The sequence below is a fragment of the Micromonospora sp. I033 genome (genome assembly GCF_053890995.1).
In genome coordinates, this window is sequence record NZ_JBSSLX010000020.1 from 1 (window position 1) to 48,570 (window position 48,570).

The window sequence follows — 48,570 nt, forward strand, 5'->3', positions numbered from 1 at the left end:
GCGAACGGCTCACCCTCTGGCAGCGCGGCCGGGAGTTCGACGCCGATGCCGAGGACGTCGAGCGGGCCCGGCTGGCCGTCGCGGTGGTCGCCGCGTACGCGGACTCGGTGCGCCGGGCCGGCACGCCGATGGCCGCCGACGAGGAGCGGCTGCTGCTCGACCAGGTGACCGCCGAGCTGGTCGGCCTGGGCCGGCTCCAGACGCTGCTGGTCGACGACACCATCGAGGAGGTGCACATCCTCGGCTGCGACCAGGTGCGGATCACCCGGCACGGCGGCGGCGTGGACTGGGCGGAACCGATCGCCGACAGCGACGACGAGCTGGTGGAGATCCTCCAGGCGGCGGCCCGCCGGGCCGGGGCGACGGAGCGCTCGCTCTCCACCTCCAAGCCGACACTCGACCTGCAACTGCCCGACGGCAGCCGGCTCGCCGCGGTGTTCCTGGTCAGCCACCGCCCGTACGCGGTCATCCGCAAGCACAACACGCTGGCGGTGAGCCTGGAGGACATCGCCGGTGGCCGGCCCGACCTGGACGAGATGATCGACCCGCTGCTGCGCGACTTCCTCCGCGCCGCCATGCGGGCCGGGCTGAACATCATGGTGGCCGGGCTGGCCGGGGCCGGGAAGACCACGGTCATCCGGGCGCTGATGGACGAGATCCCGGCCGACGAGCCGTACGTGCTGCTGGAGGAGAGCCGGGAGCTGCTGCCGGCCCGCCGCGGGCACAAGCACCGGGCGGTGATGAGCTTCGAGTCCCGGGAGGGGCACGGCGAGCGCGGGCTGGACGGCCGCCCGGCCGGTGAGGTCAGCATCGCCGACCTGATCCCGGTGTCGCTGCGGATGGGCGTGCTGCGGATCATCGTCGGCGAGGTGCGGTCCCGGGAGATCGTGCCGATGCTCCAGGCGATGACCACCAGCCGCGGGTCGATGTGCACCATCCATGCGCGTACCCCGGCCGGGGTGGGCGAACGGATCATCGAGTTGGCGCTCGCCCACGGCCGGGAGATGACGGTCGACCAGGCCCGCCGGATGGCCGGCAACGCGCTGGACCTGATCGTCTACGTCACGGTCGAGGACGAGACCGCGATCGGCGGCCGCAAGCACCGCTTCGTCTCGCACGTCGAGGAGGTCATCGGCGTCGGCGAGGGCAACCGGATCACCACCACCAGCGTCTTCGGGCCGGGCCCGGACGGCCGTGCGGTGCCCCGCCACCTCCCCGAGCGGATCCGTGACCAGCTGCTGCGGGTCGGCTACGACGCCCGGCTGCTGACCCGGTTCGTCGAGGCCGGCACGGGCGCCTGGCGGCGGCCCCGGCACACCCGCCTGGGGCGGCGTTCATGACCACCATCGAGCTGATCGCGCTGGTCTCCGGGGCGGCATGCGTGGCCGGGCTGGTGCTGGCGGTGGTCGCGCTCGTCGGCACCCGCCGGCCGGCCGGGTCGGCGCCGGGCGCCGGGCCGGGGCTGAGCCGGCTCTGGACCGGCTCCGGGGCCAGCCGGCAGGAGCAGCGCCGCTACCAGGTGCTGCTCGGCGCGGCCGTGGTGGTCGGCGCGCTGGCGTTCCTGCTCACCGGGCTGCCGGTGGTCGGCCTGCTGGTGGCGCTTGCGGTGCCCGGGGTGCCGTGGCTCTTCGCGGTGGGCCGGGCCGAGCAACGGGCCATCGCCCGGATCGAGGCGGTCGGCGAGTGGACCCGGCGGCTCAAGGACATCTCCGGCACCGGGCAGGGCCTCCAGCAGGCCATCATCGGCACCATCGCCACCGCGCCGGAGGAGATCCAGGAGGAGGTACGCACCCTGGCGGCCCGCCTCCAGGCCGGCTGGCTGGCGAGGTCCGCCCTGCTGGCCTTCGCCGACGAGATCGCCGACCCGGTCTGCGACCAGGTGGTGGCGGCGCTGATCCTGCACCTCACCGACCGGGGCGAGCGCCTCGGCGACGTGCTCGGGTCGATCGCCACCGCCGCCTCGGCCGAGGTGGCCACCCGGCGGGAGGTCGAGGCGAAGCGGACGCAGCCCCGGTTCGCGGTCCGCTTCCTCACCGGGATGACCCTGGCCACGCTCGCGTACGGGCTGGTCAACAGCGACTACGTCCGGCCCTACGGGACGGTCTTCGGGCAGCTGGTGATGGCGGTGCTCGGGACGGCCTTCGTCGGGCTGCTGGTCTGGGTGCGCTCGATGAGCCAGCCGCGGAGGCCGGCGCGCTTCCTGCCGGCGCCCGACCCCGAGGAGGCGATCGCGTGATCGTGAACTGGCAGCTGGCCGTGGCGGTGCTGGGCGGGGCGGCCGTCGGGCTGGGGCTGTTCCTGGTGGTCCGCGAGGCGCTGCCGGCCACCCCGGCGCTCGGCCCGGCGCTGCGTCGGCTGCACCAACCGCCCGGCCAGGCCCCGGTGGCCGGGAACGGGCCGGACTGGCTCGGCGGCGTCTCCCGCTGGCTGCGCCCGCCGCACCGGCAGCTCGCCCTGCTCGATCGGACCCCCGAGCAGTACGCGCTGTCGGTGCTGCTCTCCGCGCTGGTCGGGTTCGCCACACCGGCGGTGGCCTCGGCCGTGCTCTTCCTGGGCGGGGTGGCGCTGCCGCTGGTCGTGCCGGTGCTGGGCAGCCTGGGCCTGGCGCTGGTCGCCGGCCTGCTCGCGCACCGGGCGGTGCTGGCCAGGGCGGATGCCGCGCGGGACGAGTTCCGCCAGGCGGTCTGCACCTACCTGGACCTGGTGGCGTTGCAGCTCTCCGCGGCGCACGGCCCGGTGCAGTCGCTGGAACGCGCGGCGGCGGTCTGCGACGGCTGGGTCTTCGACCGGATCCGGGAGGCGCTGCGGATCGCCCAGCTCCAGATGCACTCCCCCTGGGACGAGCTCCAGGAGCTGGCCGACCGGATCGGCATCCCGGAGCTGGGCGACGTGGGCGCCATCATGCGCTCCTCCGGCAGCGAGGGCGCCCAGGTGCACGAGACCCTGCGCAGCCGCGCCGACTCGCTGCGGGACCAGATCCGGACCGACAACCTGGCCCGGGCCGAGGGGGTGACCAGCCGGCTGGACATCCCCGGCTCGCTGCTGGTCTTCGTCCTGCTCGGCTTCGCCCTCTACCCGTTCCTCGCCCGTCTGTGAACCCACCCCGAGAAGGAGAAGACCATGCACCTCTACGCCTACCTGTACGCCGCGGTGAGCAGCCGCCTGGCCGAGCTGCGGCGGGACGCCGAGCGGGGCGACAGCCCGGTGCCGACCGCGGTGATCATCTTCGGCCTGGTCGCGGTGGCCATGGCGGTCACCGGGCTCGCCCTGGCCAAGGCGAACAACTGGATGAACGCCATCCCCAACAACACGGCGCCGAAGGCCCCGTGATGCCCCGCCCCGCCCGTACGGACCGGAGCCGGCCGGCGCCCGCCGGCCGGCCCACCGGCCGGTGCGGCCCGGGGCGGATCACGACCGTCCTGCGGGGACGGCTCGCCGCGGGCGGGCCCGAACGGGGGGCCAACCCGGTCGAACTGGCGGTGGTGATGCCGGCGATCCTGGTGCTGCTCTTCGCCTCGATCCAGCTCGCCGTCTGGTTCGTCGCCCGCTCCACGGCCCTCAACGCGGCGCAGACCGGGGTGAACGCCCAGCGGGCGCTCGAGGCCCCGCCGGACGCGGGCCGGGACCGGGCGACCGGCTTCCTGCGTGCCGCCGGGGACTGGCTGGTCGACTGGCAGGACCCGGGGCCCATCTGCACGGCGACCGCCACCGAGGTCACCTGCACGGTCAGCGGACGCTCCCTGTCGGTGATCCCGGGGGTCGACTTCCCGGTCCGGCAGACCGCGCACGGCACCGCCGAACGCTGGACGACGGGGTGAGGCGGATGGCGCGCGACCGCGGTTCCGTCTCGATCGAGGTGGCGGTGCTGGCCCCCGCCTTCATCGGGTTGATGGTGCTGGCCGGGGTGGCCGGCCGGACGGCCGTCGCCGACGAGGCGGTGGAGTCGGCCGCGCACGACGCCGCCCGGGCCGCCTCGATCGCCCGCGACGCGGACACCGGCGAGGCCGACGCCACCGACGCGGCCGGCCGTCAGCTCGACTGGTCGGGCCTGCGCTGCACCGCCCCACCGGCGCTGGACTTCCGCGGTTCGGTGGGCGGCACGGCGACCAGCTTCGCGGCCGCGTACCGGAGCGCGCCCGGAGTGCCGGCGACGGTCACCGTCACGGTGACCTGCACCGTCTCCTTCGACGACCTGCGGGCACCCGGGCTGCCCGGGGTGCCGGGCGGCAAGACCGTCTCGGCGAGCTTCACCTCCCCGCTGGACACCTACCGGAGCCGCGGATGACCGGGCGGCGCGCGGCGGAGAGCGGCCGGGTGAGCCTCTTCCTGGCCGTGGCGATGACCGGCGTACTCGCGATCATCAGCCTGGCGTACGACGGCGCGGGGCAGCTCCGCTCGTTGCAGCGCGCCGACAACCTGGCCGCCGAGGCGGCCCGCAGCGGCGGCCAGATGATCGACCGGGCCCGGGCCATCGAGGGCGGCCCGAAGCAGATCGACGAGGTGGCCGCCCGGAGGGCCGTCGCGGACTACCTGAGCGCCGCCGGCGGGGTCCGCGACCACGACGTCAGCTTCCCGGTGGTCGCCGGCGAGCGGCAGATCCAGGTACGCGTCCGCATCACCTACCGCCGGGACCTGCTCGGTCTCTTCGGCTTCCAGAACACCGCCACCGTCACCGGTGAGGCCACCGCGCGGGCGCTCACCGGAGCCCCGTAGGAAGGGAAGGCAGCCATGGGTGCATCGCCACGCTCGGCCGTCCGGCGGGCCGGCCAGGTCCTCACCGGACTCGGCGCCCTCGTCGTGCTCTGCGCGGTGCTGGCCGGCGGGCCGGTCGCCCTCCTGGCCTTCGCCGGCAACCCCCTCCCCGACCACCTGCCCACCCTCGCCGAGGTGGGCACGGCGTTGACCAGCCGCGACGACGGGCAGCTCTTCCTGCGCGCGCTGGCCGTGGTGGGCTGGTTCGGCTGGGCCACGTTCGCCTTCTCCGTACTGGTGGAACTGCTCGCGGCGGCGCTGCGCCGACCGGCGCCCCGGCTGCCCGGGATGGGCCGCCAGCAGCGGGCCGCGGCCGCGCTGGTCGGCTCGGTGGCGCTGATCCTGGCCGCCAGCCCGGCCGCGGCGAGCGCCGCCACCCTGACCGCGCCGCAGCCGGTCGCCGCCGCGCCGGCGGTCGTCGCCCCACAGGCCGGCCCCGCGCTCGCCGCGCCGCCGGTCCGGGCCGCCTCGGTGACCACCGACCCGGCGGTGTACCGGGTGGCGAAGGGCGACTACCTGGGCGAGGTGGCCGAGCGCTACCTGGACGACTTCGACCGCTACCGCGAGGTGGCCCGGCTGAACCGGCTCGCCGATCCGGACCGGATCCGCCCGGGGCAACTGCTCAAGCTGCCCGAGGGGGCGGTGGACGCGGGTGCCCGCCGGCACGCCACCGGCCGGCTCGTGGTCACCCCGGCCAGCCCGTCCCGCCCGGCTCCCGGCTCGGTGGCGACGCCGGGCGGCGGTGGGTCCTCCGCGACGACGCCGAAGGGCAGGCCGTCCCCGCACCCGACCCGACGGGACACCACGCCCACCGTGGAGGCGCCGGTCGGGCAGTCGCCGGCCATGTCGGCAGGGGCCTCCCGGGCCACCCCCGAGGACGGGATCAACCGCCCGCTGGCCATCTCCGCGGTGCTGGCGGTGGCGAGCATCGTGGGTGCCCAGATCGGCGCGGTCCTCGGCCTGCGCCGCCGCCCGACACCCCGCACAACGGTCCGCGACCTGGTAGTGGGCCGCCACCGCAAGGGCTGAGAGCCGCAGCGGCCGATCTTGGACGGAATTGGCCCCCGGAGGGGCCGTTTCCGTCCAAGATCCAGCCCCGGTCAGGGGAGGCGGGCCTCCAGGCGGCCGTTGACCACCCGGGTGGGAAGGACGACCTGGTCGTTGCCGGACGGGCCGTGGACCACCTCGCCGCCGTTGAGGCGGAAGGTGCTGCCGTGCCAGGGGCAGACCACGCAGGCGTGGCCGTCGATCTCCTGCACCTCGCCCTCGCCGAGCGGGCCGCTCTGGTGCGGGCAGCGCTCCAGCATCACGGTGACGTCGTCGCCGTGCCGGTAGAGGATCACCGAGACGTCGTCGATCTCCCGGGTGACGAGCTGGCGCTGCGGCAGGCTCGACATGTCGCCGAGCGGGTGCCAGCCCTCGCTCACCAGGTGCAGCTCGGAGATGCTCTGGCTGACCTGCGCGCCCTGCTTGTACGCGAGGTGCCCACCCAGGTAGGCCCCGGTGCTCGCCGCCGACAGCCCCAGGTACGCCAGCGCCCGGCCCAGGTTGTGCCGCCCGTTCAGCCGGGCCGCCAGCGAGCCGGCGTAGAGGCTCAGGCCGATGGTGTTCGCGGCGGCGTGCACGAGGCCGATCCGGCGCTGGTCGCGGGAGAGGGCGGCCCAGTCGTTGAGCCCGGCCACCGCCGCGGGCAGCGCGCTGACCGTACCGACCCCGACCAGTGCGGTCGCCGCCCGGCGCTGGCCGGGCATCAGGTCCACGATGGCGGCCGAGATCCAGGCGCCGACCGGCACCTGGACCATCGCCGGGTGCAGCGGGTGCCCCAGCCAGACGCCGTGCAGGAAGTCCCGGACCCGCTGGGGACGCAGGGTGCCCTGGACGGCCCGCTGCAGTCGGTCGCCGACCCGGTCGAGCCGGGAGTTCTGCTCGATTTTCGTCAGTAGTTCGCGCACGTGGTCCGACTTCCCGGCAGGAGACGTCCCAAACCGGGCGACGACGACGGATCACCCCATCGGGTGGTTCACGCCTGCGGATACCCGGTCTCGGCGAGGTCCTCAGCGAGGTCCGGTAGGGCCAGCTCCGGGTTCAACCGCCGGACCAGTTCCTCGGTGAGCGGACGCGACGCGAGGATAGCCGCGACCGCGTCACCGTCCACGGTCGTTTCGTAGTAGTCCTCGGCGAAGCGCCGGTACGCCGCTGGTGTGCCGTCCACGAGCAGGGAGAACAGTCGACCGGCGCCGTCCGGGTCGGGGCCGTCGGGCAGATCGGGGTCACCTGCGTGCCACCGGTCGTCGCCGGTGCGCCGCCAGAGGCAGACCGTCGCCTCCAGCACGCCCTCGTAGCTGAACGCCGGCTCGGTCAGGCAGGCGGCGAAGATTTCGGGCACCCCGTCGACCAGGCCGGGCCACAGCTCGTGATCGTTGGCCGCCGGGCTCATCGGCGACTCGTGGTCGAAGCCCCGGACGAATGCGCCGGCCGAGGAGAAGACGATGGACCACTCGTCGCCGGACCCGTTACGCATGGAAGCCATCTCCTCGCCCGGTCCCCAGTGCGCGTCGTAGGAGTAGTAGCGCGATTCCCACTCCGGACTCATGATCGCCTCCAGCACGGCCAGCGCCCGGCAGCGGTTCTGCAGCGTCGGGATGTCCGGGAGCGCCCCTGCCACCTCATGAGCTGTCACCCGGACATCCAACCCGACGCGTCTGTCACCTCCGCCAGCGGTCGGTATGTATGGCGGCGGCCAGCGGTCGGGGCGTACGCCAGCCGTGCCGGACCAGGTCGGGGACGGTCTGGAGGTGGCTGACCGGACCCAGGCAGAGCCAGGCCACCGGGCGGATCCCGTCGGGGATGCCGAGCAGGTCGGCCAGGAACGGTTCCCGGTAGAAGGAGACCCAGCCGACCCCGAGCCCCTCCGCCGTGGCGGCCAGCCAGAGGTTCTGGATCGCCAGGCAGACCGAGTAGAGGCCGGCGTCGGCGATGGCGTGCCGGCCGAGCACCGCCGGCCCGCCCCGCTGCGGGTCGTACGTGACCACGACCGACAGCGTCGACTCCAGCACTCCGTCGATCTTGATGCGGGCGAACCGCTCGGCCGCCGCACCGTCCAGCGTGGCGGCGAAGGTGTCCCGCTCGACCTGGACGTGGGCGTGGAACCGGCGCCGGGTCTCCGGGTCGCGGACCAGGACGAAGTCCCAGGGCTGCGAGTTGCCGACGCTCGGCGCGGCATGCGCGGCGGTGAGGATCCGGTCCAGGACGCCGTCCGGCACCGGCTCCCCGGTGAACTCGGCGCGTACGTCGCGACGGCGGTGGATGACGTCGTACAGGTCCACAGGCAGGCTCCCGCTGCACTCGGCCCACGGTCACGTGGGCGACTCAACGCGAGGCCGGTCTTCGGACTCCCGGATCGACGCCTGACCGTCCGCCTTCCCGGCCGTACGGCCAGTGGCTGCGCGTGACGCGCGTGGACGGGGACTCCCCGGTCACCGCGGCGGGCCCGTGCCGGATTTCCACCGGCTTCCCGATTCTCCCCGCGCACGCGGGGCACCTCACCTGATCGTTGCCGCCGCCGATGCTATCGAGGCGGAGCCGAGGTCAGGCGGGTGGGGCGAGTTCGCGCAGCACCTGGTTGAGCTGTTCGATGCGGTGCTCCGCCTCGGCGCGCAGCCGCTCGGCGAGCGCGTTCCAGTCCTGAGTGGTCGGCGCCTGCCCCGGCGGCAGCGCCGCGAGCGCCCGGCCCACCTCGGCCAGGGTGAGGCCGACCCGTTGGCACGCCTCGATCATCGCCAGGCGGCACATCACGTCACCGTGGTACCGGCGCTGGTTACCGGCCGTGCGGTCGCTGCTGAGGAGGCCCTGCGCCTCGTAGAACCGGATCGCGGACGCGGAGACGCCGCTGCGCTGCGCGACCTGACCGATCGTCAGGCCCGGCTCGTGCCAGTCGAAGGACGTGTCGTGCTTCACGCCCCGAGTATGCCCACCGGGAATTGACCTCAACAATTGTTGAGGTTTTACGGTCGGCTCCATCGGATCCACGACGATTCCCTGGAGGAGACCATGATCCTGGTGACCGGTGCGACGGGCAACGTCGGGCGGCGCGTGGTCGAGCGGCTGGCCGCCGCGGGTCACGACGTACGCGCCGTGACCCGCGACCCGAGCCGCGCGGAGCTGCCGGCGGGTGTGGAGGTGGTGGCCGCCGACCTGGCCGATCCGGAGACGATGCGCCCGCACCTGGACGGTGTCCGGGCCGTGTTCCTGATCTGGCCGTTCGTCGATTCCGCCACGACGGCGCGGCTCGCTCCGCGCGTCGCCGCCGTGCTCGCCGGTGCCGGGGCGCCGCGGGTCGTGTACGTGTCGGCCGCCTCCGCCGAGGCCGACCCGGGCTCATTCTGGGCCATGGTGGAACGCGCCGTCGTCGCGTCCGGGCTGCCCTGGACGATGCTGCGTCCCACCGGAATCGCCACGAACACGCTGGCCTGGGCCGAGTCGATCCGCGCCGAGGGCGTGGTGCGCTGGCCGTACGGCGCGGCGGCCCGTTCGATGGTCCACGAGGACGACATCGCGGCCGTGGCGGTCGAGGCGCTGACCACCGACCGGCACGACCGGCGGACCTACGTGCTCAGCGGCCCGCAGACGGTCACCCAGGCCGAGCAGGTGCGCATCATCGGTGCGGCGATCGGCCGCGACCTGCGCTGGCAGGAGGTGCCCGCCGAGGCCGTACGCCCCATGCTGGCCGTGGCGATGGGCAGCGCGACGTTCGCGGACGCCGCGCTGACCGGCTGGGCCGCGATGGCGGAGACTCCGGAACAGGTGACCGGCGACGTGGCGGCGGTACTCGGGCGACCCGCGCGGACGTTCGCCCACTGGGCCGCCGACCATGCGGCCGACTTCGCCTGAGCCCGCGTGAGGTGCGGCGCACGCCGCCGGGAAATCCCTCGCGGCCGGCACCGCCGCCGTCCATTGTTGTGCGGGTGTACGCACACGCCTCCCGTACCCCCTCGGCCGCACCGGCGGCCCGGCTCGTCGCGGCGCTGGGCCGGCCCGAGGCCGTGCCCCCGCCGCTGCTGATGCTGCTCGGCATGGTCTCCACCCAGGTCGGCGCGGCGGTGGCCAAGCAGCTCTTCACCACCACCAGCGCCGGGGGCACGACCACCCTCCGGCTCGGCCTCGGCGCGCTGGTCCTGCTCGCGGTCACCCGCCCGTCCCGCTGGCCCGGCTGGCGGACGGCCGGCGTGATCACGGCGTTCGGGGTGGCCATGGCCGCCATGAACCTCGCCTTCTACGCCGCCCTCCAGCGGGTGCCGCTCGGGGTGGCGGTCACCGTCGGCTTCGCCGGCCCGCTGGTCGTCTCGCTGCTGGGCAGCCGCCGCGTCGTCGACGTGCTCTGGGCGGTGCTGGCGGGCACGGGGGTGCTGCTCCTGGCCGGGCTGGGCGGCACCGGCGTCGACCCGTTCGGCCTGCTGCTCTGCGGGCTCATCGCGGTCGGCTGGGCCGGCTACGTGCTGCTCGGCAAGGCGATGGGCAACCACCTGCCGGGCACCCGGGGGCTGGCCCTGGGGATGGCGGTGGGCGCGGTCTGCGTACTCCCGTTCGGGCTGGCGTCCGGCGGCGCCGAGCTGCTCGACCTCCGGATCGTGGCGCTCGGGCTGGGGGTGGCGCTGCTGTCGTCGGTGCTGCCCTACTCGGCGGAGCTGGCCGCGCTGCGCCGAATGCCGGCGCGGGTCTTCGCGGTCCTGCTCAGCCTGGAGCCGGCGGTGGCCGCGGTGGTCGGCGCGCTGCTCCTGGGCGAGCTGCTGGCCTGGCCGCAGCTCGCCGGCGTGGCCTGCGTGGTGGGCGCGGCCCTCGGCGCCACCCTGGCCCGCCGCGCGCGGTAGCGGGTAGCTGGCGCGGCGGGCGCCGTCGCGGGCATGCTGAGCCGATGGGGGTACGCGTCGAGCACGCCGGGCCGGTGACCACGGTGATCCTGGACCGGCCGGAGGCCCGCAACGCCGTCGACGGCCCGACCGCCCGGGCCCTGGCCGACGCCTTCCGCGCCTTCGAGGCGGATCCGGACGCGGCGGTCGCCGTGCTCTGGGGCGCGGGCGGCACCTTCTGCGCGGGCGCCGACCTCAAGGCCATCGGCACGCCGCGCGGCAACCGGGTCGAACCCGAGGGCGACGGCCCGATGGGCCCGACCCGCATGCGCCTGTCCAAGCCGGTGCTCGCCGCGATCTCCGGTTACGCCGTGGCCGGCGGCCTGGAGCTGGCGCTCTGGTGCGACCTGCGGGTCGCCGAGTCGGATGCGACGCTCGGCGTGTTCTGCCGGCGCTGGGGCGTACCGCTGATCGACGGCGGCACGGTGCGGCTGCCCCGGCTGATCGGCGAGAGCCGGGCCATGGACCTGATCCTCACCGGCCGCCCGGTGCCCGCCGACGAGGCGTACGCGATGGGTCTCGTGAACCGGCTGGTCGCGCCGGGTGCGGCCCGGGCGGAGGCCGAGCGGCTGGCCGCCGAGATCGCCCGGCACCCGCAGACCTGCCTGCGCAACGACCGGGCGGCGATGCTGGCCAACGGCGGCCTGCCCGAGCCGGAGGCGATGGCCACCGAACTCGCCTTCGGCGTCGAGTCCCTGGTGGTGGACGGCGGGCACGGCGCCGCCCGGTTCACGGCCGGCGCCGGCCGGCACGGCGCCGTCCCGGAGGACGACGGCGTGCCTGGCCGGCGCGGAGGCTCGTCGGAGCGGCCTACTTGACGATCTTGGCGTTGGCCGGCCGCTCTACCGTGACCGGGGCACCGTAGTCGGAGAACAGAATGGTCACCCGGATGGTGGCCGGCGGGCCGATCTTGCCGTTCTTGTTCCAGACCAGGGTGAGTTCGTAGTCCAGCTTCGCGATGCGGTTCTGGGCGTCGAGCGTCACGTCGCCCACGACGGTCTCGCTCTCCAGGGGGGCGTCCGGCCCGTAGCCGGTGTCCTTTCCGGTGGGCTCGACGCGGAAGTGGTAGACCCGGTCCCCGGTCCTGGTGACCGTGGCGTCGGTCTTCTTCAGCACCTGGAACAGCCCGTCCTGCTCGGCCGAGGCGCTGAGGGCGCCGCCCACCGCCACGTCGAACGGCAGGAACTTCCGCTTGCCCCGGTACTGCTCCCAGTGGAGCTTCCGGTCGATACCCGCGTCGCCCACGAAGTAGACCCCGTCGACCAGCCGTTCCTCCATGAAGCCGGAGCCCTCGCTGTACGGCGTGTGCAGGTAGCCGCTGGCCGCCGCCGGGTCGAACGCACCGGTGATGGTCACGGCCTCGTGCGGGGCGATCCGGTTGACCTTCCGCATCGTGATCCGGTAGCTGGTGCTCTCGCTGGCGGCGAGGGCGGCGGTCAGTTCCATCCGCGGGGACGCGGCGGCCGGCGTGGTCGCCTCGGCGGAGACGGCCGGGCGGCCCGGTGCCGGCCCTTGAACCAGCGTGGCCGCGCCGAGCGCGCCGAGGGCGAGCACGGCGAGAGCGCCGCTGGCCAGGGTTCCGGCCCGGCGACGCCGGGCCCGGCGGCCCCGCGCCAGGAGCAGCCCGGCCGGGGCGGCCGAGTCCGGTTCGTCGTCCACCAGCGCGTGCAGCCGGTCCGCGAGTCGCTCGTCGAGATTCGTCATCGAGATCACCTGATCCCCGGGTAGGAGGGTTGCTGGAGGAGGTGGCGGAGCTTGCCGAGGGCCTTCGAGTGCTGGCTCTTGACCGTGCCGACGGTGCAGCCCAGCACCCGGGCCACCTCCCGCTCCGGCAGGTCCTCGTAGTGGCGCAGCACCACCACCGCGCGCTGCCTCGGCGGCAACGCGCGCAGCGCCCGACGCAGCGCGACGGCGTCGTGGTCCGGCTCGGTGGCCGGCGCGGCCCGGTCCGGGACCTCGGCGACGAGGCTCTCCCGCCGGCGCCGCCGCCAGAACGAGGTGTGGTTGTTCACCAGCGCACGCCGGAGGTACGCGTGCAGGTCGTCGCTCCGGGACAGCCGGCGCCACCGCTCGTACATCCGGACCAGGCTGTCCTGGAGCAGTTCCTCGGCCCGCCACCGGTCCCCGGCCAGCAGCATGGCCAGCCGGATGTGGCGGCGCCAGGCCTCCTCCACGAAGGCCACGTACGAGGCGTCCGCCGTCGACAGTCGCGTTTTCTGGTCGGTCACGCCCCTACCACGCGGCAACGCGGGGAAAGGTTGTCCGGACGGCTACCTGAGGTTGCGCAGGGCATCCTCGATGGCGCGGTGGAAGGTCGGGTACGCGTAGATCATGTGCCGGAGCTGGCTGACCGGGACGGCCGCGTGCACCGCCACGACGAGCGCGGAGAGCACCTCGCCGCCGGTCGGACCGACCGAGGTGGCGCCGATCAGCACCCCCTGGTCGGCGTCGGCGATCAGCTTGATGAAGCCGGCGTTGCCGGCCTTGTGGATCCACCCGCGGGTGGACGAGGTGAGGTCGGTGTAGCCGACCTGGACGTTGATGCCACGGTCGCGGGCCTGCCGCTCGGTGAGGCCGACCGCGCCCACCTCGGGGTCGGTGAAGGTGACGCGGGGCAGCGCCCGGTAGTCGGCGACCGGCACGCTGCCCGGCGCGACGGTCGAGCCGCCCGTGCTCATCGCCCCGCCGACCGCGCTGACCACGCCGGCCGCGCCGCCCACCACGCTGGCGGTGCCGCTGGCGTCCGGCCCGCCCCTGGTGCGCCGCATGTGATCGAGCACGTCGGCCACGACGATGCCGGCCTGGTACATGGCGATGTGGGTGAACGCGCCCTCGCCGGTGAGGTCGCCGACCGCCCAGATCCCCTCGGCGGCGTGCAGCCGCTCGTTGACCGGCAGGTAGCGCTGCGTGCAGTCGATGCCGACCGAGTCCAGGCCCAGCTCCTCCAGGTGCGCCCGGCGGCCGGTCACCACCAGCAGCTTCTCGCCGCCGAACGCGCGGTCGCCGGCATGGACGGTGAAGCTCGTGCCGTCGTGCGCCACCCGCTCGGCCCGGACCCCGGTGTGGATCTCGACCCCGTCGGCGCGCAGCGCCGTGGCGGCGATCTCGGACGCCTCGGGCTCCTCCAGGGCGAGCACCCGGTCGGCCGCCTCGACCACGGTCACCCGGACCCCGAACCGGGCGAAGACCTGGGCCAGCTCCAGCCCGATCGCGCCGCCGCCCAGCACCACGAGCGACGCCGGCAGCTCCTCGACCTCGATGGCCTGGTGGTTGGTCCAGTACGGGGTGTCGGCCAGCCCGTCGATCGGCGGGACCGAGGGGCGGGTGCCGGTGCCGAGGACCACGCCGTACCGGGCCTCGAACACCTGGTCGCCGACGCGGACCCGGTTCGGGCCGTCGAGCCGGCCGCTGCCCCGGACGAACCGGCCGCCCTTGCCGGTGAAGCGGTCCACCGCGACCTTGTCGTCCCAGGTGTCGGTGGCCTCCTCGCGGATCCGCCTGGCGACCGGCGCCCAGTCGGGCCGTACCTCGGCGCTGCCGGCGAGCTCGTTGACCCGGTGCGCCTCGGCGAGGGCGTTGGCCGCCCGGATCATGATCTTGCTCGGGATGCAGCCCCAGTAGGGGCACTCGCCGCCGACCAGGTCCCGCTCGATCCCGACCACGGTGAGGCCCGCCTCGGCGAGCCGCCCGGCCACCTCCTCGCCGCCGACACCGAGCCCGACCACGACCACGTCCACCATTTCCGGCTCCGCCATCCCGCCAGCATTCCGCACGGCCGGGGCGCCGGCCACCGCGTCAGGCCGGAATTCCCGCGCCGTGATCATCCCCACGGCCTACGGTGGCCGGATGCAGGCACGCTTCGCCCCGGTCCGGGACTGCTTCCACGACCTCTTCGCCACCGGCCGGGAGACCGGCGCGGCGCTGGCCGTCTGGTACGACGGCACGCCCGTGGTCGACCTGGTCGGCGGCACCCGCGCGGCCGTCCCGCCCGGCGCGGCCGTACCGGCCGTCGGGGCCGGGGAGCCGTGGCGGCCGGACACTCTGGTCAACGTCTACTCGGTGGGCAAGCCGGTGGTCGCGCTCTGCCTCCTGCTCCTGGTCGACCGGGGCCGGGTCGACCTGGACGCGCCGGTGTCGGCGTACTGGCCGGAGTTCCGCGCGCCGGCCACCGTGCGGCAGGTCCTCGCCCACACCGCCGGGCTGCCCGCGTTCCCGGTGCCCCGGCCCGCCGCGGCAATCGCCGACTGGGGGCTGCTCTGCGCCGACCTGGCCGCCGCCGAGCCCGAGTGGGCGCCGGGCAGCGTCGCGGGCGAGCACGCCTGGACGTACGGGCACCTGGTCGGCGAGTTGGTCCGCCGGGTGGACGGGCGGCCGGTGGGGCGGTTCCTGGCCGAGGAGATCGCCGGGCCCTGGCGCCTCGACCTGGCCTTCGGGCTTGGCGCGGCGGACCAGCGGCGCTGCGCCGACCTGTCGTACGCCGACCCGGACTGGCCGGTCCGGATGCTGGGCGAGCCGGGATCCCTGCGGGCCCGGGCACTGGGGAACCCCGCCGGTGGGCTGGACACGGCAGTGGTGAACGGCCCGCTCTGGCGCGGCACCGAGTTCCCGGCGGTGAACCTGCACGCCACCGCCTCCGCCCTGGCCCGCCTCTACGCGGGCCTGCTCGCCGGCGGCACCCTCGACGGCGTACGCCGGTTCAGCCCCGAGCTGGTCGCCGAGGCGACCCGGGTGCAGTACGACGGGCCGGACCTGGTGCTGGACCGGCGGGCGTCCTGGACGCTGGGCATGCAGTGGGAGCCGGACGGAAGTTGGGGCATGGGCGGGATCGGCGGCAGCAGCGCCTGGGCCGACCCGGAACGCGGCTACACCTTCGCGTACGCGACCGCCCGGCTGGCCGACCACGACCGGGTGGAGGAGCTGGTGGAGGCGCTGCACTCCTGCCTCTGACGGTCAGCGCGGCCAGACCGGGTCGGCGCCCGGGACCTCCAGCGGGGGCGGATAGTCCAGCGCCGCGCGCGCCCGCTCGGGCAGCCGCCACGGCTGGTGCACCGCCTTCCCCTCGATCGAGGCCAGCTCCGGCACGTACCGGGTCGTGCACCCGCAGGTCACGGGTGAGGAGCACGACCGCCGTGCGGTCGCTCACGCCGGCACGGTCGGCCGGAGCGCCGGGCCGGGGATCCGGACCGGCGCGCCGGCCGGGGTGCCCAGCGCCCGCGCGGCCACGGCCATCCGCCGCCGCCGGGGTACGCGGGCCCGGCGGGTGAACACGTCGAAGTCCTGGGCGGCCACCTCGTCGAGGATCCCGCCGTAGAGCGCGTACGCGGTGCGCATGCACGCCTGCGAGGCGGGGGCGAGCAGCGGGATGCCCGGCGCGGCGGCCGCGTAGTGGGCCTGGGCGCGGGTCACCTCGTACTCGATCAGCTCCCGGAGCCGCGGGGTGGTGCGCCCGGCGGCCTTGGCGGCGAGCAGGTCCTCCCGGGTGACGTCGAACCTGGCCAGGTCCTCGTCGGGCAGGTAGGTCCGTCCCCGGTCCAGGTCCTCGGCCACGTCCCGGATGAAGTTGGTGAGCTGGAAGGCGAAGCCGAGCTGGCGGGCCGGCTCCCGGGCGGCGGCCGGGTCGGAGCTGCCCAGGATCGGCAGCATCATGGTGCCGATGACCGCGGCCGAGCCCTCCATGTAGTCGAGCAGGTCGTCGTAGGTCGGGTACGACCGCACGGTCAGGTCCATCGCCATGCTGCGCAGAAACGACGCGAAGTCGCCGCGGTCCAGGTCGAAGACGGCGATGGTGTGCAGCACGGCGGGCAGCAGCGGGTCGTCGACCGGTTCGCCGTGCAGGCCGGCGACGAAGCGGGTGGACCATTCCTCCAGCCGGGCCGCGCGCTCGGCCGGCGGCAGTTCCTCGGTGCGGTCGACGATCTCGTCGGCGTAGCGCGTGAATCCGTACAGGGCGTGCACATGCCGCCGTTTCCAGGCGGGCAGCAGCCGGGTGGCGAGATAGTAGGTACGGCCGTGCCGCCGGTGCAGTTCGCGGCAACGCCCATAGGCAGCGGTGAGATCGGTGTCCACCGGCCCCTCCTCAGATTCGACGCACCAATCGACGCAACTCGTAACCCTAGGGTACGCTCGCCCCCATGGCCAACGACGCAGTTGCGGACAGCGCGCTTTGTTTCGTCGCACCGGCTCAGCCCGGCGCGACGGACGATCCGGTCCGCGGCGTCCTGGCCGCCTTCACGAAAGACCTGGTGAAGGGGGTCGGCGAGATCCTGGCCGGGTTCCTGGCGGCCGAGGTCGACGCGCTCACCGAGATCGACGCGGCGATGGGCGGGTTCGCCGCGACGGCCCGCGACTGCGTGCTGGCCACCGGCAAGCGGGTCCGGCCGACCTTCGCCTACTGGGGCTGGCGCGGGGTCGTCGGCGGCGACGCGCCGCTGCCCTCGGTGCTGCCGGCACTCGCCGCGCTGGAACTGCTGCACACCTTCGCGCTGGTGCACGACGACGTGATGGACGCCTCCGACACCCGGCGGGGCCGGCCCACCGCGCACCGGGCCGCCGCCTCGCGGCACCGAGCGGCCGGGCACACCGGCGACCCGGAGCGCTACGGCGAGGCGGTCGCCGTGCTCATCGGCGACCTCTGCCTGGTCTGGGCCGACCGGCTGATGGCGCGCGCCACCGTGCCGCCGGCCCGGCTGCTCGACGCGCGCCGCTGCTACGACCAGATGCGGGTGGAGACCGTCGCCGGGCAGTTCCTCGACGTGCTCGGCGAGCACGACGCGGCGAACTGGTCGGTCGACCGGGCGCTGCGGGTGGCCCGCTACAAGACGGCCGGCTACACCGTCCAGCGACCGCTGCTCTTCGGCGCCGCCCTGGCCGGGGCCGAGCCGGACACCCCGCTGATCGCCGCGTACACCCGCTACGGGCTGGCCGTCGGCGAGGCGTTCCAGCTCCGCGACGACCTGCTCGGGGTCTACGGCGACCCGGCCACCACCGGCAAGCCGGCCGGTGACGACCTGCGGACCGGCAAGCCGACCGTGCTGCTGACGCTGGCCCGGCAGCTCGGCGACCCGGCCCAGCGCAGGGCCCTGGCGCAGGCCGGCACGGTCACCGGGGCGCGCGAGGTGGCCCGGCTGGCCGACCTGGTCCGGGACACCGGGGCGGTGGCCCGGGTGGAGCAGATGATCGCCACCCGGGTGGCCGAGGCGCAGGCGGCGCTCGACACCGCGCCGATCGACGGCACCGCACGGAGCGCGCTGGCGGGCCTCGCCACCGCTGCCACCCGGCGGCAGGCATGATGACGAACTTCACGAGCAGGGAGGCCGGGATGCGCACCGTGAGCGGGCGTACCGACCGGGTGGTGGTCGTCGGCGCCGGGCTGGGCGGGCTGGCCTGCGCGCTGCACCTGGCCGGCAGCGGCCGGCAGGTGACCGTGCTGGAACGCGAGCCGGTGCCGGGCGGGCGCGCCGGCCGGCTCGGCGTCGACGGGTACGAGTTCGACACCGGGCCGACCGTGCTCACCATGCCCGACCTGATCGCCGAGGCGCTGGGCGCGGTGGGCGAGGAGCTGACCGACTGGCTCGACCTGACCCCGCTCGACCCGGCCTACCGGGCCTGGTACCCGGACGGGTCGACGCTCGACGTCATCACCGACACCACCCGGATGGCCGCCGAGATCGCCCGGGTCTGCGGGCCCCGCGAGGCGGACGGCTACCTGCGTTTCGTCGACTTCGCGCGCGACCTGTGGCGCTGGGAGCGGGCCGACTTCATCGAGCGCAACCTGGACGCGCCGACCGACCTGCTCACCGGCAACCTGCTCAAGCTGCTCGCCAACGGCGCGTTCCGGCGACTCCAGACGAAGATCAACCAGTTCTTCCGGGACCCGCGTACCCAGCGGATCTTCTCCTTCCAGGCCATGTACGCCGGCCTCGCGCCGCACGACGCGCTGGCCATCTACGCGGTCATCGCGTACCTCGACTCGGTGGCCGGGGTGTGCTTCCCGCGCGGCGGCATCCACGCGGTCTCCCGCGGGATGGCCGGCGCCGCGGAGAAGCACGGCGTGCAGATCCGGTACGGCACCACGGTGACCCGGGTGGAGACCGCGCACGGCCGGGCCACCGGCGTGGTCACGGCCGACGGGGAGTTCGTCCCGGCGGACGTCGTGGTGCTCAACCCCGACCTGCCGGTCGCCTACCGGGACCTGCTGCCCGAGAGCCGGCAGCGCCGGCTCACCTACTCGCCCTCCTGCGTGGTGCTGCACGTCGGCTCGACGCAGGGCTACAGCCGGATCGCCCACCACAACATCCACTTCGGGCGGTCCTGGAAGGGCACCTTCGACGAGGTGATCCGGCGGGGCGAGCTGATGACCGACCCGTCCCTGCTGGTGACGAACCCGAGCCGGACCGACCCGTCGGTGGCCCCGGCCGGCCGGCACACCTACTACGTGCTCGCCCCGGTGCCCAACCTCGACCGGGCGCCCTTCGACTGGCCGGGCGACCTGACCCGCCGCTACACCGACCAGCTCGTGGCGACCCTGGAGGAGCGGGGCTACGTCGGCTTCGCCGACGGCATCGAGGTGCTGCGCACGGTGACCCCGGCCGACTGGGCGGCGCAGGGCATGGCGGCCGGCACCCCGTTCGCCGCCGCGCACAGCCTCTTCCAGACCGGCCCGTTCCGCCCCCCGAACCTGCACCGGACGCTGGGCAACGTGGTCTTCGTCGGCTCGGGCACCCAGCCCGGCGTGGGCGTGCCGATGGTCCTCATCAGCGGCAAGCTCGCCGCCGCACGGATCACCGGGGGTGTCCGGTGAGCGCGAGGAGCGCTGCGGAGCGGAGCCCCGCAGTCGCGAACGAAAGGCCGGCACGGTGACGGCCCGGGAGAGCCACCTCGTGGAGCTGGTGGACGACGGCGGGCGCGTCGTCGGCGAAGCCACCGTGGCCGCCGCCCACCAGCCGCCCGGCCGGCTGCACCGGGCCTTCTCGGTGCTGCTCGTCGACCCGGAGGGGCGGATCCTGCTCCAGCAGCGGGCCGCCGTGAAGACCCGGTTCCCGCTGCGCTGGGCCAACGCCTGCTGCGGCCACCCGCTGCCCGGCCAGTCGCTGGTCGAGGCCGCCAACCGCCGGCTCGCCGAGGAACTCGGCGTCGAGCCGGTCGACCTCACCGAGGTCGGGGTGTACGTCTACTACGCCGAGGATCCGGCCACCGGCCGGGTCGAGTTCGAGTACGACCACGTGCTGCGCGCCGACGTCCCGGCCGACCTGGCCATCCGGCCCGACCCGGACGAGGTGGCCACCCTGCGCTGGGCCGACCCGCGCGAGCTGGAGGCCGACCTGGACGTCGACCCCCGCGCGTACGCCCCCTGGCTCGGCGGGGTGGTGAACCGGCTGCTGCGGCCGGCCCGGCCCGCCATCGACGCGGCCCGGGCGGGTGCGCCGGCCGACGAGGCACCGGAGCGGTCGGGTGGCGGATGAGGCGCTGAGCGCGGGGGCCGTCGCGCGCCGGCTGGGGGTCGCGGTCACCACGCTGCGCACCTGGCACCACCGCTACGGCCTCGGTCCCAGTGAGCACGTGCCGGGGCACCACCGGCGCTACACGCCGGCCGACCTCGCCCGCCTGGAGATCATGCGGCGGCTCACCGCGGAGGGCCTCACCCCCGCCGAGGCCGCCCGCTGGGCCCGGCAGGCGCCGGCCGTCCTCCCGCCGGAGCAGCTCGCGCCGAGGGCGCGGGCCACCGCGGTCCGGGACGGCGGCGGCACGACCATCCCGGTCGGCCGGGCCGGACCGGTGGCACGCGGCGTGGCCCGCGCCGCCATGCGGCTGGACTCGGCGGCGATCGGCGAGACCATCGCGCACTCCCTCGCCACCGACGGCGTGGTGCCGACCTGGGACGGGCTGCTCCGGCCGGTGCTCGCCGGCATCGGCGACCGGCACGCCGCCACCGGCGGGTTGATCGAGGTGGAGCACCTGATGTCGCGGTGCGTCTCCGAGGCGTTCGCCACCGTGGCCCGGACGCACGCCGCCGCCGGGCCGGCCCGGATCCTGCTCTCCTGCGCCGACGAGGAGCAGCACACGCTGCCGCTGGAGGCGCTGGGCGCCGCCCTGGCCGAGGCCGGGGTGGGCCACCGGATGCTGGGCGCACGGGTGCCGGTGGCGGCCCTGGTCGAGGCGGTCAACCGGACCGGCCCGGCGGCCGTGGTGCTCTGGTCGCACACCCGGGTCACGGCCGATCCGGACCAGCTCACGGCGGTGCTCGCCGCCCCGCGCCGCCCGCTGCTGGTCCTCGCCGCCGGGCCGGGCTGGCGGGCCGACACGCTCCCGGCCGGGGTGGTCCGGCCGGTGAACCTGACCGAGGCGCTCTCGCTGGCGGTGGCCGTACGGGACTCCCTGGACCAGTCGACGACGGGGTGAGGGGCTCTCCCGATTCGGCGCGACGTCCACTACGGTCGGAAGTCCGCCCGACCCGACCCCCTCTCGGGAGCGACGATGCGTCCACGCGCCGTGCTGGCGTGCGCCCTCGGCCTGGTGCTCCTCCTGGCCGGCTGCGGCGAGCCCGGCAAGACCCCGACCCCGGCCGGCGCCCCGCCGGCCGCCTCGGCCGTCCCGACGCCGGCGCCGACCCCACGGCCCAGCCCGAGCCGCACCACCCCGCCGAAGCCGAAGCTCCGACCGCTGCCGAAGACCCTGCCCGCCGGGCTGCACCGCACCAGCGGCGACCGGGGCGTCGCCCTCACCTTCGACGACGGGCCGGACCCCCGGTTCACCCCGCAGATCCTCGACCAGCTCCGGGCGGCCCGCGTCACGGCGACCTTCTGCCTGGTCGGCAAGCAGGCCAGGCGTTACCCGCAGCTGGTGGCCCGGATCGCCCGCGAGGGGCATCAGCTCTGCAACCACAGCTGGCGGCACGACATCAACCTCGGCCGGCGGCCGCTCGCCGAGATCCGGGCCGACCTGGTCCGGACCAACCAGGCCATCCGGGCGGCCGCACCGCGCGCGCCGATCACCTGGTTCCGGCAGCCGGGCGGACGCTGGACGGCGGAGGAGCTGACGGTGGCCCGCCAGCTCGGCATGCGCCCGCTGCACTGGAGCGTCGACCCGCAGGACTGGGGCCACCCGTCGGCGAAGACGATCATCAAGCGGGTGGCGGCGACGACCCACCACGGCTCGATCGTGCTCATGCACGACGCGGGCGGTGACCGGACCCAGACGATGGCCGCCTGCCGGCACCTGATCCCGGAACTCAAGCGGCGGTACGGGATCTCCCGGCTCCGGTGATACCGCCTCTGACCTGCGGTTTTGCCCGTCCCCGTGCCCATGGCCATACCGGTTTGGCCGACCGAGGAGGCATGGCATATGCTTCTCATGCCTCCGGCGGGGCCGGATGGGAGCAAGTCCGCTTGAAGTTGCGAGTGTGCAATGATGGCGGGGCCGCCCTCATCGTCTAGCGGCCCAGGACGCCGCCCTTTCAAGGCGGTAGCACGGGTTCGAATCCCGTTGGGGGCACGGTCCGGTTCCGGCCGGATGCAACACAGCTAGGTCCTGTGGAGCAGTTGGAGTGCTCGCCGCCCTGTCAAGGCGGAGGTCGCGGGTTCAAGTCCCGTCAGGACCGCAAGCGCTGACGCCGCGCCCTTCATGCGCGGCGTTCTGCGTATCGGCCCGTGCGGTAGCATGAGCCGAGCGGCACGGCCAGGTAGCTCAGTTGGTACGAGCGTCCGACTGAAAATCGGAAGGTCGGCGGTTCGACCCCGCCCCTGGCCACATAGCCTTTCGCCGGGCTACAGGAGCGCCGACCAGCGGAGACGCCGGTCGGCGTTCTGCTTTTCGCCCCGCAGGCCCGTCTGTCCGGTCTGACCCTCGTTGACCCCGGAATCCCTCTGATGGCCGCCCCTTGTTGCACGGGGATTGCACGACCCCTCGTCATGCCGGTCGGCCAAGAGCGCGTCGCAGACCCCTGCCTTGCAAAGATCAAAACTCCTGCCCGCCGGCGTCGGCTACTGCGGTCTGGCATGATCACGACGTGCCCGACCCCGAGCCCGCCGACGGCAGTCCGCCTACGGAGCCGTCTGCGCCGACGGCGCGGAACGAACTGCCCGCACTAATCGTGCTGCTGCTCGCATCGGCCGTTCTGCTGGCGCTGTCTTTCGGCTGTGCCGCCTTGTGGCTTTACAACTAACTGGCCGTCCGTTGCGCTGGACCAGGAGCGCCAGTTTGGGGAAGAGCGCGCTCAACCGGCCGGGATGCCCGAAACGCCTGCTGACGAGGGCCGGGCGAGGTGCATCTCGTGCCCGCTCGTGACCGCTGGGTCTACTGATTACTGGCCCGTGGACGGCCCGTGACGGCCGAGGCGGGTCGTGGAAGAGGATCTACGCGGGCGCAGGCGGGTAGCCGTGCCGGACGTCGAAGACTGCCTCCGGATAGTGGGCGGCGAGCCGTTCCGCTGCCAGCTTTGGATCGGCTGTCTCCACCAAGATCCGCCCGGACGGCTGTGGGCCGAACAGCCAAATTCTCACTCCGTGGCGCGACCAGAGATCGCGATCGTTGGCTAGACGCTCCAACGCATCTGCGAACTGCCGTTCCGACCTCACGGACGGCCGGAAGGCGAAGCGGAGCTGGGGAAAGCGGGCAGTGACGGCAGGGTCAAGCGACTCGCCCGATGTGCGGTAGACGGCGAGATCCGCATCGTCTGGCTCCAGGGTGACTGCCGTGAAGACATCGGGGAAGTGTGCGCGGCAGTAGTCGGCGACGACTTCGAAGTCCTCACGCTGATGGTCGCTTGTACCGCGCACCTGGTGTGCCATAGCCGCTCCTAGCGGATCTCCTCGTCGGGCAGTCGTAGACCGTCCAGTCTCCCCGGACGGGGACCAGGTGGAGCGCCCTACCGGACGAACGACCTGGGCCCCGTCCGGGGAGACTGGTAGCGCTTGTGGTGCCCGGCGAGGGGATCCGCGGCTGATCTCTGAGGAGGGCCGGGGTTCGGGGCGGAGCCCCGAGGTCTTCTGATCGGATCGTCCCCAAGCGTGGCCGGCCGGCCCGGCCGATGCCGGCCGGAGGTCGCCAGCAGGCCGGGGCCGGGCCGGCGCGGCCCGCTTGCGGGCCGCCTTGATCTGATAGAGCGGAATTCGGCAACGCAGACCACCGAGGGCTGTCCTCCGTCGGGAGATGGGCGACACACGTCCGCCAACTGATCTGCTACATCCGCCTTAGGGATCGCGGCATGTGCATGTGTGACCCAACGGGCCGTATGTACGGCCGGTGATTGATTGCGAGCAGCATGCCACAATCGCGCCATGGCCGATGCCAAAGAGCCGCGTCCCTGGCCTCGGATCAGGGCGGCGGCACCACGCGACGGCTTCGCATCGGACCCTGCAGCGGGATTGCCTGTGGTGGAGCCCCGAACGCCTGGCGCCGCAGAAGTCGGGGGGCCGGACCCTGCTCTTGGAGCCGACAGACGCGAACGGGTCCGGGCGTGGTCGGCGATTGACGGTGGGGGGAGCGGCCACCGCATGGCCCAAGCCGGCCTTGTTCTTGCCGCAGTCCTGGCCGGGGTGGCGTGGCTGTCGGTGGCAGGTCTTGTCTTCCTTGCTGTGGCTGGTCGAGATGATCCGGAAGGGATGACCAGCGTCTTCGCGGTCGCGCTGATGCCATATGCGCTTGTGCCCGCGCTCTGCCTCACCGCTGGCGCGGCGTTGCTGTATCGCAAGACTCGGGGTGGCCGAGTCCCCTTGCTGATCGCTGTGGTGACCACGTTGGCGGCGCTGGTGGTCTGCTGCTCCTGGTGGGAGCTCGTACCGATCCTGCCCTGTGGCCCCCTGCGGCCCTGTTTCCCCTGATGTCCACGGGACCGCTGCACGGCCGTTGCAATACGGCCCACAAGACGACCCTGACCTGCGGAAATGCGGGTGCCTGAAAATCGGAAGGTCGGCGGTTCGACCCCGCCCCTGGCCACATAGCCTTTCGCCGGGCTACAGAGATCCCCACCAGCGGAAACGTCGGTGGGGATCTTGCTGTTGGGGGCGGCCAACTAACTGGCTGCCCTCCCGTCCGCCTCGTCCCGTTGATCAAGAAGTTTGCGTCGGTGGAGGCCGTTTTCCCGACGCGAACTTCTTGATCAACAAGCCGGAGGTCAGGGTTCCGGGGTCGGGGTCGGGCCGGGGTTGGTCCCGATGGTGTGGGGACCGGGTGGGGCCGAGACTGAGCCGTATGACGAGAGCGCGGTGGAAGATCCTCGCACCCTGGCGGGTCGCCTACGGTGCCGAGAGCCGGCGACGGGTCGCCTGGTCGGTGGTCGCGGTACCGCGGGCGGTGGGCGCGCTGGGCCGGGCACCGCGCCGGCCGGGTCGGCTGCGGGCTCTGGGCGGGGCGCTGCTGGCCCTGCCGGTCGCGGTCGCGTCCACCGCGCTGACCGCGGTGCTCGCGTTCCTGGTGCTGATCAACGTGCTGGCGTACCCGTTCCGCCCGTGGCTCGGGCTCGGCGAGCAGACCGCCAACGCCTGGTACGCCGACGCCTGGGGCGGCCCGACCCTGGCCGGCGCCTGGGCCACCCACGCGGCCCTGGTCCTGCTGCTCGTCGTACCGCCGCTGATCTGGGCCGTCCGCGGGCTCACCGCCCTTCAGTGGCGGCTCACCGGCCACCGGTCGAGCCCGGCCGTCACACCGTCCCGCACGGCGGCCGTCGTGGCCGAGCCGGTGGGCGTCCGGCCTCCCGTCCACGCCGAGCCGGTGATCGCCAGGCCGCCCGTCGTGGCCGAGCCGGTGGGCGTCCGGCCCGCCGAGCCGGTGATCGCCAGGCCGCCCGCCGTGGTCGAGCCGGTGGGCCTCCGGTCGGCACCGGCGGCCGCCGCGGCGGTCATCCGGCCGGGGGCGACTCGCCGTCGGCCGTGGCGCCGGGTCGGGGCGGTGGTCGCGGCCGTGGGGCTGCTGGTGGCCGGCTCGCTCACCGCGCACGCCAACGGCATCGGGGACAACCTGCTCTGGGCACCCCGCGACCTGATCAGCGCCCTCGCCCTCGCTCTGACGCTCGCGCCGGTCGCGGGGTTGCTGCTGCTCCGGCGTACGGCCTGGTGGCGGTCGCCGGCCGAGCCCTGCTGAGCCACCCGCGCAACCGCGCCGGTCGCCGGACCAGCCCTGTCGCACCTGCCGGAGCTACCGCTTCGGGCGGTGCTGGCCCATGCCGCTCTGGATCGCCTCCCAGACGCTCCGGCCGGCCTGCAACAGCGTCTCCCCGGCCTGGCCGGCGAGCTGGGCCGGCCCGGGCGGGCCACCCGGCCCCTTCTCCGCCTCCTCCGGCTTCCCGCCAGGTGCCGGCTTCCCAGGCTCGCCGGCCTTCCCCGGCTCACCGGTCCGTCCGGGGGCACGCGCCCCGGTCGGGGTCGCCGGGGACGGCGGAGCGGGTTGCCCGACGCCCTCCCGCAGGGCCCGGTCGGCCACCGCGCCGACCGTCCCGATCCGCTGCCCGCTCGCGTCCAGAACGGGCGCGCTGGCGAGCTGCTGGGTCGCCCGGTTCACGTCGTCGATGCTGCCCCCGGCCGACCGGGCCAGCGCCTCGATCAGGTGCGGGTTCCGGTCGATGGTGGTCAGTGCGCGGTCCAGGATCTGCACCAGCTTCTCCAGGCGTACCTTGAGCAGCGCCTCGGCGCTCACGCCGGTGACGTCCAGCTCCACGCCCTCCAGGTGCACCCGGACCCCGGCGTCGAGCTGGAGCAGGTTGGCGAGCCGGGCGCGCAGCGACAGGTCGGCGTCGAGCCCCTGCACGGACAGCCGGATCTGGTCGACCGTCACCTCCGGGATGTCGAGCAGGACGTCCGGCTCCGACTGCTCGCCACCGCGATGGACGGGCCGCTCGCCCGTCAGGTCCGGCTCTCGCCCGGTAGCGCCGCTCTGGCTCATGGTCCCCGCTCCCCGCTGGCCCCGTCCGCCCGGGCCGGATCGGCCGCGGTTACCCGGTTTCCGGCCTGGCATCCCTCCTCTCCGGTACGCCCCGCACGGCGCGGGCGGCGACGACCGGCATCCACGCGTCCCGCGGACCGCCGTTCCCGGCCCCGAGGCAGTCCGGGAGATCGCTCTCCCGCTGTCGGGAAGCGGGCGAACCTGAAAGCTGCACAGCGGGGCATCAGCCGGTATGGTCCGGGCCTATGGGACAGGGGATGGCCGATCCGGATGAGGTCAGCCAGGAATTCGACCGTTTCTCCCTCCGCAGCACCCTCTTCGCCCCCGCCTCCGCCGACCGGGCGTACGCCGTGTTCACCGGGTCGCTGGCCGACTGGTGGGTCCGCGAATACACCTGGTCGGGGCCGGAGGCGCTGGCCGAACTGGGCATGGAACCCCGGGCCGGCGGCATGCTCTACGAGATCGGCCCGTACGGCTTCCGCGGGGACTGGGGCCGGGTGCTCACCTGGGATCCGCCCCGGCGGTTGGTGTTCACCTGGCAGCTCGGGCCGGACCGGGTGCCGGTGCCGGATCCGGCGCGGGCCAGCGAGGTCGAGGTTCTCTTCCAGCCCGAGGGGCCGGAGCTGACCCGGGTCGACGTCGAGCACCGCTACTTCGACCGGCACGGCGAGGCCGCCGAGGGCTACCGCAAGGCGCTCACCGCCGGCTGGCACGAACTCCTCTGCCGCTACCTGGCGACGGTCGCCCGCACCACCGACTGACCGCGGCGGGTCAGCCGCCGATGCCCCGGGCCGGGGTCCCGGCGCCGGTCACACCGGTGCCGCCCAGGTCGGCCCGGCGGCCCGCGGCGGCGCCCGGCCCGAAGCCACTGCCGGCGAGCCGGCGGCGCGGGGCGGTACGCAGCCGCGGGTACACCTCGGCGAGCCGGCGCTGGACCCGGTCGGAGCGGTCGGCGAGCACCAGCGCCACCGAGGGCGCCCCGGCCTCGGCGACGGCGCCGGCCTCGGCCGTGCGCAGCCGCTCGGCGACCACGTGGGCGAAGCCGGCCAGCCAGGTCCGCCGGAACGCGGCGGGATGCTCCCCGGCCGGTACGGCGGCGCCGGCCAGCCCGTGCGCGGCCTGCACGAGCAGCGAGGTGAAGAGCAGGTCGACCCGTTCCAGGTCGCTGGCGAAGCCGAAGAGGTGCAGGTCGAAGCCGCTGCCCCGCCGGCGGCGTACGCAGCGGCAGCGCAGCGGGTCGGCGACCGCCGCGAGCAGGGCGGCCTTGTCCCGGGCGTACGGGGCGATCACCTCGACCACCCGGTCGCCGACCGGGTCGGTGGCCGGTTCGCGGGCGGCGAGCAGCGCCCGGTCGACGCCGTAGCGGGCGATCAGCTCGGTGGCCTTGGCCATGAAGGCGGCGGACTCGGCGGGCGTGCAGGCCGGGTCCTCGGCCTGGGCGAGCAGCTTGCGGACCTTGCTCAGCATCGCCTCGGACATGTCACCAGAGCTACCACAGCGGGGTGGACCGGACGGTCAGCCGGCCCGGCTGCGCAGCGTGGCGACCGTCGAGCCGGCGAGGGTGAGCAGGCAGTCGGGGAGCAGCCCGTCGGCCGCCGCGGCCCCGAACAGCGCCTCACCGGTGTCGGCGTCGTCGTTGGCGTACGCGCTGACGAACCGGGCCACCCACCGGGTGTCGTAGTCGGCCTGGTCGATGCCGGGGAAGTCGAGCGCGGCGCCGCCGCCGGGGGCGTCGCCGCCGAGCATGGTGGCGGCCAGGCACCAGGCGACGCCGTAGGCACCGGCCAGCCCGGAGCGGTCCACCACGGCGTCGAAGGCGCCCACCACTCCGTCGCCGTCGCCGGCCAGCGCCGAGCGGAGCACGGCGGTCGCATCGTCCAGCGTCTGCTGTGCTTCGTCGGTCACCTGCCGAACAGTAGTTCCGGGGGTCAAGCGGTGACCCCGGAACAGCCCCGTCGTCACGCAGCGTGATACCGGCAGTCGGGGTGCCGACGGACGGACCTCCACGGTCCCGCGCGCCGCGCCGGCACGCTAGTGTGCGCAGCGGACCCTCGCCGGAGGAAGGACGACAATGCTCAAATCTCGCGCGTCGCGTGCGGCCCTGTCCACGGCCTGCGCGGCGCTCCTGCTCGCCACCAGCGCCTGCGGGAGCGACAAGCCCGAAGAGGCGGCCGCCACCCAGGTGCGCCTCTACGGCACCGACGGCAACATGCAGAACTCGTACGTCGACGCCCTGAAGGACCGCGCGGACCTTCTGAACGGCATGAAGGGCACCACCCCGCTCACGCCGCTGCCGGAGAGCTTCAAGGATCGGCTACGCACCGTAGACCCGAAGCTCAAGGACTTCCTCTACTCGGCGGAGACCTACGACGCGATCGTGATCAGCGTGCTGGCCGCCCAGCTCGCCGGCACGACCGAGCCGGGCGCGATCGCCAAGCAGATCGTCGGGGCGACCACCGGCGGCCAGCGCTGCGACGAGGTGACGACCTGCCTCCAGCTGGCCCGCGCCGGCCAGGACGTCGAGTACCGCGGGGTGTCGCTGAACCGGGCCGGGTTCACCGACCTCGGCGAGCCGGCCGCCGCCAGCTACGCCACCCTGCACTTCGACGACCAGCAGCTCGACGACGGCAAGACCGAGTTCGTCGGCGCCGGGGACGAGTCGGGGGCGAGCACCAAGACGCCGCCGCGGGGCAAGAAGTCGCGTCCGAGCAAGTCCTACAAGGGGGACGGCTCCCCGCTGGTGCTCGGCGGCCTGCTGCCGAAGACCGGTGACCTGGCCCTGGCGTACCCGCCGATGGCGGCCGGCGCGGCGCTGGCGATCCGCGAGATCAACGCGGCGGGCGGCGCGCTCGGCGAGCCGGTGGTCTGGATCGAGGGCGACGACGGCACCGACCCGAAGGTGGCGAAGGCGACGGTGGCCTCGCACGTCCAGCAGGGCGTGCACGTCATCGTGGGCGCGGGCGCGTCCGGCATCTCCCGGGCCGTGCTGCCCGACGTGGTGGCCGCCGGCCGGATCCTCTTCTCCCCGTCGAACACCGACGCCGGGCTGAGCACCATAGACGACAAGGGCCTCTACTTCCGCACGGCCCCGTCGGACATCCTCCAGGGTCGGGCGCTGGCCGACGTGATACTGCGCGACGGACCGCACAAGATCGCGATCGTCGCCCGTAAGGACTCCTACGGCGAGGGCCTCCAGGAGAACGTCCGCGCCGAGCTGGAGCGGGCCGGCATGGGCGCCGACAAGGTCAAGCTGCTCACGTACGTGCCCCCGGAGGGCGCCTCGGCGCCGCCGGTGGACTTCTCCGGCGGGGCCAAGGAGATCAAGGACTACGGGGCGGACGCCGTGCTGGTGATCGGCTTCGGTGAGTCGGCACGGGTGATCACCGCGCTGGCCGACGCCGGGGTGCAGATCCGGCACTGAGACGACGACGAGGGCCGCACCGGGCGAACCGGTGCGGCCCTCGTCGTGTCCGCCGGGCTCAGCGGGAGCGGCGCCGCTCCAGGAACTCGGTCATCCGCCGGTGCTTCTCCTCGTCCTCGAAGAGCACCGCCTGGCTGAGCAGGTCGAGCTGCGGGTGGGCGGCCGCGGGCGCGTCCACCGCCAGCTTGGTCAGCCGCAGCGCCAGCCCCGAACCCTTGGCCATCTCGTCGAGCAGGCCGTGCGCGGTGGGCAGCAGCTCCGCCGGCTCGGCCACCACCCGGTTGACCAGCCCGATCCGCAGCGCCTCCTCGGCGTCCACCCGCCGGCCGGTGAAGAGCAGCTCCTTGGCCCGGGCCTCCCCGATCAGCGCGGGCAGCCGGTAGGTCGCGCCGGCGCCGGCCAGGATGCCCAGCCGCACCTCGGGCTGGCCGAACACCGCACGCGCCGTGCACACCCGCAGATCGCAGGCGTACGCCAGCTCGGCGCCGCCGCCCAGCGCCGGGCCGTCCACGGCCGCCACGGTGGGCATCGGCAGGGCCCGGATCCGGGCGAAGGCGGCCTGGTTGATCGCGGCCAGCGCGTCCAGCCGGCCGCGTTCGCGCAGCTGGGCGATGTCCGCGCCGCCGGCGAAGATGCCCTCCGTCCCGCCGGTGAGCAGCAGCAGCCGGGGCCGCGCCTCCAGCTCGGCGCAGACGGCGTGCAGCTCGGCGATCAGGTCGGCGTCGATCGCGTTGCGCTTCTCCGGCCGGTCAAGGGTGACCACCAGCCGGTCCGGCAGCTCCTCGATCCGCAGCCCGCTCACTGCTTCACCCCGCCTTCCCAGGTGTAGAAGCCCTGTCCCGACTTCTTGCCCAGCCGACCGGCGGCCACCATTTCCACCAGCAGCGGGGGCGGCGCGAACCGGTCTCCGTACGCGGCCTGGAGGGTCCGGGCGATGTCGAGCCGGACGTCCAGCCCGACCAGGTCGGTCAGCTCCAGCGGGCCGACCGGGTGCCGGTAGCCGAGCACCATGGCCTTGTCGATGTCGGCCGGGCTGGCCACCCCGTCGGCGACCATCCGGATCGCCTCCAGGCCGAGGGTCACGCCGAGCCGCGAGGTGGCGAAGCCGGGCAGGTCGCGTACCACGACGGGGTCCTTGCCCAGCCGGCCGGCGAGCGCGACGGCCGCCCCGGTGGTCTCCGGCGCGGTGGCCGGGCCGACCACGACCTCGAGCAGCGCCATCGCCCAGACCGGGTTGAAGAAGTGCAGCCCGACGAAGTCGGCGGGCCGCTCCAGGCCCTCGGCCAGCTCGGCGATCGGGATGCTGGAGGTGTTGCTGCCGAGCAGGGCGGGCCGGCGGGCCTCGGCGTCGGAGAGCACCGCCCGCTTGAGGTCGAGCCGCTCGGGGACCGCCTCCACAATCACGTCGGGGCCCTCGGCCACCTCGGCGAGCGCGGCCCGCAGGGTGACCCGCGCACGGTTGGCCGTCGCCGCCTCGGCGGTCAGCTTGCCGCGCTGGACGCCGCGCTCCCACAGCTCGCCGAGCCGCCGCACGGCGTCGGCGCCCCGCGCCGGGTCCACCTCGACCAGCTCGACCGCGTACCCGGCGCCGGCCGCCACGTACGCGATGCCGAGGCCCATGGTGCCGGCCCCGACGACCACAAAACGTCCACTCATCGATGTCCCTCCGCCGCGGCCGGTGACGGGCGGGGTCTCCGCCGCGCCGGTGCGTCCGCTCGCTCGTTCCTGGGTGCGACCCTATGCAGGGCCGGCCCGCGGGGCATGCGTGGGGGCGCGCCGGATCGGGTACAGACGGCCGTCAACGCCGAGGGAAGGACCGAGATGAGCCAGGCACCGGAGAGCGCGGAGAGCACCGAGACCGTGGAGACTCGCGGCGACGAGCGGGTGGACCTGCTCCGCGCGGACACCAACAACGACGGGAAGACCGACGTCTGGGTGGTGGACACCGACGGCGACGGGAAGGCCGACCTGTTCCAGTTCGACACCGACGGCGACGGCAAGGTGGACATCACCATGGTCGACATCGACGAGGACGGCACTCCGGACGAGGTGGTCGACGGCGACGGCGGCCTCCCGCCGGAGCAGACCACCCCCACCGTGCAGGTCTGACGCGTACGCCGGCGGGCTTCCGGCCGTGCCCGGTGCCCGCCGGCCTCAGGCCAGCTTCAGTGTGGCCAGGTAGTACGGGTGGTCCCGGTCGTCCACGTCGACCAGTCGCCACGGCGAGCCGTGGACCAGGTCGGCGAACTCCTCGACCGAGCACACCAGATAGTCGAACCACTCGGTGCCGAGCAGCCGGTAGCGCAGCCGCAGCCGCAGTTGCCCGCCCAGCCGCCCCCGCCGCCGGTTCAGCTCGTGGTAGCCGGTGTGCACCGGGTCGGTGGTGCCGTACGGGTCGGTGCCGTGCGCGATCACCTGGGCGCCGGGGCGGGCCAGCGCGGCGAGGGCGGCCAGCAGGGCGGGTGCCCGCTCCCGCCCCTCGAACAGCCCCAGGTTGTTGCCGAGCAGCAGGAAGGTGTCGTAGCGCCGGCCGTCGGCGACGTGCTCGTCGACGGTGCCGAGCACCAGGTCGCGTACGCCCCGGTGCCGGCTGACCCGCAGCGCACCGATCGAGGTGTCCAGCCCGGTGACCGGCACGCCGCGCTCCTGGAGGTGCAGCGCGATCCGGCCGGCCCCGACGCCGATGTCCAGCACCTCGCCGTGGACCCGGTCCACGGCCCGGTGGTCGTACGGCTGCCATCGCTCCGGCGGGTCCAGGTAGTGGGCGGCGGGGGCACCGTTGACCAGCCCGTCGTCCCGCTCGATGATCTCGATGACCGGCCGGGGCAGCCGCCCGCCGACCAGCGGCCGGGGCCCGATCCCGGTGGTGACGGCGTACGCGTCGCGGATCATCTCGCCGAACACGTCGCCGATTCTGGGTTCCCCGGTCACGGACCGGTCTCTGTTCGCGACTGCGGGGCTCGCAGACCCGGCTCACTCCTCGCGCTCACGGCGATCACGCTATCCGGGCTCGGTCCGCCTGTCGCGGCCGTATCCTGAGCGGCGTGACAGACCTGGACCGCCTGGCGGCGGAGAAGTACGTGCTGCTCACCACGTTCCGCAAGGACGGGCGGGCGGTGCCGACTCCGGTCTGGGCGGTCCGCGACGGCGAGGCGCTGGCCGTGTGGACGGTGGCGGACTCCGGCAAGGTGAAGCGGATCCGGCGCGACGGCCGGGTCACGGTGGCGCCGTGCGACGTGCGCGGCCGGCCGCACGGCGAGGCGGTGCCGGGGCACGCGACGGTCAGCGGCCCGGAGAGCACGCAGCGGATCCGGAGCCTGCTCAAGCAGAAGTACCGGCTGATCGGCCGGCTCAGCCTGCTGGGCAGCCGGCTGCGGCGGGGCGAGGGCGGCACGGTGGGCCTGCGCATCGTGCTCGACTGAGCGGACCGACCCCGGACACGATTCAGGGCGGCGGATCGTCGCTGGTCGCGACGTCCCACCGCCCCTGCTCGGAACGCCTGAGAAACGTCCGGGTCGTCAGTCCCCCTGACGCTGCTGGGGAATCTGCCCCTGCAGCAGGGCCCGAACCTCCGACTCGCGGTAACGGCGGTGGCCGCCCAGGGTCCGGATGGCGCTGAGCTTGCCAGCCTTGGCCCACCGGGTCACCGTCTTCGGGTCGACACGGAACATCGACGCCACCTCGGCCGGTGTGAGTAGCGGCTCTGGTTCGTGCGTTCGCGATGCCATCGGGGTCACTCCTCCACATGTATAGACATCGGCCGGGGTCCCGCCGGCCGACGCGTCTCCCATGGTCCGGCTAGTCCCCGATGTCCGACATGGGCCGAACGGCTGAAGGTCCCTAGACGGACGGATGAACCATGCCCGATTTTTACGACTTTTATGCCGCAGAAACTACCTTATTCGGACTCATGATCACGGGTCGTGATGCGTCAACTACGAGACACTCTCGCATCGAGAGGTCTCAACCTGGACAAACCTGGCCCTAGTTGCAGCGCTCCAGCAGCTGCACGGCGCGCCACCGGGCGACCAGCTTGTCGTACGCCGCCGAGGCCTCCTCGGCCTCGCCCCGCGAGAGCCCGGCCAGCCCGGTCGCGACCAGCTCGGGCGAGTCGTCGGCGGCGAGCGTCTCGTCCGGCAGCAGTTGCACCAGGCCGCCGTAGTCGAGTTCCACCACCGAGCGCGGGTGGAACTCCTCCAGCCAGCGGGCGGCCTCCTCGACCGCCTCGGTGATCGGGGCCTCGCCGACCGACTTGCGCAGCACCGAGAGCGCCCGGGAGGACCGGCGGCGCGCCTTGGAGATCTCCGTCCGGTAGCGCAGCGCCCGCCGCTCCGGCTCGGTGACCAGGTGCCGCTCCTGCGCGTCGAAGAGCACGAACCAGCGCAGCGGCACCCCCCAGGTGGCGATCTGCTCGTGCACCCGCGGCACCCCGTGCTCCAGCACCCGCGCCCCGCTGCGCCAGTCCTCCACGACGGCCTTGGCCTGGCCGGCCAGGACCGGCGGGACGAACGCGTCGGCCAGCACCGAGGGCACCCCGTCCCGGGCGCTCAGCGCCGCCTCGGCGACCCGGATCCGCAGGTTCCACGGGCAGACCAGCAGGGAGTCGTCGGTCTCCAGGACGTACGCCTCGTCGGGCAGGTCGGGCAGCCTGGTCCAGCCCGCGCCCAGCGCCTCGATCACCGCGGTCCGCTGCCGGACCGGCCCCTCCAGCGGGGCGACCGCCCGGCCCTCGTTGACGTAGCGGCGCCAGAACGACTGGCGGTCGCGATCGAAGGCGGTCAGCGGCTCGTACACGCGCAGGTATGAAGCGAAGAGCGACGGCACGGCGCGATCCTCCCACGAGACGGGACTTGTCCGCCGCCGCCGTCACGAGCCGCCGTGACGTGCGCGACAGTACGGCTGCGGCCGATATTAGGCTCAGCAGCACCGGCAGCATCCCGCCGGCGTGCCAACAGGTTCCGCGCCCCACAAGGACGCACACCGACACAGGAGTCAGCCATGGGCGTTTTCGCCAGCACCGACGACCCGGGATCCACCGGTCACGAACAGGTCGTGTTCTGCCAGGACAAGCAGTCCGGCCTGAAGGCGATCATCGGGATCTACTCCACCGCGCTGGGCCCGGCCCTCGGCGGTACCCGGTTCTACCCGTACGCCAGCGAGGAGGAGGCCCTCGCCGACGTGCTCGACCTCTCCCGCGGCATGGCGTACAAGAACGCCCTGGCCGGCCTCGACCTCGGCGGCGGCAAGGCGGTCATCTGGGGTGACCCGGAGCAGATCAAGAGCGAGGCGCTGCTCCGCGCCTACGGCCGCTTCGTGGAGTCCCTGGCCGGGCGCTACTACACCGCCTGCGACGTCGGCACCTACGTCGCCGACATGGACGTGATCGCCCGGGAGACGAGCTACGTCACCGGTCGCAGCGTGGAGCACGGCGGCGCCGGCGACTCCTCGGTCCTCACCGCGTGGGGCGTGTTCCAGGGCATGCGGGCCGCCGCCGAGCACGTCTGGGGCGCCCCGACCCTGGCCGGCAAGCGGGTCGGCGTGGCCGGCCTGGGCAAGGTCGGCAAGTACCTCACCGGTCACCTGCTGGAGGACGGCGCCGAGGTCGTGGCGACCGACGTCAACCCGAAGGCCCTGGAGTGGGTGCGCGCCACCCACCCGCAGGTCACGCTGGTCGACGACACCGCGGCGCTGGTCGCCTCCGACATCGACGTGTACGCCCCGTGCGCGCTGGGCGGCGCGCTGAACGACGACACGGTGCCGGTGCTGCGCGCCAAGGTGGTCGCCGGTGCGGCCAACAACCAGCTCGCCCACGCGGGCATCGAGAAGGTCCTCGCCGACCGGGGCATCCTCTACGCCCCGGACTACGTGGTGAACGCCGGTGGCGTGATCCAGGTCGCCGACGAGATCGAGGGCTTCAACTTCGAGCGCGCCAAGCTGCGGGCCACCCGGATCTACGACACCACCCGGGAGATCCTGCGGCTCGCCGACGACGAGGGCGTCCCGCCGGCGGTGGCCGCGGACCGGCTCGCCGAGCGGCGGATGGCCGAGGTCGGCCGGCTGCGCACCATCCACCTGCGCTGAATGTCACCCGGGGGCGGGCCACCGGCTCCGCCCCCGAGTCGCAGCGGCTCAGGTGCCGGCGTTAAGCTGGCCATTGGGGTGCTTCGTACCGATTTGACCGCTGTCACGGCCGGTCCCGGTCTCCGCTCCTTACCGGGTACACTTTGTGACGGCCGGATCACTGCGACGCGCAGGGCCGGTTGACGGTAACCCGAGGTGCCGAACGGTGGCATCCCCATGTACCGTAAGAGCCACGAGAGATGCCTGACGTCATCGGGGCCCGCCTTCGGGCTGCCCCGCATTCTGTGCGAGGGGGTCGAGCCATGGGGCGCGGCCGTGCTAAGGCCAAGCAGACGAAGGTGGCCCGGGAGTTGAAGTACCACTCCCCGAACACCGACCTCACCGCCTTGCAGCGCGAGTTGGCGGGTGCTGGTGGGAAGTCTGAGCAGCACTTCGACGACGACTACAAAGAGTATGTCGACGACGATGATGAGGATCACGCGGACGACGACCCGGACACCTGGGCCCGTCCGACCCGCTGACCTCCGGTCGCATCTGAGCACGCGGTGACTCCCCGCGTGCTCACGCATGTGCCATCCAACGCGGCGCACCGACGATCAGGGGCCCCGCCGTCCCGGAGCCACTCCGGCCGGCCGACAGGCCCCTGATCGCGGTCGCGCACCCTCAGCGGGGCCGGTTGTTCCAGTTGTAGAACGTCGGGATGTTCTCGAAGTGGTTCCAGGCGCACACCGCGCTGGCCCCGTCGCCGCCCGACACCTCCGCCCGCAGCAGGCGCGCGGCCTCGGCCTCGTGGAGAAGTGCGGTCAGTCCGACGGCGGCTTCCCGCACCCGGTCCGCGACGGGATCGGGCTCGGCTCCTCCGACGCGCTCAGGCTGCCGGTGACTCGTGGTCTCGGGCATGCTCCAACACTCCCTCCAGTAGGCGGATCTTGCTGTTGCGGCAGTGCTCGGTCTCCGTACCGTCAAAACGCCCCAGCTCGAAGTAGCGGTTGGCCGCGTGGCCCCCGCCGCAGAAGCCGAAGTAGGGGCAGGACGACCGGCACGCCTCCACGCCGGTGAGGAACTCGCCCACCCAGGGGGTCCGCCCGGCGCCGGCCAGGATCTGGGCCAGCGGGGTGGTCAGCACGTTACCGCTGCTGAAGTCGCCGTAGTGCGGGTCGGTGAAGCCGGCCAGCTCCGGGGAGAGCACCACCACCGAGCCGTCGTGGGCCACCGTGGGGATCGGGTCCAACCGGCGCGGCAGCAGGTCGTCCGCCGTGCCGGCCAGGACGGCGCCGGCGTAGCGCAGCGACCACTCCACCTCGCGCAGGTGGATCCGGGGATCCCGGCGCCAGGCGCCCACCAGCTCCGCCCAGAACCCGGTCACCGCGGCCGCGTCCCGGGCGTTCGTGCGGGTGTTGACCCCCTCGGTCTCCTCGATGTTGATCCCCAGCACGTCACAGCCGAGATCGAGGAAGTAGTCGTAGAGCTCGGTGGCCAGCCCCGGCTCCGGCCGGGAGACCACGGCCAGCGCCGAGAACGGCAGCCCGTGCCGGCGCAGCGCCGCCACACCGGCCAGGATCCGGTCGTACGCCGGGCGGCCGCCCCGGGTGATCCGCTCGCCGTTGCGGTCCCGGGGGCCGTCCACGCTGACGCTCACCCGGATCCCGTGCTCGGCGAAGAACGCGCACCAGGCGTCGTCGATCAGCGTGGCGTTGGTCTGGACGTGGTGCTCCACCGCCGGCCCGAACGGGGCGAGCAGGGCGGCCAGGTGCTCCCGTCCGGCCGCGAGCGGCTCCCCGCCGTGCCAGACCACCGAGAAGCGCCCGGAGGCCGCCCACGGGTTCACCGAGGCCGCCACCGCCTCGGCGACCGTCACCGGCATCCGCGCGTCCACCGCGCGCAGGGGCAGGTAGCAGTAGACGCAGTCGAGGTTGCAGAGCGTGGTCGGCTGCATCACCACGTACGAGGGGACGGCGGCGATGCCCCGCATCCCGGTGTGCGTACGCGCAGCCATCAACCCTCCCCCGCCTAGCCTGAACTGCCCTTCAGGCTAGGCGGCGGTGGCTACTCGGGTGAACCCCCGATCAGGTGCCCGGATGATCACCGGAGAGTGATCAACCGCGGGTGTGCTGACCGATCATCTGCACATTGCCGGAGCCCTCGATGATCTCGCCGGCCTGCCAGGCGTCGACGCCGCGACCGGTCAGGGTGGCCAGCGCGCGGTCGGCGTCCTCGGCCGAGACGATGGCGAACATGCCGACGCCCATGTTGAACGTCGCCTCCATCTCCGGGTCCTCGATCCGGCCCTTGGACTGGATCAGGTCGAAGATCGGCTGCGGCTTCCAGGTGGAGCGGTTGACCACCGCGTCGACGTGCTCGGGCAGGATCCGGACCAGGTTGCCCGGGATGCCGCCGCCGGTGACGTGGGCCAGCGACCGCACCTCGGCCTCGGCGATCAGCTTGAGGCAGTCCTGCGCGTAGATCTTGGTGGGGGTGAGCAGCTCCTCGCCGAGCGTCCGCTGCCGGCCGAAGTCGTCGATCACCACGTCCAGCCGCATCCGGCCGGCGCCCAGCAGCACGTGCCGGACCAGCGAGTAGCCGTTGGAGTGCAGGCCCGAGGAGCGCATGGCGATCACGACGTCGCCCACCTCGACCCGCTCCGAGCTGAGGATGTCGCTCTCCTCCACCACGCCCACGCCGGTGGCGGAGATGTCGTACTCGTCGGGGCGCAGCACGCCCGGGTGCTCGGCCGTCTCGCCGCCGAGCAGGGCGCAGCCGGCGTAGCGGCAGCCGTCGGCGATGCCGGCGCCGATCTCGGCGACCTTGTCCGGGACGACCTCGCCGGTGGCGATGTAGTCGAGCAGGAAGAGCGGCTCGGCGCCGCAGGCCACGAGGTCGTCGACCACCATGGCCACCAGGTCGATGCCGACCGTGTCGTGGATGTCGAGCTGCTGGGCGATCACCAGCTTGGTGCCCACGCCGTCGGTGGAGGAGGCCAGGATCGGGTTCTTGTATTTCTTGGTGTCCAGCCGGAACAGGCCGGCGAAGCCGCCCAGGTCGCCCATGACCTCCGGGCGCCGGGTCTGCCGGACCTTGGACTTCAGCAGCTCGACCGCGCGGTCGCCCGCCTCGATCGACACCCCGGCGTCGGCGTACGAGACCGAGCGTTTGCGCTGCGTACGGCCGGTCCCCGCCGACCAGGGCTGGCGGTCGCCGCCGGCGCCCGTCGGGCTGGATCCTGCGCCGCTGCGCTCGGACACGTGCGTCACGGTTCTCCCCTTTGTGGTTCCGCGGGACCGTTGCGGCCGGCCCCGCGTCGGTGGTGCTACGGGCGGTTGCTCGGCGTGGCGACGAGCGCGGCGGTGGTTACGGCGGTGGGCTCGGACGCCTCGGCGGCGACCCGGCGGCCCACTCCTTCGAGTACGTGCTTGCCGATCAGGTTCCCGGCCGGCAGGTCGATCGGGTATTCCCCGTCGAAGCACGCCCGGCAGAGCCGGGTCTTCGGCTGTTCGGTCGCGGCGATCAGACCGGGGAGCGACACGTAGCCCAGCGTGTCGGCCCCGATCGACCGCCGGATGCCCTCGTTGTCCAGCCCGTTGGCCAGCAGCTCGGCCCGGGTGGCGAAGTCGATCCCGTAGAAGCAGGGCCACCTGACCGGCGGCGAGGAGATCCGGACGTGGACCTCCAGCGCCCCCGCCTCGCGCAGCATCCGCACGATGGCCCGCTGGGTGTTGCCCCGGACGATCGAGTCGTCCACCACCACCAGGCGCTTGCCGCGGACGTTCTCCCGGAGCGGATTGAGCTTGAGCCGGATGCCGAGCTGGCGCAGCGTCTGCGAGGGCTGGATGAAGGTGCGCCCGACGTACGGGTTCTTCATCAGGCCCTGGCCGTAGGTGATGCCGGACTCCTCGGCGTAGCCGATCGCGGCCGGGGTGCCGGACTCCGGCACCGGGATGACCAGGTCGGCCTCGACCGGGTGCTCCCGGGCGAGCTGGCGGCCGATCTGCACCCGGGCGGAGTGCACGTTCCGGCCGGCGATGGTGGCGTCCGGGCGGGCGATGTACACGTACTCGAAGAGGCAGCCCTTGGGCTCCGGGGCGGCGAACCGGCTGGACCGCAGCCCGTCCTCGTCGATGGCGATCAGCTCGCCCGGCTCCACCTCGCGGACCACGCTCGCACCGACGATGTCCAGCGCGGCGGTCTCGCTCGCCACCACCCAGCCGCGCTCCAGCCGGCCGAGCACCAGCGGGCGGACGCCGTGCGGGTCGCGGGCCGCGTAGAGGGTCGACTCGTCCATGAAGACGAAGCTGAACGCGCCGCGCAGCTGGGGCAGCACCTCCAGGGCGGCCGCCTCGACGGAGAGGTCGGGGCGGCTGGCCAGCAGCATGGTGACCAGCGAGGTGTCGTTGGTCGAGCCGTCGGAGTCCAGGCCCCGCTCGGCCACCTCGCGCTGGAGCTCGGCGGTGTTGACCAGGTTGCCGTTGTGGGCCAGCGCGATCGTGGTGCCGGAGCTGGTGGCCCGGATGGTCGGCTGGGCGTTCTCCCAGGTCGACCCGCCGGTGGTCGAGTAGCGCGCGTGCCCGATCGCCACGTGCCCGCGCAGGCTGGCCAGGGTCGGCTCGTCGAAGACCTGGGCGACCAGGCCGAGGTCCTTGTAGACCACCACGCCCGAACCGTCGCTCACCGCGATGCCCGCGGCCTCCTGGCCGCGGTGCTGGAGGGCGTAGAGCCCGAAGTAGGTCAGATTCGCGACCTCTTCCCCGGGCGCCCAGACGCCGAAGACGCCACACGCGTCCTGGGGGCCGGGTCGCTGGGGGTCAAGGTCGTGGCTCAGCCGGCCATCGCCTCGGGGCACCTGCCGCTCCCTCTTGCTGGGGTCTGGACTGGCCTGGCGGAGGTCGGGGGGCAAGCTCCGCACGGTGGGCCGGGGACCGTCGTCGCCTCACAGTGTACGCGAACAGCAGTCGATACCGACAGTCACGATTCGCCTGCTGACGGTGATCGTCGGCGGCGTGTCGCCGCAGCTAGAGCGGAAGGTGCTCGGAGAGGTCCGCCCGGATGCCGGACACCCGTACGCGACCCTCGGTGACAGCCTCCGCCCAGGCGAGGCGTCCGGTCGCCAGCGCCAACCAGGTCGTGGGGTCCATTTCCACCACATTCGGGGGCGTTCCGCGGGTGTGTCGCGGTCCCGCCACGCACTGCACCGCACCGTAGGGTGGAACCCGCACCTCCACCGATCGGCCGGGGGCGCGCTCCGCGAGGACGGCCAAGAGAGTACGTACCGCCTCCCGGAACACCGGCCGATCGGGCGTACGCCCCTCGTCCAGCGCCGTCAACGTTGCCGCTACCGCGGCCGAATAAGTGTGCGGAGAGGACACGACGGGACGATACGACCCGGCGGCATCGCGCTCGACGCTGGCCCTGGGTAGAGATGATCCGGTCAGACAAGGCATAGTTGCCGACGGCGTATTCGTACCGTGAGTGATCACCCGGCCGGACCGGCCGGCGGGGAGATCAGACCCGGAAGGCGGTGGACGTGTCAACACACCGACGTGCCTGGAAGCAGCGGGCCGGTGTGGTCGTAGCGCTGGTCTTCGGCGCGCTGCTCGCCGTCCCCGCCACACCCGCGCTGGCGGCCAACGTCAGCGTGCAGCCCAGTTCGGCCACGGTCAACGCCGGCAGCGACACAACGGTGACCGTCCAGATCACCCCGGGACCCGACGACAAGGGCGGCAGGATCAGCCTGACCGGCCTGCCGTCCGGCGTCACCTGCACCGGTGGCTGCGGAGAGTTCCAGTTCAACGGCCCACCACTGTCGCCGAAGACTCAATTCCTGACTCTCAAGGCGAACGACAACGCGCCGGACGGCACCGCCTCCGTCACCGTGCGGGTCGAGCCTGACAACTCCAGCCCCGCCACCGGGAACTTCTCGCTCACGGTCAAGGCGAAGGCGGCACCTCAGCCCACCCAGGCGCAGACGGTGAAGTCGATCTCCGGCAAGGTGGTGGCCTCGGCCAACGGCGACCCGGTGACGGGCGCTGTGGTCATGCTGCGGGACAGCCAGGGCAGGCAGCGCCAGACCAGCACGGACAGTAGCGGCAACTTCAAGTTCAGCGGCTCGACCTCGGACCCGATCGCACCCGGCCGGATCGACCTGGGCGCCAACAAGGACGGCAAGATCGGCACCAAGTCCCTGGACGCCGCGGCCGGCCAGTCGGTGACCGGGCAGCGGATCAGCGTGCCGGTCGAGGTCGAGGCCAGCCCGAGCCCCACCCCGTCCGCCAGCGAGGAGGCCCTGCCGAGCGAGGAGGCGACCGACGAGGCCACCGACGAGGCGGCCAGCGAGGCGCCCGCCGCCCAGCAGCCGGCCGCCAACGAGGACTCGGGCGGCTTCGGCTCCTGGCTGCTGATCCTGCTCGGCGGCCTGTTCGTCGCCGTCGGCGTGGGCACCATCGTGCTGCTCTACATGCGCCGCAAGAACGACGACGGCGACGGCGCCGGGGACGGCCCGAACGGGCCGGTCGGCCCCGGCGGCCCGGGCGCAGCGGCCGGCGCGGTGCCGGGTGCCCGGGGCGCCTACCGGGGCGCCGACGACCAGACCCGGGTGGTGAACGGCATGGGCGCCGGGGCGGCGCCGACCATGGTCGGCGGCACCTCGCTCAGCGACGCGCCGACCATGATGCACCGCCCGGTCGTGGACGACGTCCCGCCGGACCCGTACGGCGCGCCGCCCGGACCCTCGTACGGCGCCGGGGCCGGCCAGGGCGGCTGGGCCGGCAACGGCTACGGCGACGAGGCCCCCGGTCAGGGCGGCTACGGTGGCGGCAGCAACGGCTACGGCAACGCCCCCTCCTCGGGCGGCGGCTACGGCACCGCCCCGTCCTCCGGCGGCGGCTACGGCAGCCGGGACTACGGCGCCGGCGCCGGCGGCTACCCGCCCGCCCAGGGCGGCGGCTACGGCAACGAGCGCTATGACGAGCCCACCGGCCGCTACACCGGTGACAGCACCCAGTACGCGCCGCCGGCCGACCCGTACCCGACCAGCACCTACCAGCCGGACCAGGGCCGGGGCTACGACCAGACCGGCCCGGGCCAGTACGGCCGCGGCCCGGAGCAGGGCGGCAACGCCTACGGGGCCAACGGCGGCGGCTACGGCGCCCCGGCCGGCGGCTACGACAACGGTCCCGCGGGCGGCTACGGCAGCGGACCGAGCGGCGGCTACGACAGCGGGCCGGCCGGTGGCTACGACGGCGGACAGGCCGGTGGCTACGACAACCGCCAGGGCGGCTACGAGGGTCGCCAGGCCGGCGGCGGGTACGACGGCGGCCAGCAGGGCGGTTACGACGGTTACGACCAGCGCGGCGGCTACGGCGGCGGCGACGGTTACGGCCAGCCTCAGCAGGGTGGCTACGGCCAGCAGGGCGGCTACGGCCAGGAGCCGCCGCCCCAGCAGCGAGGCGGCGGCTACGACAACCAGGGCTACGACCAGGGTGGCTACTACGCCGATCCGGCCGAGGCCGGCCGGGGCGGCCGGCCGGACGCCCCGCAGGACCGCGGCGGTCGCCGCCTGGACTGGCTGGACGACTGACCGCCGGGGCGCGAGCGCCCCACCGACACGACGAGAGTGGCCGCCCGGCTTGAGCCGGGCGGCCACTTCGCGCTGAGCCCTCTACGCCACAGGCGCCGGGGCGAGGTGTCGCCGGCCTCAGGCGGCGGCGAAGTAGCCCTGGCGCAGCACCGGCACCACGTCGGAGACGCCGACCTCGACGGCGACCGCCACGTCCTCGGCGAAGCCGCCCTCGACGAGTTCCCGACCGGAGACGCAACCCCGGACCGCCGCCGGCACGTCGGGCGTGCTGGCCAGGGCGGCCAGGGCCATGGCCGCCTCCACCGAGAGCCCGCCCGGAACCCCGGAGAGGGCGTCCAGCACGCTCGCCGCCCCGAGCTGGTCCTCCACACCGGGGCGCAGCGACCCGTCCGGCCAGCGTTCACCGGCGGCCACCACACCCACCGGGGCGTCGGTCGAGCCGTACCCCTGGGCGCGGAGCCAGCGCCCGACGGCGGGCGCGTTGCGCAGGCACGCCGCTACCACCGGCACGCCGGTGGCGCTCGCGGCGGCGCTGATGGCCGAGCCGTTCGGCGACGGGAGCACCAGGTCGGCGACGACCGGCGCGGTCCGCAGCGCCGCCGGGGAGAGCGACCACGGGTGTTCCGGGGTCGTCTTCCGGCGGCCGACCGCGGCGACGGCGCCGACCCGGCGGGCGTAGTCGGCGGCCTGCTCGCCCCACGGGAACGGGTGCACCCGCATGCCGCGGCTGACCGCCACCTCCACGGCGGTGGTGAACGAGAGCACGTCCACCACCACCAGGGCGGCGCAGACCCGGCCGAGTTCCGCCGCTCCGCTCAGCCCCCAGTCGAACCGGGCGCCGGCGCCGGGTTGGGCGAAGACGGCCAAGGCCAGGGCCTCAGCGCTGATCCGGCGCGGGGCGCTCGTCCGCGTCACCGGCAGCCGTCGGGGCCTCGCCCAGGTCGGACGTCGCCTCGGGAGCGTCGCCGGGGCCGTCCGTCGGGGCGTCGGCGATCTCCGCCGGAGCCTCGTCCGCCGGGACGTCCTCGGCCACCGGGGCGTCCGGCGCCTCTGCCGGCGCGGCCACCTCGGCCTCGGTCTCCGCCGGAGCGGAGCCCGCCTGCGCGATCGGCTCGGCGTCGACCTCGGCCGGGTCGACGCCGACCGGCTGCTCGGCGGTGGCCGGCAGGACGGTGGTGGTCCCGGTGCGGGTCGCCTCCACCTCCACCCGGGCCGCCTCCGCGCCGCCGAAGAGGCGGGGCAGCGTGGCGGTGTGCGCCTCGCGCAGCTCGTCGAGACCGATCCGGAACTGGCCGTGCACCTCGAGGGCGCCGCCGGCCGGGTCGGTGACCCCGATGAACTCCCACGGCACCCCGCGCTCGGCGCAGAGGGCGGTGAACGCCTTCTCGTGCCCGCGCGGCACCGACACCAGCACGCGGCCGGCGGACTCGCTGAACAGGAAGACGAACGGCATCGAGCCGCCGGCGAAGTGCTCCGGCAGCACGACCCGGGCACCGACCCCGCGCCGCAGGCTGGACTCGACCAGGCTCTGGGCGAGACCACCGTCGGAGAGGTCGTGCGCGGAGCTGAGGTGCCCGACCCGGGCCGCCTCGGCGAGCAGCTCGGCGAGCTGCCGCTCGCGCGCCAGGTCGACCTGCGGCGGGATGCCGCCGAGGTGCTCGTGGGTCACCCAGGCCCACTCCGAGCCGGAGAGCTCGACGTGCGTCTCGCCGAGCAGGAAGAGCTGGTCGTGGTCGCCGGCCGGCCGCGGCACGAAGCCCATCGGCACCCGCTCCGCGACGTTGTCCAGCACGCCCAGCACGCCGACCACCGGAGTGGGGTGGATGGCCGCCGCACCGGTCTGGTTGTAGAAGCTGACGTTGCCGCCGGTCACCGGGATGCCCAGCTCCAGGCAGCCGTCCGCCAGGCCGCGGACGGCCTCGGCGAACTGCCACATGACGCCCGGGTCCTCCGGCGAGCCGAAGTTGAGGCAGTTGGTCACGGCGATCGGCTTCGCGCCGGTCACCGCCACGTTCCGGTACGCCTCGGCCAGCGCGAGCTTCGTCCCGTGGTACGGGTCGAGGCGCGCGTAGCGGCCGTTGCCGTCGACGGAGAGGGCGACGCCGAGGCCGGTCCGCTCGTCGATCCGGATGACGCCGGAGTCCTCCGGCTGGGCGAGCACGGTGTTGCCCAGCACGTACCGGTCGTACTGCTCGGTGACCCAGGTCTTGTCGGCCAGGTTCGGCGACGCGATCATGCGGAGCAGGGTCTCCCGGAGGGCCTCCGGGTCGCTCGGCCGGGGCAGCGTCTCGGCCCGGTCGGCCTGGAGCAGGATCAGGTCGGCCGGCTCGCGCATCGGGCGGGCGTAGACCGGACCGTCGTCGACCAGCGAGCCCGGCGGCACGTCCACCACCATCTGGTCGCGCCAGGTGATGAGCAGGCGGCCCGGCTGGCCGTCCGGCGACGGCGGGGTGACCTCGCCGATCGCGGTGGCGAGCACGCCCCACTTCTCGGCGGTCTTGAGCACCGCCTCCAGCTTGTCCGGCGCGACCACCAGCAGCATCCGCTCCTGGGACTCGCTGGCCAGGATCTCGTGCGGCTCCATCGAGGGCTCGCGCAGCGGCACGCGCTCCAGCCAGACCCGCATGCCGGTGCCGGCGGCGGCGGCCGTCTCGGTGAGCGCGCAGGTCAGGCCGGCGCCGCCGAGGTCCTGGATGCCGACGACCAGCTCGGCGTCGTAGAGCTCGAGGCACGCCTCGATGAGCAGCTTCTCGATGAACGGGTCGCCCACCTGCACGGCCGGGCGGCGCTGCTCGCTGCCCTCGTCGAAGGTGGCGCTGGCCAGCACCGACACGCCGCCGATGCCGTCCCGGCCGGTCTTGGCGCCCATGAGCACCACGATGTTGCCGGGGCCGGCGGCCTCCTTCTTCTGCAGCCGGTCGACCGGCAGCACGCCGAGGCAGAGCGCGTTGACCAGCGGGTTGCCCTGGTAGCAGGGGTCGAAGACGACCTCGCCGCCGATGTTGGGCAGGCCGAGGCAGTTGCCGTAGCCACCGACACCGGCGACCACGCCGGGCAGCACCCGGGCGGTGTCCGGGTGGTCGGCCGCGCCGAAGCGCAGCGGGTCCATCACGGCCACCGGGCGGGCGCCCATGGCGAGGATGTCCCGGACGATGCCGCCGACGCCGGTCGCCGCGCCCTGGTAGGGCTCGACGAAGCTCGGGTGGTTGTGCGACTCGACCTTGAAGGTCACCGCCAGCTCGTCGGAGACCTGGACGACGCCGGCATTCTCCCCGATGCCGGCCAGCAGCCGGTCGCTCGGCGGGGCCTTCTCGCCGAACTGGCGCAGGTGCACCTTGCTCGACTTGTAGGAGCAGTGCTCGCTCCACATGATCGAGTACATGGCCAGCTCGGCCTGGGTCGGCCGGCGGCCGAGGATGTGCCGGATCCGGTCGTACTCGTCGTCACGGAGGCCCAGCTCGGCGTAGGGCTGGAGCTCGTCGGGGGTGCCGGCGGCCCGGGGCACGGTGTCCACGCCGAGGGCCCAGTCGTCGGCCGGGCCGGCCTGCGGCACCACGCCCGGCGTCTCCCGAAGGGCCGGGTCCGGATGGGTGGTCATGACCTCTCCTCGCTGCGCTCGCCGCCGTGGCGGCGGGTGAGCCGACCGATGATCCCGCCGCGCACGGTCACGCCGGGGCCCCCACCAGGTGCTTGAGCACCGAGGTGAAGAAGCCGAGACCGTCCAGGGAGGGGCCGGTGAGCGCCTCCACCGCGTGCTCGGGGTGCGGCATGATGCCGACCACGTTGCCGGCTTCGTTGGTGATCGCGGCGATGTCGCGCTGCGATCCGTTGGGGTTGCCGCCGACGTAGCGGGCGACGACGCGGCCCTCGGCCTCCAGCCGGTCCAGCGTCGCCGTGTCGGCGACGTAGCAGCCCTCGCCGTTCTTGACCGGGACGAGCACCTCCTGGCCCGGCTGGAACGTGTTGGTCCAGGCGGTGCCGACGGCCTCGATCCGGAGGACCTGGTCGCGGTTGCGGAAGTGCAGGTGCTGGTTGCGGGTGAGCGCGCCGGGCAGCAGGTGGGCCTCGCAGAGGATCTGGAAGCCGTTGCAGATGCCGAGCACCGGCAGGCCGCCGCGCGCGGCGTCGACGATCGTCCCCATCACCGGGGCGAACCGGGCGATGGCGCCGCAGCGCAGGTAGTCACCGTAGGAGAAGCCGCCGGGCAGGACGACCGCGTCCACCCCGTGCAGGTCCGGGTCGTCGTGCCAGAGCCGGACCGGTTCGGCGCCGGCGATCCGGACGGCCCGGGCCGCGTCCCCGTCGTCGAGCGAGCCGGGGAAGGTCACCACACCGACCCGGGCGGTCACGAGCGCGCGTCCGCGGTCTCGTCGGCCTCGACCAGGCGGACGGTGAAGTCCTCGATGACCGGGTTGGCGAGCAGCTTGTCGGCGATCTCCCGGGCCCGGTCCAGGTCCGGTTCACCGGTGAACTCGATCTCGATCCGCCTGCCGATCCGAACCGAGGCGACGTCACTGACGCCGAGCCGGGGCAGCGCGTTTGCGACGGCCTGGCCCTGAGGATCGAGGATCTCGGGCTTGAGCATGACGTCGACGACGACGCGAGGCACGGGGCACTCCTGACTGTGTACGCAGTTGGGTGCCGGCCCACAACGGGCGAGCGCAGCCAGCCTACCTGGCAGATACCGTCCCGCCCGCACCGGCCGGGGCCGGGTCAGGCAGTGATCGGCGTAACCGGCCGCCGGGACGGAGGGCCGATACGCGTTCGTTGCGGCGTCGATATGAATTCGTTGCCCGGCGCGGTGGCCGAGCCGGGGCAACAGGGCTCTCACCAGGCATTTTGCCGCAGGTCCCCGGCGGTCGGACCGGTTTCCGACAGGCGGGGGCGGCCGACCGGCGGGCCCGGCCCGTAACATCGCTGGATTTCGATTTAACTCTTGTGACGAACATCGGCCCACCCTTAGCATG

General features: G+C 73.9%; 53 protein-coding genes, 3 tRNA genes and 1 riboswitch. Of the genes, 29 read left to right on the forward strand and 27 right to left on the reverse strand.

All coding sequences use genetic code 11. The annotated features are described in order from the left end of the window. The 8 genes from ACW0Q9_RS05845 to ACW0Q9_RS05880 form a co-directional block, all read left to right on the forward strand. On the forward strand, positions 1–1,340 hold a 1,340-nt coding region (locus ACW0Q9_RS05845; RefSeq protein ID WP_456178902.1), incomplete at its 5' end, for a CpaF family protein. Further along, a complete protein-coding gene (locus tag ACW0Q9_RS05850; RefSeq protein ID WP_456178947.1) occupies positions 1,298–2,236 on the forward strand; it encodes a type II secretion system F family protein in 939 nt (312 codons plus the stop codon). The genes ACW0Q9_RS05845 and ACW0Q9_RS05850, both read left to right, overlap by 43 nt. Continuing rightward, positions 2,236–3,096 carry a type II secretion system F family protein gene (locus ACW0Q9_RS05855; protein ID WP_456178948.1) on the forward strand — a complete coding sequence of 287 codons (861 nt, stop codon included), beginning with the start codon at positions 2,236–2,238 and terminating at the stop codon, positions 3,094–3,096. The genes ACW0Q9_RS05850 and ACW0Q9_RS05855 overlap by 1 nt, the downstream gene beginning before the upstream one ends. Positions 3,097–3,120: 24 nt before the next feature. Further along, positions 3,121–3,330, forward strand: a complete 210-nt coding sequence (locus tag ACW0Q9_RS05860; RefSeq protein ID WP_456178903.1) for a hypothetical protein — start codon at positions 3,121–3,123, stop codon at positions 3,328–3,330. Then, positions 3,330–3,818, forward strand: a complete 489-nt coding sequence (locus ACW0Q9_RS05865) for a TadE family protein (RefSeq protein WP_456178904.1) — start codon at positions 3,330–3,332, stop codon at positions 3,816–3,818. Before ACW0Q9_RS05860 ends, ACW0Q9_RS05865 begins: the two co-directional genes overlap by 1 nt. Before the next feature lie 5 nt (positions 3,819–3,823). Beyond that, positions 3,824–4,285: a TadE/TadG family type IV pilus assembly protein gene (locus ACW0Q9_RS05870; RefSeq protein WP_456178905.1), complete on the forward strand. Its 462-nt coding sequence runs from the start codon at positions 3,824–3,826 to the stop codon at positions 4,283–4,285. Then, positions 4,282–4,713, forward strand: a complete 432-nt coding sequence (locus tag ACW0Q9_RS05875) for a hypothetical protein (RefSeq protein ID WP_456178906.1) — start codon at positions 4,282–4,284, stop codon at positions 4,711–4,713. The genes ACW0Q9_RS05870 and ACW0Q9_RS05875 overlap by 4 nt, the downstream gene beginning before the upstream one ends. Positions 4,714–4,728: 15 nt before the next feature. Then, positions 4,729–5,781 (forward strand): LysM peptidoglycan-binding domain-containing protein, encoded by a 1,053-nt coding sequence (locus tag ACW0Q9_RS05880; protein ID WP_456178907.1) that lies wholly within the window; start codon positions 4,729–4,731, stop codon positions 5,779–5,781. Positions 5,782–5,852: 71 nt separating this feature from the next. Here ACW0Q9_RS05880 and ACW0Q9_RS05885 read toward each other — a convergent pair whose 3' ends face one another. From ACW0Q9_RS05885 to soxR, 4 genes are all read right to left on the reverse strand, one after another. After that, entirely contained in the window at positions 5,853–6,704 is an 852-nt protein-coding gene (locus ACW0Q9_RS05885; protein ID WP_456178908.1) for a Rieske 2Fe-2S domain-containing protein, read from the reverse strand. 68 nt (positions 6,705–6,772) lie between these two features. After that, positions 6,773–7,417 carry a hypothetical protein gene (locus ACW0Q9_RS05890; protein ID WP_456178909.1) on the reverse strand — a complete coding sequence of 215 codons (645 nt, stop codon included), beginning with the start codon at positions 7,415–7,417 and terminating at the stop codon, positions 6,773–6,775. 40 nt (positions 7,418–7,457) lie between these two features. Continuing rightward, positions 7,458–8,078, reverse strand: coding sequence for a 5,6-dimethylbenzimidazole synthase (gene bluB, locus ACW0Q9_RS05895; RefSeq protein WP_456178910.1), 621 nt, complete (start codon positions 8,076–8,078; stop codon positions 7,458–7,460). 35 nt (positions 8,079–8,113) lie between these two features. Further along, a riboswitch (cobalamin riboswitch) is annotated at positions 8,114–8,311 on the reverse strand. Positions 8,312–8,340: 29 nt separating this feature from the next. Then, positions 8,341–8,709 carry a redox-sensitive transcriptional activator SoxR gene (gene soxR / locus ACW0Q9_RS05900; RefSeq protein WP_456178911.1) on the reverse strand — a complete coding sequence of 123 codons (369 nt, stop codon included), beginning with the start codon at positions 8,707–8,709 and terminating at the stop codon, positions 8,341–8,343. Positions 8,710–8,802: 93 nt separating this feature from the next. On the opposite strand from soxR, the gene ACW0Q9_RS05905 reads away from it, so the two are divergent. From ACW0Q9_RS05905 to ACW0Q9_RS05915, 3 genes are all read left to right on the forward strand, one after another. After that, complete coding sequence (locus ACW0Q9_RS05905) at positions 8,803–9,642, forward strand: SDR family oxidoreductase (RefSeq protein WP_456178912.1); 840 nt, start codon at positions 8,803–8,805, stop codon at positions 9,640–9,642. Positions 9,643–9,716: 74 nt separating this feature from the next. Continuing rightward, complete coding sequence (locus ACW0Q9_RS05910; protein WP_456178913.1) at positions 9,717–10,619, forward strand: EamA family transporter; 903 nt, start codon at positions 9,717–9,719, stop codon at positions 10,617–10,619. A 44-nt stretch (positions 10,620–10,663) separates the two neighbouring features. Then, positions 10,664–11,476 carry a crotonase/enoyl-CoA hydratase family protein gene (locus ACW0Q9_RS05915; protein WP_456178914.1) on the forward strand — a complete coding sequence of 271 codons (813 nt, stop codon included), beginning with the start codon at positions 10,664–10,666 and terminating at the stop codon, positions 11,474–11,476. Here ACW0Q9_RS05915 and ACW0Q9_RS05920 read toward each other — a convergent pair. The 3 genes from ACW0Q9_RS05920 to ACW0Q9_RS05930 are packed head-to-tail and all read right to left on the reverse strand — an operon-like array spanning position 11,469 to position 14,413. Further along, on the reverse strand, positions 11,469–12,362 hold the full coding sequence (locus tag ACW0Q9_RS05920) for a hypothetical protein (protein WP_456178915.1): 894 nt from the start codon (positions 12,360–12,362) through the stop codon (positions 11,469–11,471). The genes ACW0Q9_RS05915 and ACW0Q9_RS05920 overlap by 8 nt on opposite strands. A gap of 5 nt (positions 12,363–12,367) precedes the next feature. Continuing rightward, positions 12,368–12,886 carry a SigE family RNA polymerase sigma factor gene (locus ACW0Q9_RS05925; RefSeq protein WP_456178916.1) on the reverse strand — a complete coding sequence of 173 codons (519 nt, stop codon included), beginning with the start codon at positions 12,884–12,886 and terminating at the stop codon, positions 12,368–12,370. A gap of 42 nt (positions 12,887–12,928) precedes the next feature. Next, complete coding sequence (locus ACW0Q9_RS05930) at positions 12,929–14,413, reverse strand: dihydrolipoyl dehydrogenase family protein (RefSeq protein ID WP_456178917.1); 1,485 nt, start codon at positions 14,411–14,413, stop codon at positions 12,929–12,931. 91 nt (positions 14,414–14,504) lie between these two features. Here ACW0Q9_RS05930 and ACW0Q9_RS05935 point away from each other — a divergent pair, with 91 nt between their 5' ends. Then, a complete protein-coding gene (locus ACW0Q9_RS05935; RefSeq protein ID WP_456178918.1) occupies positions 14,505–15,605 on the forward strand; it encodes a serine hydrolase domain-containing protein in 1,101 nt (366 codons plus the stop codon). A 3-nt stretch (positions 15,606–15,608) separates the two neighbouring features. Here the strand turns inward: ACW0Q9_RS05935 and ACW0Q9_RS05940 are convergent, their stop codons facing one another. Next, entirely contained in the window at positions 15,609–15,740 is a 132-nt protein-coding gene (locus ACW0Q9_RS05940; RefSeq protein WP_456178919.1) for a hypothetical protein, read from the reverse strand. A 57-nt stretch (positions 15,741–15,797) separates the two neighbouring features. Further along, positions 15,798–16,724, reverse strand: coding sequence for a phytoene/squalene synthase family protein (locus tag ACW0Q9_RS05945; protein WP_456178920.1), 927 nt, complete (start codon positions 16,722–16,724; stop codon positions 15,798–15,800). Between the two features lie 65 nt (positions 16,725–16,789). On the opposite strand from ACW0Q9_RS05945, the gene ACW0Q9_RS05950 reads away from it, so the two are divergent. The 8 genes from ACW0Q9_RS05950 (at position 16,790) to ACW0Q9_RS05985 (ending at position 22,403) form a co-directional block, all read left to right on the forward strand. Further along, positions 16,790–17,947, forward strand: a complete 1,158-nt coding sequence (locus tag ACW0Q9_RS05950; RefSeq protein WP_456178921.1) for a polyprenyl synthetase family protein — start codon at positions 16,790–16,792, stop codon at positions 17,945–17,947. A gap of 29 nt (positions 17,948–17,976) precedes the next feature. Then, on the forward strand, positions 17,977–19,458 hold the full coding sequence (crtI, locus tag ACW0Q9_RS05955) for a phytoene desaturase family protein (RefSeq protein WP_456178922.1): 1,482 nt from the start codon (positions 17,977–17,979) through the stop codon (positions 19,456–19,458). Positions 19,459–19,513: 55 nt separating this feature from the next. Next, positions 19,514–20,119, forward strand: a complete 606-nt coding sequence (gene idi, locus ACW0Q9_RS05960) for an isopentenyl-diphosphate Delta-isomerase (protein WP_456178923.1) — start codon at positions 19,514–19,516, stop codon at positions 20,117–20,119. Then, a complete protein-coding gene (locus ACW0Q9_RS05965) occupies positions 20,109–21,056 on the forward strand; it encodes a MerR family transcriptional regulator (protein ID WP_456178924.1) in 948 nt (315 codons plus the stop codon). The genes idi and ACW0Q9_RS05965 overlap by 11 nt, the downstream gene beginning before the upstream one ends. Positions 21,057–21,131: 75 nt before the next feature. Beyond that, entirely contained in the window at positions 21,132–21,920 is a 789-nt protein-coding gene (locus ACW0Q9_RS05970) for a polysaccharide deacetylase family protein (protein ID WP_456178925.1), read from the forward strand. Positions 21,921–22,075: 155 nt separating this feature from the next. Then, positions 22,076–22,148: transfer RNA gene (locus ACW0Q9_RS05975), tRNA-Glu, on the forward strand. Positions 22,149–22,180: 32 nt separating this feature from the next. Further along, a tRNA-Asp gene (locus tag ACW0Q9_RS05980) sits at positions 22,181–22,254 on the forward strand. Positions 22,255–22,329: 75 nt separating this feature from the next. Next, positions 22,330–22,403, forward strand: a tRNA-Phe gene (locus ACW0Q9_RS05985). 605 nt (positions 22,404–23,008) lie between these two features. Here the strand turns inward: ACW0Q9_RS05985 and ACW0Q9_RS05990 are convergent. After that, positions 23,009–23,443: a hypothetical protein gene (locus ACW0Q9_RS05990; RefSeq protein WP_456178926.1), complete on the reverse strand. Its 435-nt coding sequence runs from the start codon at positions 23,441–23,443 to the stop codon at positions 23,009–23,011. Between the two features lie 705 nt (positions 23,444–24,148). Between ACW0Q9_RS05990 and ACW0Q9_RS05995 the strand changes: the two genes are divergently transcribed. Next, entirely contained in the window at positions 24,149–24,475 is a 327-nt protein-coding gene (locus ACW0Q9_RS05995; protein ID WP_456178927.1) for a hypothetical protein, read from the forward strand. 370 nt (positions 24,476–24,845) lie between these two features. Next, positions 24,846–25,733 (forward strand): hypothetical protein, encoded by an 888-nt coding sequence (locus ACW0Q9_RS06000; RefSeq protein ID WP_456178928.1) that lies wholly within the window; start codon positions 24,846–24,848, stop codon positions 25,731–25,733. A 54-nt stretch (positions 25,734–25,787) separates the two neighbouring features. Here ACW0Q9_RS06000 and ACW0Q9_RS06005 read toward each other — a convergent pair whose 3' ends face one another. Beyond that, the gene (locus ACW0Q9_RS06005) at positions 25,788–26,531 is read right to left on the reverse strand and encodes a hypothetical protein (protein WP_456178929.1); all 744 of its coding nucleotides are present in this window, start codon (positions 26,529–26,531) and stop codon (positions 25,788–25,790) included. Between the two features lie 245 nt (positions 26,532–26,776). Here ACW0Q9_RS06005 and ACW0Q9_RS06010 point away from each other — a divergent pair, with 245 nt between their 5' ends. After that, complete coding sequence (locus tag ACW0Q9_RS06010; protein WP_456178930.1) at positions 26,777–27,292, forward strand: SRPBCC family protein; 516 nt, start codon at positions 26,777–26,779, stop codon at positions 27,290–27,292. Positions 27,293–27,302: 10 nt separating this feature from the next. On the opposite strand, the gene ACW0Q9_RS06015 is transcribed toward ACW0Q9_RS06010, so the two are convergent. Further along, positions 27,303–28,010, reverse strand: a complete 708-nt coding sequence (locus ACW0Q9_RS06015; protein ID WP_456178931.1) for a DUF2786 domain-containing protein — start codon at positions 28,008–28,010, stop codon at positions 27,303–27,305. Between the two features lie 36 nt (positions 28,011–28,046). Then, positions 28,047–28,436, reverse strand: coding sequence for a hypothetical protein (locus ACW0Q9_RS06020; RefSeq protein WP_456178932.1), 390 nt, complete (start codon positions 28,434–28,436; stop codon positions 28,047–28,049). A gap of 166 nt (positions 28,437–28,602) precedes the next feature. Between ACW0Q9_RS06020 and ACW0Q9_RS06025 the strand changes: the two genes are divergently transcribed. Continuing rightward, positions 28,603–29,952 (forward strand): ABC transporter substrate-binding protein, encoded by a 1,350-nt coding sequence (locus ACW0Q9_RS06025; RefSeq protein ID WP_456178933.1) that lies wholly within the window; start codon positions 28,603–28,605, stop codon positions 29,950–29,952. A gap of 58 nt (positions 29,953–30,010) precedes the next feature. On the opposite strand, the gene ACW0Q9_RS06030 is transcribed toward ACW0Q9_RS06025, so the two are convergent. After that, positions 30,011–30,754, reverse strand: coding sequence for an enoyl-CoA hydratase/isomerase family protein (locus tag ACW0Q9_RS06030; protein WP_456178934.1), 744 nt, complete (start codon positions 30,752–30,754; stop codon positions 30,011–30,013). Further along, positions 30,751–31,608, reverse strand: coding sequence for a 3-hydroxyacyl-CoA dehydrogenase family protein (locus ACW0Q9_RS06035; protein ID WP_456178935.1), 858 nt, complete (start codon positions 31,606–31,608; stop codon positions 30,751–30,753). Before ACW0Q9_RS06035 ends, ACW0Q9_RS06030 begins: the two co-directional genes overlap by 4 nt. A 165-nt stretch (positions 31,609–31,773) precedes the next feature. Between ACW0Q9_RS06035 and ACW0Q9_RS06040 the strand changes: the two genes are divergently transcribed. Next, positions 31,774–32,061, forward strand: coding sequence for a hypothetical protein (locus ACW0Q9_RS06040; protein ID WP_013283434.1), 288 nt, complete (start codon positions 31,774–31,776; stop codon positions 32,059–32,061). 45 nt (positions 32,062–32,106) lie between these two features. On the opposite strand, the gene ACW0Q9_RS06045 is transcribed toward ACW0Q9_RS06040, so the two are convergent. Then, entirely contained in the window at positions 32,107–32,883 is a 777-nt protein-coding gene (locus ACW0Q9_RS06045; RefSeq protein WP_456178936.1) for a class I SAM-dependent methyltransferase, read from the reverse strand. A 113-nt stretch (positions 32,884–32,996) separates the two neighbouring features. On the opposite strand from ACW0Q9_RS06045, the gene ACW0Q9_RS06050 reads away from it, so the two are divergent. Next, positions 32,997–33,374, forward strand: coding sequence for a PPOX class F420-dependent oxidoreductase (locus ACW0Q9_RS06050; RefSeq protein ID WP_456178937.1), 378 nt, complete (start codon positions 32,997–32,999; stop codon positions 33,372–33,374). 96 nt (positions 33,375–33,470) lie between these two features. Here the strand turns inward: ACW0Q9_RS06050 and ACW0Q9_RS06055 are convergent, their stop codons facing one another. Together ACW0Q9_RS06055 and ACW0Q9_RS06060 are read right to left on the reverse strand one after the other, a co-directional pair. Continuing rightward, positions 33,471–33,680 (reverse strand): BldC family transcriptional regulator, encoded by a 210-nt coding sequence (locus tag ACW0Q9_RS06055; RefSeq protein WP_007073996.1) that lies wholly within the window; start codon positions 33,678–33,680, stop codon positions 33,471–33,473. A 256-nt stretch (positions 33,681–33,936) separates the two neighbouring features. Continuing rightward, positions 33,937–34,776 carry a hypothetical protein gene (locus tag ACW0Q9_RS06060; protein WP_456178938.1) on the reverse strand — a complete coding sequence of 280 codons (840 nt, stop codon included), beginning with the start codon at positions 34,774–34,776 and terminating at the stop codon, positions 33,937–33,939. 174 nt (positions 34,777–34,950) lie between these two features. Between ACW0Q9_RS06060 and ACW0Q9_RS06065 the strand changes: the two genes are divergently transcribed. Both ACW0Q9_RS06065 and ACW0Q9_RS06070 read left to right on the forward strand, forming a co-directional pair. Further along, positions 34,951–36,033 (forward strand): Glu/Leu/Phe/Val family dehydrogenase, encoded by a 1,083-nt coding sequence (locus ACW0Q9_RS06065; protein WP_456178939.1) that lies wholly within the window; start codon positions 34,951–34,953, stop codon positions 36,031–36,033. 302 nt (positions 36,034–36,335) lie between these two features. Then, on the forward strand, positions 36,336–36,554 hold the full coding sequence (locus ACW0Q9_RS06070) for a DUF3073 domain-containing protein (protein WP_091668151.1): 219 nt from the start codon (positions 36,336–36,338) through the stop codon (positions 36,552–36,554). Positions 36,555–36,696: 142 nt separating this feature from the next. Here ACW0Q9_RS06070 and amcA read toward each other — a convergent pair whose 3' ends face one another. The 5 genes from amcA to ACW0Q9_RS06095 form a co-directional block, all read right to left on the reverse strand. Continuing rightward, a complete protein-coding gene (amcA, locus tag ACW0Q9_RS06075) occupies positions 36,697–36,933 on the reverse strand; it encodes a multiple cyclophane-containing RiPP AmcA (protein WP_456178940.1) in 237 nt (78 codons plus the stop codon). Continuing rightward, a complete protein-coding gene (gene amcB / locus ACW0Q9_RS06080; protein ID WP_456178949.1) occupies positions 36,902–38,005 on the reverse strand; it encodes a cyclophane-forming radical SAM peptide maturase AmcB in 1,104 nt (367 codons plus the stop codon). Before amcB ends, amcA begins: the two co-directional genes overlap by 32 nt. A gap of 124 nt (positions 38,006–38,129) precedes the next feature. After that, on the reverse strand, positions 38,130–39,284 hold the full coding sequence (purM, locus tag ACW0Q9_RS06085) for a phosphoribosylformylglycinamidine cyclo-ligase (protein WP_456178941.1): 1,155 nt from the start codon (positions 39,282–39,284) through the stop codon (positions 38,130–38,132). Between the two features lie 56 nt (positions 39,285–39,340). Next, positions 39,341–40,870 (reverse strand): amidophosphoribosyltransferase, encoded by a 1,530-nt coding sequence (gene purF, locus ACW0Q9_RS06090; protein ID WP_456178942.1) that lies wholly within the window; start codon positions 40,868–40,870, stop codon positions 39,341–39,343. Positions 40,871–41,039: 169 nt separating this feature from the next. Then, on the reverse strand, positions 41,040–41,393 hold the full coding sequence (locus ACW0Q9_RS06095) for a sterol carrier family protein (protein WP_456178943.1): 354 nt from the start codon (positions 41,391–41,393) through the stop codon (positions 41,040–41,042). A 158-nt stretch (positions 41,394–41,551) separates the two neighbouring features. Between ACW0Q9_RS06095 and ACW0Q9_RS06100 the strand changes: the two genes are divergently transcribed. Beyond that, positions 41,552–43,603, forward strand: a complete 2,052-nt coding sequence (locus tag ACW0Q9_RS06100; RefSeq protein WP_456178944.1) for a carboxypeptidase regulatory-like domain-containing protein — start codon at positions 41,552–41,554, stop codon at positions 43,601–43,603. A gap of 117 nt (positions 43,604–43,720) precedes the next feature. Here ACW0Q9_RS06100 and ACW0Q9_RS06105 read toward each other — a convergent pair whose 3' ends face one another. From ACW0Q9_RS06105 to purS, 4 genes are all read right to left on the reverse strand, one after another. Beyond that, positions 43,721–44,470, reverse strand: coding sequence for a 2-phosphosulfolactate phosphatase (locus ACW0Q9_RS06105; protein ID WP_456178950.1), 750 nt, complete (start codon positions 44,468–44,470; stop codon positions 43,721–43,723). 10 nt (positions 44,471–44,480) lie between these two features. Beyond that, entirely contained in the window at positions 44,481–47,201 is a 2,721-nt protein-coding gene (gene purL, locus ACW0Q9_RS06110) for a phosphoribosylformylglycinamidine synthase subunit PurL (protein WP_456178945.1), read from the reverse strand. A gap of 67 nt (positions 47,202–47,268) precedes the next feature. Beyond that, positions 47,269–47,952, reverse strand: a complete 684-nt coding sequence (gene purQ / locus ACW0Q9_RS06115; protein ID WP_456178946.1) for a phosphoribosylformylglycinamidine synthase subunit PurQ — start codon at positions 47,950–47,952, stop codon at positions 47,269–47,271. Further along, positions 47,949–48,212: a phosphoribosylformylglycinamidine synthase subunit PurS gene (purS, locus tag ACW0Q9_RS06120; protein ID WP_030332194.1), complete on the reverse strand. Its 264-nt coding sequence runs from the start codon at positions 48,210–48,212 to the stop codon at positions 47,949–47,951. Before purS ends, purQ begins: the two co-directional genes overlap by 4 nt. Positions 48,213–48,570 lie beyond the last annotated feature (358 nt).

Coding starts and splice junctions, on each gene's coding strand:
- ACW0Q9_RS05865 (WP_456178904.1), top strand. CDS start 3,330: ATGCCCCGCCCCGCCCGTACGGACCGGAGCCGGCCGGCGCCCGCCGGC.
- ACW0Q9_RS05990 (WP_456178926.1), bottom strand. CDS start 23,443: ATGGCACACCAGGTGCGCGGTACAAGCGACCATCAGCGTGAGGACTTC.
- ACW0Q9_RS05930 (WP_456178917.1), bottom strand. CDS start 14,413: ATGGCGGAGCCGGAAATGGTGGACGTGGTCGTGGTCGGGCTCGGTGTC.
- ACW0Q9_RS05870 (WP_456178905.1), top strand. CDS start 3,824: ATGGCGCGCGACCGCGGTTCCGTCTCGATCGAGGTGGCGGTGCTGGCC.
- ACW0Q9_RS06065 (WP_456178939.1), top strand. CDS start 34,951: ATGGGCGTTTTCGCCAGCACCGACGACCCGGGATCCACCGGTCACGAA.
- ACW0Q9_RS05970 (WP_456178925.1), top strand. CDS start 21,132: ATGCGTCCACGCGCCGTGCTGGCGTGCGCCCTCGGCCTGGTGCTCCTC.
- ACW0Q9_RS05950 (WP_456178921.1), top strand. CDS start 16,790: ATGGCCAACGACGCAGTTGCGGACAGCGCGCTTTGTTTCGTCGCACCG.
- ACW0Q9_RS05880 (WP_456178907.1), top strand. CDS start 4,729: ATGGGTGCATCGCCACGCTCGGCCGTCCGGCGGGCCGGCCAGGTCCTC.
- ACW0Q9_RS05995 (WP_456178927.1), top strand. CDS start 24,149: ATGGCCCAAGCCGGCCTTGTTCTTGCCGCAGTCCTGGCCGGGGTGGCG.
- ACW0Q9_RS06000 (WP_456178928.1), top strand. CDS start 24,846: ATGACGAGAGCGCGGTGGAAGATCCTCGCACCCTGGCGGGTCGCCTAC.
- ACW0Q9_RS05875 (WP_456178906.1), top strand. CDS start 4,282: ATGACCGGGCGGCGCGCGGCGGAGAGCGGCCGGGTGAGCCTCTTCCTG.
- ACW0Q9_RS05935 (WP_456178918.1), top strand. CDS start 14,505: ATGCAGGCACGCTTCGCCCCGGTCCGGGACTGCTTCCACGACCTCTTC.
- ACW0Q9_RS05860 (WP_456178903.1), top strand. CDS start 3,121: ATGCACCTCTACGCCTACCTGTACGCCGCGGTGAGCAGCCGCCTGGCC.
- ACW0Q9_RS06035 (WP_456178935.1), bottom strand. CDS start 31,608: ATGAGTGGACGTTTTGTGGTCGTCGGGGCCGGCACCATGGGCCTCGGC.
- ACW0Q9_RS05920 (WP_456178915.1), bottom strand. CDS start 12,362: ATGACGAATCTCGACGAGCGACTCGCGGACCGGCTGCACGCGCTGGTG.
- ACW0Q9_RS06005 (WP_456178929.1), bottom strand. CDS start 26,531: ATGAGCCAGAGCGGCGCTACCGGGCGAGAGCCGGACCTGACGGGCGAG.
- ACW0Q9_RS06015 (WP_456178931.1), bottom strand. CDS start 28,010: ATGTCCGAGGCGATGCTGAGCAAGGTCCGCAAGCTGCTCGCCCAGGCC.
- amcB (WP_456178949.1), bottom strand. CDS start 38,005: ATGCGGGGCATCGCCGCCGTCCCCTCGTACGTGGTGATGCAGCCGACC.
- amcA (WP_456178940.1), bottom strand. CDS start 36,933: ATGCCCGAGACCACGAGTCACCGGCAGCCTGAGCGCGTCGGAGGAGCC.
- ACW0Q9_RS06040 (WP_013283434.1), top strand. CDS start 31,774: ATGAGCCAGGCACCGGAGAGCGCGGAGAGCACCGAGACCGTGGAGACT.
- ACW0Q9_RS06055 (WP_007073996.1), bottom strand. CDS start 33,680: ATGGCATCGCGAACGCACGAACCAGAGCCGCTACTCACACCGGCCGAG.
- ACW0Q9_RS05915 (WP_456178914.1), top strand. CDS start 10,664: ATGGGGGTACGCGTCGAGCACGCCGGGCCGGTGACCACGGTGATCCTG.
- purL (WP_456178945.1), bottom strand. CDS start 47,201: ATGACCACCCATCCGGACCCGGCCCTTCGGGAGACGCCGGGCGTGGTG.
- crtI (WP_456178922.1), top strand. CDS start 17,977: ATGCGCACCGTGAGCGGGCGTACCGACCGGGTGGTGGTCGTCGGCGCC.
- ACW0Q9_RS05905 (WP_456178912.1), top strand. CDS start 8,803: ATGATCCTGGTGACCGGTGCGACGGGCAACGTCGGGCGGCGCGTGGTC.
- ACW0Q9_RS06010 (WP_456178930.1), top strand. CDS start 26,777: ATGGGACAGGGGATGGCCGATCCGGATGAGGTCAGCCAGGAATTCGAC.
- ACW0Q9_RS06070 (WP_091668151.1), top strand. CDS start 36,336: ATGGGGCGCGGCCGTGCTAAGGCCAAGCAGACGAAGGTGGCCCGGGAG.
- ACW0Q9_RS06025 (WP_456178933.1), top strand. CDS start 28,603: ATGCTCAAATCTCGCGCGTCGCGTGCGGCCCTGTCCACGGCCTGCGCG.